Genomic DNA, 57,671 nt, shown 5'->3' on the forward strand with positions numbered 1-57,671 from the left:
TCTCATCACCCGCCTCTTAAAAGAAATGGAACTGAAGCTTATGCCCCAGCTCCATAAGGGTCAAAATCAAGCTGCTATCTACTTACAAACTTGTCCTTCTTATCGTTATATACCAGGTCTATAGGGCTGTGGCAGTTCTTGCATGGCACAACACTGACCTCATTGCTGACTTTAAAGGTAGCACTGGCATTACATTTGGGACATTTGTAGGCGCCATCGGTAATCCCATCCAGCTTTGTTTCAGTTTTGCATCGATGGCATGTCGCCGTATCCCCTTCATGCCCGAATTTATATTGGACTGCGCCGCAATCTTCACACTGAAAGAAGATGAGCCTTGGCTTATCAGCATCATTGGTGCTTATATGTACGGGTTCTTCTTTAACTTCCCGTGGCACCGGTAGTTCAACCCCACGCGGCCAATGGCCATAGGATACAGGCTCTTTTATTTCCCCCGGAATATTCACTTCGGGTGAAATGTCGATCTCAGGTACTGGCGGTGTTAGCTTGCAGCTGCAGCCTTGAAGGTTATGTAAGGGATTCCTCTTTGAAAGCTCTGTAAGCTCTGCTGTACCTTCTTCATCCACATAGCCAAATAAAACCATCTTTGGGTAAACCATTAACCCTTTGCCGTCCATAGGCGTCATGACAAATATGGGTTTGTTCTCTTCCTTTGCCACCGCATTATCGACCCTGTCTAGCAGATCCAAAGCCATAAAAGTGGGCATATTCATTCTCATTTCCATCTTCTTGCCAAAGTTTAATAGCAAATTTAAGGTTGCCATCCTGTTTCCCCCTTTATCTTATTTTTATTTGATTTTCCCGTGTTTTTTCTGGCAGTCTTTGCATAGAGGCTTTCCATAGTAATTCATGGAGTAGGATTGTACAGCCTGGGGAATCTCTATGCTACAATCACTGCATTGACCGGGATTATTTCCCTGGCCCTGACTGCTGTTATTGCCATTCTCACTGGCTGGAGCAGTATTTTTCTTTCCTGCCGGTGCCTTACCGCCTTTCTTTCCATCCGCCTTATTCAGCTTCTCATCCCATTCGTCGGAGCTGATTTTGTCAGGATCTTCTCCTGTCGGTATGGCGAAGGTCCGAAGGAGCATATATTTATAGCTATAGGTCATGGCCTTGCCTACACCCTTATCCTGGGTATCCACTCCCGTACCGCTGCTGACGATGATCTCACTTTCCCCTGTGTCAATGTCCACGATCTTGTATTTGGTGTTGACAGTGGTAAGCACATCATCCTTGAAGTGCTGCTGATCTATTGGAATGATCACTAACCCATGCTTGATCAGGCTGTCTCTTACAGTAGAAGTAACCTTCTCCTCAGATATGGCTTTATATTTGGTTTTCCCAAACTCGATTTGATCATCTTTCTGGAGATATTCAACATCCTTCATGACGGAGTGGATCTTCTGCCAGAGATTTTTCTTATCTTCCAACTACTCCACCGCCCTTTCAATCACCCTGGAGGCCCACATATCTGAGAAGTGAAGGAGCATCAGGAGGGGGGTCTCATTGCCTTTGATCACATAGCCGTCACTGGTATATAGCCCATTGTGATAAAGAATGGCATAGGTCTCTTCCTCTGTTAGATTGATGTATTTGCTAAGGATATGTACGCTGACAATTTGATGTGGTATGGGCAGCCTATCCTTATTTGTCTCATAAGGCTTTGACTTGCTCAACTCCCCGCTCTTTAAAAAATTAGGGATATAGTTTGGCTTTCCAAAATAACTGGCTTTTCCCAGATCATGAAATAAACCGCTTATGATAATGCTCTCCTGAGGAAGCTCAGGGGCGATATGTGGTGCCAGCTTCAACATGACTTCCGTTACATTAAGGCTATGCTCCAAGTTCCCTTCTTCCTTTGCACCATGGAATTGGCTGCTGGAAGGGCAAGTGAAGTACTGATTCTCTTCCAGATGAGAAAGGAGTTCCTCCTTCCCCTTTCTGTCTAGCTGATTAAACAATTGTAGAAATCTATCTCTTAAACTCATCCTTATTCCTCCCCGAATAGTTTCTTAAGTTTTTCATACTCTCTCTTTTGGCTTTCCAGCTTCTTACTTTCTAAGTCAATATCATCAATATCAGCTATATACTGCCCTTCCATCAGGCTAAAATCATGTACCCAAGTCTCGATCTCTCCAGAAGTCTTAATCTTAATATCAACACTTCTATATCCCTGCTGCTGCCATTCACGAAGCTTATATATATCTGGTAACTTGTCCAATACCTTAGGATTAGGACTCTCAAGATACCTTTCCCAGTCCCTAGCTGTATCCTCAATAGCCCTTGCAAATCTTTCAAACTGCTTGTCTCCCTCTTGATCATTGGAAAGATCCGTTTCACATTCTCCAGTCAAATGAATGATCAACTTGATTTTATCTACTAAACTCAAATGACTTGTGGTTTCTAACAAAGTTTTTAATCCCATATTTATCCTCCTAACACTGTATTAAATTCAGAAAATCTGATATAATACAGACAGCTTGTATTTTTTATCTGACTACTGAGCAGTTGCAGCTGCTTGGTGGTCATTTTCCTTTTTGGCTACTTCTTCAATCGCCCGATCTAGTGGGCAGCTCAGACAATCATGTTCTCTCCAGTGCATACCTTGGCACTGTTTACACTTTTCAAATCTCTTCATCCTGCTTAAAACAGTATCCATCTTCATTTCAGCAGCCTTTAGTTGATATGTCGCAATGTCGATATGATCTGGATCTGCGTAACTGAAGTTTTGCTGTGCCTGTGAAAACTGTTCTAAAGCTTCCTGAAAATCATCCAATATAAACCCTCCTATCCTTCAATTTCATTTTTTAAGACATAAATTAATCCGATGGGAAAGACTATACAACAGACTATAAAGAACATTCCCAACTAATTCATTTATCTCACCTCCTTCCCAGTATATTTAAGCCTCTTTTGTTCTTTCTGCCTGTTGATCCAACTAACAAAGTCATTTTTATCTACTCTCTTCGATGCTCCTATTTCAAAGTTTGGAATACCGCCTAACTCAGGAATTATCTGGAACAACTCATATACTCTTCTACGGGAGATATTTAAGTAAGAAGATATATGCTGTGCAGTCAATATGTCTGGCATTTGGTCCAATTCCTTCATGATTTTTCACCCCATTTTGTCGATATTTGTATAAAGGTTTCACTCTCCCTTTGTAGAATTATGGAAATAGAAGGGAGGTGTCTATATGTCGGAAAACGTGACTTTAAATACATTTCCATCTACTAAGGTACAGGCCCTAACTATGCTATATTTGGAAAAGCAAGACTTGACAAATCTTTCTCCACAAGATTTAGTAGAAAAGTATCTTGAAATTGAGAAAGAAATCAAAACAGCTTTTGTTAATGACCGTAAAGAAAAAAAGAATTTTTCTTACTAACTGTTTAATGCTATATACAAATTAACCATAGCATTAGATAGTTCTACTAATGTTTTAGGATCAGCTATTTTGGACTCCTCAGCCAACAGCTCAATCTGTTTGCATAGGAGTTCAGCTGGTTCATATTTTCTTTCCTCATTCATGCCTTTTTTAATTTTATCTTCCAATCTTCTTACCTCACTTTCAGTTAATCTTAAACACCTTCTCCACTTTCTCACCAAGAGCCTGAGATATCTTCTGCATCACATCTAGACTAGGATTATTTCGCTTCCCTTTAGCCAGTAGATGAATATATGTTGGAGTCAAACCAGATTCTTTTGCTATATCTCCATAACTAAGTGCTTTCTTTTTTCTAATAGAGTCTATATTATTCAAATGAACACCTCCTTCAATCTTTACTGTAAGTTAATTTTATTATAAACTACCAGTAAAGTAAAACTTCAAATTTACCTATAGTTTATTTTTATTAAGCAAAATATTAACTATCAGTAATTTAACCTCTTGCTACTACGTTTTTCTAAATATTTCTAACTTTTTCATTGATTTTTATTAACTGTTAGTTTATAATTAACCCATAAAACAGTTTCAAAGTTAACTGTTAGAATCAGAGAAAAGAGGTTTTGATATGCTAGGAGACAATATTAAATATTTTAGAGAAATTAAGGGTTTTAATAAAAAAGAACTTGCTGAACTCATAGGGGTTACACCTGCATATCTAAGCTTGATAGAAAACAACGAGAGGAAAAACCCGGCTATAGACACAATCCAGAAAATAGCAGATATATTAAATGTTTCTGTGGATGATTTACTCAAAGATAGATTAAATGAGGAGATAACTAAGAATAGTGATGAAAAAACTCATATAGATACCATAGCTGCTCACCTGGAAGGGAAAAATATTACGCCTAAAAAACTCAAACTAATTGAACAATATATAGAAGCTCTATTTGAGGATGATGATGAATAATAAGGGGGGACAACTAATGAGATATGAGCAATTATTAATTTCATCAGAACCCAACATCAAAATAAAAGAAAAGAATCTAGAGTATGGATTCAAAGGGATTTATAGGAATGGGAAAATATTCATAGATAAGAAGATACCTACCGCATCAGAGAAGACCTGCATTCTTGCAGAAGAACTGGGACATCACTATACAACAGTTGGTAATATAATAGATCAATCAAAGATAGAAAATAGAAAACAGGAATTAAAGGCTAGGAGATGGGCTGTTAAACGCTTGATACGTGTCGAGGATTTTATAAATGCATTCGATGCAGGAATTAAAAATCGCGCTGAACTTGCAGATTTTCTGGAGGTTACAGAAGAATTTATAGAATTAGCAATAAAGCATTTCCAAGGAATTTATGGAGTATCACATACAATTGGGAATTATACGATATTTTTTAGCCCATTATGGGTTTATAAAAATATAGAGTAGTACATAGTTATATTTTTTTACCTACGGCATCGAACATACGTTCAAGGGAAGGAGGTGAAAACATTGAAAGGATATTTCCGAAAAAGAAATTGTACCTGTAAAAAGAAAAAATGCACCTGCGGAGCTAAATGGTCCTTCACCATTGACATAGGTATCGATCCTACAACTGGGAAAAGAAGACAAAAAACCATGAGCGGCTTCACTACCAAGGAAGAAGCCGAACGAAAAGCTACTGAGATATATTATGAGCTCATTCAAGGGACGTATATTGAAGAAAAAGATATTACTTTTGAAGAGTTTGCTCATGAATGGATAAAAATGTATGAAAAAAGTGGCGTAAAGGTTAGTACAATCAGGGTAAGGCAACATGAAATGGGACATTTGATAGCACACTATAAATACGTCAAACTGAAAGACATTACTAGGCGCATGTATCAAAATTGTCTTAACTCTTTATCTGAGCATCTAGCCTATAGTACTGTTTCAGGGATTCATACATGTGCTAAGATGATATTTTCAAAGGCCATGGAATTGGACATGCTAAAAATTAACCCCACGGACTTTGCAAAGGTACCAAAAGAGCAGGTGACAGTAGAGCAGCTGGAAACGGAAGAAGAAATACCAAAATACCTAGAAAAGGATGAATTGATTTTATTTCTAAAGACAGCCAAGGAGAAAGGCATGGAGACTGATTATTTGACCTTTAAGCTACTAGCCTATACTGGTATCAGGGCTGGGGAATTGTGCGCTCTAAAGTGGAAAGATGTCAATATGAAAGAGCATACCATAAGCATAACAAAGACCTGGTACAATCCTAAAAATCAGACGACAAACTATCAATTATTACCTCCAAAGACCAAAAATTCTAAGAGAATAATTGAAGTTGACGAAGGGCTGATTGAAGACCTTAAAAAACACAAAGCAAAACAAGCAAAAGTAAAAATACGCCATGCTGATACGTGGCATGATGGAGATTTTGTTCTTGGTAAAATATCAGGAAAATACTTGGGCTATCCAGAACTGATTAAAGTAATTGAAGCCCGCATGGCCAGGTTGCTAAAACTATCAAAGTTGAATGAAGCGTTGACCCCCCATTCACTACGTCATACCCACACTTCTTTACTTGCCGAAGCTGGGGTAGGTCTTCAGGAGATCATGGACCGCTTAGGCCATAGAGATGATGACACCACTAGAAATGTATATCTTCATGTAACAAAAACAAAAAAGAAAGAAGCTGCCCAGAAGTTCAGTGAACTAATGAACAGCCTCTAACTATTTATCTTTTATGTGGTCAAAAAGTGGTCACTACCCACTATTCACACCTTAAACCCTTGAAATTTCAAGTTCTACAGGGTTAATTACATCATTCCTGGCATTCCGCCTGGCATACCACCTGGCATTCCGCCTGCATTTTCTTCTTTGATATCTACTACTGCGGCTTCTGTTGTTAATAACATAGCTGATACAGAAGCTGCATTTTGTAGAGCTGAACGTGTTACCTTTGTTGGGTCTACGATACCCGCTTCAATCATGTTTACATATTTTTCATTTAATGCATCAAAGCCTACACCCGTTGCACTATTTCTTACCTTCTCAACGATTACAGATCCTTCTAAACCTGCATTTGCAGCGATTTGTCTTACTGGTTCTTCTAATGCTCTTCTGATGATCATCGCACCAGTCTTCTCGTCACCAGTTAATTCACCAACCAATGTCTCTACTGCAGGAATCGCATTGATTAGGGCTGTACCACCACCCACAACGATTCCTTCTTCAACAGCAGCTCTTGTGGCATTTAATGCATCTTCGATTCTAAGCTTTCTTTCTTTTAATTCAGTTTCTGTAGCAGCACCAACTTCGATTACTGCAACCCCACCAGAAAGCTTTGCAAGTCTTTCTTGTAATTTCTCTCTATCAAAATCAGAAGTTGTTTCTTCGATTTGGCTTTTGATTTGTCTGATACGATCTTGGATGTCTTTTTCATTTCCAGCACCATCAATGATCGTTGTGTTTTCTTTGTCAACTTTCACTCTATTGGCACGGCCTAACATATCAATGGTAGCTGTTTTTAATTCTAATCCTAGCTCTTCAGAGATTACTGTACCGCCTGTTAAAATAGCGATATCTTGAAGCATTGCTTTTCTTCTATCTCCAAAACCAGGAGCTTTTACTGCAACGCACTCAAATGTACCTCTTAATTTATTGAGCACTAATGTTGTTAGCGCTTCGCCTTCGATATCTTCAGCAATGATTAAAAGCTTTCTTCCCTGCTGAACAATTTGCTCTAACACTGGAAGTAATTCCTGGATGTTTGCAATCTTCTTATCTGTAATTAAGATAAATGGATTTTCTAATACCGCTTCCATTTTCTCTGTGTCCGTTACCATGTATGCAGATACATAGCCTCTGTCAAACTGCATACCTTCTACTACATCTAAAGATGTTCCCATAGACTTTGACTCTTCTACAGTGATAACACCATCTTTTCCTACCTTTTCCATCGCATCAGCGATTAAGCTTCCAATGGCATCATCAGCAGCTGAAATAGATGCTACCTGCGCGATCGCTTCCTTAGTTTCAACAATCTTAGAAATCTTCTTGATTTCATCTACAGCCACATCCACTGCTTTTTGAATACCCTTCTTTAAAATCATTGGGTTTGCACCAGCAGCAACATTCTTTAATCCTTCTCTGATAATTGCTTGTGCCAATAATGTAGCTGTTGTTGTACCGTCTCCAGCCACATCATTTGTCTTTGTAGCTACCTCTTTTACCAACTGTGCACCCATATTTTCATAGGCATCTTCTAATTCGATTTCTCTCGCAATGGTTACACCATCATTTGTGATCATTGGAGAACCAAATTTCTTATCAAGGATTACATTTCTTCCCTTAGGTCCTAAAGTAACCTTTACTGTATCCGCTAATTTATTTACGCCTGTTTCTAACTTACGGCGTGCTTCTTCACTGAACTTAATTTCTTTTGCCATGTCAATAACCTCCCTATTATGTATGTAGTATTTTTTCGTTGAAACTACTCTACGATGGCTAAAACATCATTTTGTCTTAGGATTGTGTACTCAATACCATCATACTTGATTTCTGTTCCTGCATACTTGGAGAAAATCACTCTGTCTCCAACCTTTACTTCCATTTTGATTTCTTTACCGTCTACCACACCGCCTGGGCCTACAGCCACAACTTCAGCCATTTGTGGTTGCTCTTTTGCCTGGCTTGGAAGTACGATACCACTTTTCGTCTTTTCCTCAGCTTCAAGCTTTTTGATAACAACTCTGTCTCCTAATGGTTTGATGTTCATTAGAAACCCTCCTTAGAATGATTTGTATATTATTTTATTATTTGAGCTTGTTTTATTAGCACTCACTTCGATTGAGTGCTAATCACATTTATAATGTATACCATCTAAAACATATATGCAAATCTCCATTTCTTCCATATTTTAATGGCACTTGATATTTTAGGCAAATATATTGAATTTTATTCTGTATACGCCTTATAGCTTTTTTTTTCTATTTTTTTCTTTTAATCTCTATTTTGATAAGCACGGTGAGCAACTTCTGTACCGATAATGCAGCATATGAGCCAGATGCTTCCATCGATAAAGCCTGCTACGACATCACTAAACCAATGGACACCTAGATAGATTCGGCTAAGACCGATGGCAGCGATCAAAAGACCCGCCAATGTCCATATTTCCCATCTCCACTTACTTTTCTTTGCCTTTCGAGTAATTAGATGGGCTGCCATACCATAAAAGCATAGGGATACCATGGCATGACCACTGGGAAAACTAAACCCTGTTTCAATGACTTCATAGAGATTAGGTCTTTCCCTTTGGATAATTGCTTTTAACAATTCATTCAAGCCATATCCTCCCAGCAAAGTTGTGACGAGGGCAAAGATCTCGATATAATTTCTTCTCTTAAATAAAAACCAAAACAGGAAGAGGCAAAACATCACATAAAATTTTCCCGTACCTAGATACGTAACCACCAAAGCAATTTTTGTCAGGATTGGGGCGTAGAATTCATGGATTCCCTCCATGATCAACTGATCGATATGCTCCATTCTTTTTTCAACCAACGTGATATTCATCCACTGTATAAAGAGATATAGCAGTACAAGGGCTGCCGCCATGCCTATGAAAGCATATTTTTTAAATTCTCCCATCGCCCTTAATAAGTTTATTTTCTTCTTCAAAAGTTATTCCCCTTTTTTCCTTTTCCATTAATCTCTGTCCATACGTAATGTGCAGGAACTGCATAACAGATGTATCTGTTATATCATCGTAGGGACGATCAGTGATCGTCTGATATCTGTCATGGACGGGCGAACACTGTTCGCCCCTACGAAGAATACATTCGTACCTATTGTTTTGATAATATTTTATAAGGATGAATAGATTTATTCTCTTCTCTATAGACAATTCACTTTCTATTCTACCATAATTTAGCTGCCATATACTAACTATGGAACGAAGAAAGACCAGTTTTCTCACTGATCTTTTTCAAACATCAATCTTTTCCCGAAGGTGGCATAAAAGGAATGATATTCTTGGCAAGGTTTTGTATAGGCATGGTTTGCAGCCATACTTTCCCAGGCCCCTTAAGTTTTGCTAAGAATAGACCTTCACCGCCAAATAAAATATTCTTAAAGCCCTTCAACATCTCAATATCGAAGCTGACCGTTGGTTCAAACATTGCCACATGGCCAGTATCCACCTTCATTACTTCTCCATTCCCTAATGTGTATTCTACAACTTCGCCATCGAATTCCATGAAGGCTAAACCGGGTCCTGAGATCTTTTGGAGAATAAAGCCTTCTCCACCGAACAAGCCAGACCCTAGCTTTTTCCTAAAAAATATCTCTAAATTAACAGAGCGTTCCCCACACAGAAAAGATTTCTTCTGGCAGATAACACTTTGTCCGTTCCCTAAAGCCATCGGTAAAATCTTTCCAGGAAAGGATGAAGGAAAAGCAATGGTGCCATTAGGTGACGTACAAGTATAGGTTGTCATAAAGAGAGATTCTCCTGCTAACTTTCTGGCAATCCCCCCGAACAAACCACCCTCCATATTTGTCTCCATGTTGAAATCATCTGTCATCCATCCCATGCCGCCCGACTCCGTAAATACACTTTCTCCCCTTTGGAGCTCCATCAATACCACAGGTAAACTTCCACCTCTGATTTCGTATTTCATAATTTCCACCTCCATGATTAACTTATTCTATATGGAAAATTTTATACCTTCTGGATTATCCTTTTCTTGTGGATATGAAGAAGGCACACCTAGGTGTGCCTTCTTCATATTTCATTATTCACTGGCACCCTCTGCCAGCTCATCGATCTCTACTTTTGCTGTTTCTGGACAATTCACTACATCAAATTTCTCTTGCTTCATAATCATATACATACTGGTACAGGCCATCAATACCATGAAGAATAGGATGGGGAAACCAGCAACGGTTGAAATCTGTTTTGTCGCGTCGATTCCACTAATTTTCCCCCCTGTACTCAACAGGTTAATAATTGCCAAGGAGGACATTACAACACCCCAGAAAATCTTTACCTTACCAGGAGCCTCTTCTTCAGCATTGTTGTGTGCAGAAGTTGAAAGAGATGAAATGGTGGAAGTCATGGAATCCGCCAAGGTTACAATCGATACGAAGATCGCTACAATGTAAATCCAGCTGGTGAGTCCTGACGCAGGGAAGCTCTTTAAGAAAGTAAATACGGCCACTTCATTGCCACTGGCCTGCATGGCTTCAAAAATTTGAGCACCATTCATTTGCAGATGGATGGCCGATCCACCAAAAACAGAGAAACAGATCAATCCAAAGGTTGCAGGAAGAATTAAATTTACCATCATGAATTCCTTAATGGTACGCCCCTTAGATATTCTGGCAAAGAACATTCCTGAAAGTGGCGCATAAGCCAACCAGATGGCCCAATAGTAGATCGGCCACCATCTTGGCCATGGAGAACCGTCAATTGGGCTTAGAAAATGGGTTCTTTCAAAAAAGTTTTGTATAAAATGACCTGTGGATTGGGTTCCAAAATTTAAGATAAATCGTGTAGGCCCAAAGATAAATACAAATGTCATCATGACTAAAAACAACTTGGCGTTGTTATCCGATAACCAACGAATTCCCTTTTGTAATCCTGTATAGCTTGAAATAATATAAGTGGCCACGATCAAAGCGACGATCAATGTCCATAACATCTTTCCTGTTTGTATCCCTGTCAAGATGTTCAGACCGCTACCAATTTGCATGGTTCCTACTCCTAGAATCGCTGCAACACCACCGGCAATAGCAAAAAGACATACATTGTCTACAATGGCACCTACTGTACCTTGAATCTTTTTACCAAAAATAGGATATAGTGTGGAGCTAACCTGGAATGGCAGCTTTGCATTATATACAGCATAAGCAATACCTACCCCAGCAATGGCATACATGGCATATGGAATATAGGTCCAGTGAATCAACGTCTGGGTCATAGAAAACATGGCGGCCCCTTCACTGCCTGGCGTAAGCCCTAGTACTTCTGGCGGTGCATACATGTGGGTCAAAGGTTCAACGACACCCCAAAATAAAATACCTGTACCAATTCCTGCACAGAGGGAGATGGCAAACCAGTTCCAATAGCTCAACTCTGGCTTCGCATCCTTCCCACCTAATTTGATGTTTCCGTACTTAGAAAACATTAGATACAGACACATAAATAAAAAGATGTTTCCTGAGATTTGAAATAGCCATCCAAAATTTACAAAAGCAAATTCGGCAATGCTATTTTCTGCATTGAAAAAGGCCTCAGGTGCCACGATGCCCGTTAAAATTGCCAATAAAAATATGATGGACATGGGCATAAAGATGGACATTCTAAGCTTGGCGTTTCCAATCCTCTCTTTCAATTTTTTAACCCCCCTACTTTGGTTTTTGAACCTTGACTCTTTAAAAAACCAAGAACAGCATATAAAGGTTATTAGATGATAGCAATCATGAGTTTGAATTTTCTAAAAATTCATGGTTCTGGCTATATATTACCAAAAAAACGTCAATAAAAAGTCTAATCTCGCCTATTGATGAAATGATTTCCTTCAAAATCACAATACCCCCAAAATCTCTGTATGTGTGAAATATTTTATATATTACAATAAGGGTACCGAGTAAACATTTCGGTACCCTTATTGTATTTATTTATATGGCTTCCTTCCTTAGTCCGTCCAATATATCTAGTTCATAACAGCCACCAATACTTCGAAGAAGCGTCATTCCCTCATGGGCATACACTTCCACCGACTTTGATAGGTAATTTTGAAAAATTTTCATCGCATCTTGATCCAAATCCATTTGCTTGCGAATTTCCGCCTTAACCCGCAGAATCAATCCCTGCTCGTAAGGGCTCTTTAGCTTCTCTGCATCCATCTCTGCTTTTCTTAATATATCAAGGGCCTCTTGATATTTGCCCTCTTTCATGAACAAAAGTGCCAAATATCCCCTAGCCGTGGATCTTCCCCAAAGAGAATCCAACTCTTCAAAAATAGCTAGGGCATTTTTCAAATAGAATTTAGCCTTCTCATCATCTCCCATATCCAAGGCAGCTTGGCCCGCATTGGTATGAAAGATCGCACAACCCCTCAAAATTTTTCTTTCCTCACAGATATGAATTGCTTTTTCATAATATCCAATCGCATCTCGAAAAGCTCTGCCATACCGCTTGCCTTCTCCTAGGTAATTATAAATAGCAGCTATATTCAGAATATACCTTTTTTCATTGCCCAGCCTTTCAAATATAGCAAGGGCATCCTTCAACAATGCCTCTCCTTCTGAAAATTTCCCCTCCATGACCTTCAAGAGTCCCTTCAATCTTAGCAAAATACCTATTTCCTCAGCCAATCTATATTGTTGAGCAATCTGAAGAGCCTTTTCAATGTTCTCTGCCATGACAGATGTTTTATAGGTATTGATGCAATAGTAAATGATTTGCCGATAGCCTTCCAGGGCATAGCTGATACTTCCAAGGGCCTTGGCTTTCTCAATCATTTGTTCAATAATCATAAGCCCCTGATCATAATCTCCCCGACGAATCAGATTCCGCCCCATCATATGGAGATAAATGATTTCATACTCTATCAATTCTTGAACATCTCCCTCATCCAATTTAGCTTCTGCAATAAGATGAGAAATCTTTTCTAGATCTCTAGCTGCTTGTTCTTCACTTAGATGCATGTAGCTCTTTTCTACTTCATCCTCACTTTGTAATACTGGAAATATTTCGTGATGCATATGAAGGTATTCATATATATTCTTAATCACATATTTTACCGTAGCTCGCTTGTTCCCAGCCCGTTCGAAGTGATAGATCAGCTTTGAATACAGCAATAAATCCCGTTTATTGTTCTTAAGCTGCAGCTCTAAAACCATGGCAATCCGATGATGAAGTACCCTGCGTTTGGAATGGGACAATTGCTCATAGATGAATTCCCGAAGCTTTTGATGGCTAAAGACAAATTCTATCCGCTCTCCGTCCTTGATCTCCTTAAGCAAGTACTTGTCTTGAAGCTCATCGATGAGATCCAACAACTCCAACTCTTGTTTATCGCAAATATCCTTTAAAAGTTCAAAGGATACCTTATCAAAAAACATAGATGCAATCGCCAGCACTTTTTTTCCTTCCTGGGAAACATTTAGAAATCTGCTTTTCAATATATCCTGCATTTTGGGAGAAAAACTCTTTGTGTCCCCATTTTCCCGCAGAATATTTAGGTATTCAATGAGGAAAAAGGTATTTCCTTCTGTTTCTTGGTAAAGATGCTCTCCTACATCATAGGAGAAGGTACCATCCTGCATATATTGGCACGCAAATTCATAGCTTTCTTCCCTGGAAAATGCCTGTATTTCCAGCTTGCCCAACATATTTCTCATAGACAACTCAATAAAAAACCGCTCCAGTTTATCATCATGTCCCTTACGACTTGTTCCAATGACCATCATCGCCTTGCCTTGACTCATAATCATGATATTTTTGAGCAGGGAAAGACTCATATCATCTATCCAATGAAGATCCTCAAAAACCAACATGACCTCTCTCCGATCAGAAACCATCTTGAAGATTTCTATAATCGCCTTTTCCGCCACCTGATATTTTAAATAGTCTATTTCTTCCATGACATTGACTTCTTCGATCTCTGCGTGACCTACAAAGCCTGGGAATACGCAAGCAACTGATTTTCTCAGAAAAATGGGAATCTCTATATGCTCTCTCTCAAGCCATTTGGAAAGCTGTATGAAAATTTCATACCAGGGCTTCAACAAATAGTTTTCTTCCGCTTGATAGCACTGGGTGCTCAAAACACATAGCTTCTGCCTATCTATACATTGTAGGAAACGCTCCAAAAGCTTGCTCTTTCCAATACCTGCATCTCCTGAAAGCAGAATACACTTTCCCTTTTTCTCCTTTATAAAGCGATAATAATAATCCTGCAGCCAATTTAATTCATTCCGCCGACCATAAAAGAAGTCCTCTTCTTGGTATTTTTCAGACTCCTGTTTTTGAGCCCGTTCCCCCATAATATCTTCATATAATTCAATGGTTTTTAAATCCGGTGCCACTGCCAATTCCCTGTTTAACAAACTCGAAAGGCGTTCGTAGTTCTCTATGCTTTTCTCATATTTCCCCATTTTCCGATATACATGCATGAGAATCCGGTAAGCTCTCTCATCAAATTCATCCTCTTTGATCAGAGCTTTACAATAGGCTTCTACAGAGGTCAGTTTTTTTTCCTTTAGGCACCGTTGAATTTCTCGATAGAGCTTTCCAATATAGGTATCCTTCAACTGCTCCCGCAATCCAAACATCCAATCCTCAAAGTTCTCTGCATCTTTGACCAATATGCCTTCTAGAAAGGCTCCTGTGTAAGCTTTAATCCCCTGCTCGTCTGATTCTCTCATAAATACATCTATATCTGTCTCAAATTGAATATCAGGATTTAACATCACCAAAGCCCGTTGTGGTGAAATCAATACATCCTCCTCAAAAACCTTTTTAATGATATAAACCGCATTGCGTAAATTCTTTTTTGCCACATCCTCATCCACATCTGCCCAAAAGAGATGTACCAGATTTTCCCTCGTAGCCTGTTTTCTTACCAAAAGATAGTAAAATAGAGCCTCTGCTTTTCGATAGGGAAACATAACCTGCTCTTGATTTTTCAAAACCATAGGCGTACCAAACAATTTCCCTTGAATGTTAACCATAAACATCCCACCCCCTTGGCGATGTTCTACCCCTTACCTCTTCCTAGTGCCTTTAAAATGTCTATTTCATAGCAATTTTTTGCTTTCTTGAGGAGGTTGATCCCTTGATCACAATATACCTCCACCGTATCTTGCAAATGCTTTTCAAAAACCTTTCGAATTCGATCATTGGATACCATTTGTCCTCTTATTTCAGCCTTTACCCTATAGATCAGGCCCTGCTCATAAGGGCTCTGAAGCTTTTTGCCATATTCCTCGGCATTTTTTAAGGAATCCAAAGCTTCCTGATATTTCCCCTCTCGAATCAGCAGCAACGCCATATACCCTTCGGCCGTAGACCTTCCCAAAAAAGTATCCACCTGTCTATAGGTTTCGATGGCCTTGGTAAAATAATTCTTAGCCCGATCATAGTCCCCCATATCAAAGGCTGCTTGCCCTGCATTGGTATTAAAAAGGGTAATCCCCCGAAATACCTTCTTTTCATTGCAAATGTCCATGGCCTTATCATAGTAATGCAATGCACTGGCAAATTTCATATTATATCGGCGGATTTCTCCCATATAATTATAAGCCGCCGCAATATTTAAGGTATATCGATCCTCCCGCTGACTTAACATCTCGAAAATATGAATGGACTCTTTTAAGATTTCCTCTGCCTCCTCATAGGCGCCTATCATTAGTCTCTGCAACCCTTGCAGTCTTAAAAAAATCCCCATCTCCTTCTGATGCTGCATCTTTCGGGCTAAAGCGATCCCCTTGGTCAAGTATTCCTGCATCAATGTGGTCTGGTGAACCTGTATTCCGTAGTAAACCATTTGCCGATATCCCTTGAGCATATAACCATCATCCGCTATTCGTTCTGCTCCCTGGATCATTTTCTGAATTGCTTCTATGCCCTGGCTGTATTCTCCTTCCTGAATGCAGTATCTCCCCTTTGTATGATAAAACGCAATCTCTAGTTTTGCCAGTCCCTGCTGATCTTTCTCCGTCTTCTGCACGTCCTTTAATTGCAGTTCCAAGTCATTTAAATACTTCATAGACTCTTCTTGATTTAGATAGATGATTTTCTCATCCTCCATATTCTCATCGTATAGAATAGGAAAAAGTTCATGACTAAAATCGGAGTACTCATCCAGATGCTTAATGCGGTATTTTAATGCCGCCAATCGATTGCCACCGTTAGAAAAATGATAAATCAATTTGGAATAAATAAACTTATCTCGATAATCATTTTGAAGGTTTTGTTCCAGTATCTGCCCGATACGATGATGGAGCACCTTTTTTCTCCCTGGTGATTGAAGCCCATAGATAAATTCCCTCAGCTTATGATGGGTAAATTCAAAGCTGATCTCTTCGTTTTGTTCAACCTCTTTCAAAATATACCTTCTTTGCAGCTCCTCCACCCTATCTAAAATCTCCAATTCATCTTTCCCACTGATGGTCTGAAGCATATCCAGCGTAACCCGGTCAAAGAATAAGGCCGCAATGTTTAAGAGCTTCATTCCTTCCTCAGTAATGTCCACGATCCTGCTCTTTAAGATATCTTGTCCAGTACCTGAGATTTCCCCTATCGTCCCCTTCTCCTCCATCGTTTTCAGGAGCTCTATGAGGAAAAATGCATTACCTTCTGTCTCATGATAAATTCGCTCTTTGATCTCCTTTTCAATTTCTCGCCCAGGCAGCGCCTTCTCAATGAAATCCGCTACCTCTTCCTTAGTAAATCTTGTCAATTCAATCTTATCCAACAGCTGGTCCTTCACCATGTTGGTGACAAACTGCTCTATCCTCTTATCATGACCATTTCTACAGGTGCCTACCAGCATGATCCGATTTTGCCCTTGATGGCGCAGCACAAAACTTAAAAGCCCGATACTGGTGGCATCCATCCACTGTGTATCCTCGAACACCAAGAGTATTTTTTTCTTCAAAGCAATCTTTTTCATTATGCCCAAGATTGCTTCCTCCGCCGTATGATATTTCACTCGATCGATTCCTTCCACAGGATTATCGCTCAGCCCTGTAGCCTCTGGATCGAATCCCGGAAATAGGCGGAGAACAATGCTTCTCCAAAGCAGAGGAATCATGATCTTTTCTTTTCTGACAATCTCCCCTAGATCCATGAAAATCTGATGCCAAGGTTTTAAGGGATAGATTTCTTCTGCTTGATAACAATTGGCCTGTAGAATAAAAGTATCCTCTCCAGAGACCTCCTCTAGAAATCGTTCTTTCAATTTTGTCTTTCCAATGCCCGCCTCTCCAATAATCAGTACAGAAGGTACTTTTTGCCCCTGTATAAAACGATCATAGTGTTTTTCCAGCATCCTTAATTCTCCATGGCGTCCATAGAAAAATCCTTTGTTTTCTTGCTTTTCCCTCTGGGTATTTTCTCTGCTTCGTTTCCCTAAGATATCCTCATAGACCGCCTTGGTCTCATGGTCAGGCGTGATTCCCAACTCTTGCTTTAAAGTCGCTTCCAGCCTTTTATAAAGCTCAGCCGCCTTATGATAGGCACCTTCCTTGCCATAGGCATCCATAAGCATACGATAGGCACCCTCATCAAAGGGTTCCACCTCTACCAGCAGCTTTCCATAGTATTTTACACGCCGTAATTCTCCCTTCTCTCGATACTGATACATCCGTTCATATAGCTTTGATATATAAAGGTCCCGATAGTACTCTCTGCTTCGGAACATCCATTCTTCAAACTTCTCTCCATCTTTCACCAAAAATCCCTGAAGAAATTCACCTCCGTAGGCATCCATTCCCTTTTCCTCATCTGTCATGAACTGTTTTAGATCCGTGAAGATTTCAATCTCTGGATTAATCATGACCAAGGACTTCTGCGGTGATATGATGATATCCATATCAAAGGCCTTCCGGATTTTGTACATGGCATGGCGCAGGTTCTTCTTAGCCGTTTCCTCTTCCACCTCACCCCAGAGCAAATCTACCAGTTCATCCCTGGAAGCCTGTCCGTTGACGACCAAATAGTAGAATAGGGCTTCTGCCTTCCGAAAGGGGAAAATCACCTGTTCCTGATCTTTAAACACCATCGGCGCCTGCAGCATCTTTACTTGTATGGAATGCATCTCATCACCAGCCCGTCTAATGGATTTCTTTATATTCATTATATACGATAATGAATGATTAAAAAATATTTTTGAACCAATGGATATCTTCTTTTGTTATACCATTAACCAGTATCAAAAAGGTTACGTATAAAATGCAGATTAAGAGTACTCCTATGGTTAGATTGGTCTTCATCGGCAAATGATCTAGGTTATTGATTTCAAAGATTAGCTTCGTTAAAAATCCTGAAGCAGCGATTGAAGTCATAGGCATCACGATCCAGTGGAGCGTTTTAAATTTTAATCTGGTCACCTTTAACAGCCTGCCGATGCTTAAAAGAGAATTTAAAATATTGCTTATAAATATGACGATGATAAATCCTGTGACCCCCTTCATAGGAATGAAATAATAAATCATTCCGATTCTGGTTAAGGAATCTATGGTATTATACTTTAAAGAGCTCATCTGTTGATTCAGTCCCTTCAACATGCCATCAGCAATCCTGTCTAAATACATGAAGGGAACCAGGGGGGCAAGGAGCTTTAACAGGATCCCTATTTCTTCATTTTTATAAATGACCATCCCCAATTCCTTCGAAAATGAAACAAAGATGCCTGTAACCAGTATTGCCAGCAACAATGTCAACTGAAATACCCTGGATATGGCATAGTTAATCCTATTCGTGTGGTTTAGTGCTCTGGCCTCTGAAATCTCTGGAACCAACAGCGTCGAAAATGCAGATAAGAACACGGAAGGAAAAGTCAATATGGGCATTGCCATCCCTTTTACCATACCGTATTCTGCCAGAGAAGCTCTATTGGAAGCGCCAAACTTTTCGAAACCCGCGGGTATCATAATATTTTCTACAGTCTTTAGTCCTGATCGTATGTAGGAGCTTGCAGCCACGGGTAGAGATATGTTTAAAATCCTTTTAAATACCCCCTTTGGCTCAACCTTCAAAATATCATATTTTACACATTTCCTTTCTTCCCATTGATAAAGCATGAGCATATATCCACAGGACGCAATTTCAGCTGCAGTGGTTCCTACAACCACTGCAGCACAAGCATATTCCAACCCCCTAGGAATAAAGATATTGATTGCATGAACAATGATAAATATCTTTGTAACTTCCTCCAGGATCTGGGCACTAGCAGGCTTGATTACTTTTCTCACCCCATAGAAATAACCCCTTAGGCATGAAGATAGGCCGATAAAAGGCAGGCTCGGCCCAAGAATTTTGAGGGGGATAATGGTTCTAGGATCATGAAGCCATGCTCTGCCGATATAATCTGCATGGATAAATAGCAGTACAGAAACAGTTGTGCTGAGCACTGCACTGAAGGTTAATGCCTTTTTCATAATTCTGTTTACCGTCATGGGGGTGCCTCTTCCCCTCTCCTCTGCAACAAGTCTGGTAACCGCAGTACTTATGCCAGAGGTGGCGAAGGTAGATGCCAGCATATAGATTGAAAGTATGAGTTGATACAAACCCATACCTTCTGCACCTATTTTATTTGAAATATAGACTCTGAATGAGATACCAACGGTTCTTAGCAATAGAGAAGTTCCCATCAAAATAAATGTATTTACCACCAATATTTTTTTCAAATCATTACTCCTTACTTGTTTTTCTATCGATAAACTATATGCAAGGAATAATGCAATTATCATCAGTAAATATGTAAAAGACCACGGCCTGACATGGACCATGGTCTTTACTTTAAAGAACTACCTTCGATAATATCTCTTGCTCGATACTTCCTACCTTAGATTCCAAGGCTTCTACTTCCTTGCTTACTTCTGTTACAAAGCCTTGATCTTTGATAGAGCCTAAGTTGATCTTTACATTATATAAAGCTGAAAGGACAGCGGTTCTTGTCATCATAGCTGCCACAGCACCGTCTGTCACTGCATTTTTATTTCCCTTTTCTACCACGGCTGCGATGGATTCCATCATGCTAAAAGCATCCCTTGCAACCTCTAATGGTACCAATGCTGCCTTTTTTGTGGCCTCTTGAATCGCAGCTTTTCTCGCTTCCATCTCTTCATCGGTAGCCTTTGGCAACTTGAACGCTGCCATTACTTCATTGAAGGCATCAGAATCACGATCGATATCTTCTACAAACTTAGCTCTGAACTTAGCACCATAAGCTGCGATGGACTTCATTTCCTCTTCTACGTCTTCATAGTTTTTTTTACCAATCGTTAGGTTTGCCACCATTTCTGTTAATGCGGCTGCAACGCCTGCACTCAGGGCAGCCACACTTCCGCCGCCAGGTACCGATGCACTGGAAGCTGTTTCATCTAAAAAAGCCTTTACACTCATCTCTGCTAACATATGTATACACCCCCGCTTTTATTTTCGGAACGGCACAGGGGCCGTTCCCTACAATATTTTCCCCTTCTATAACGGTCGGACAGGGTCGTCCGACCCTACAAAGGATATCCTTCCCAACTCTTATCTTTCAACTTTCAACTTTCAACTTTCAACTTTTAACTTTTAACTTCTTTATCAAACACCAATACACCCTTTTTCACTACCTTCTCCACAGTGCTTACGGCAATATGATATGGGATATACTTATAGGATGGGAATTCAAGGATAATGACATCCCCCTGTTTCCCCACATCAATGCTTCCGATTTGATCGGCTCGTCCCACGGCTGCTGCTCCATTGATGGTCAACGCCGTCACCGCTTCTTCGATGGACATCTTCATGTATAGGGTTGCCAAAGCAAATACCAGTGGGATCGACTCAGTAAAACAGCTGCCTGGATTTAAATCCGACGCCAAGGCCACAGCGCAGCCTTGATCGATCATATATCTTCCTCTGGCATAGTGCTCCCGTAAACTAAAGGCTGTGGCTGGCAGCAAAGTCGCCACAACTCCCGCTTTCGCCATATCTGCAATTCCTTGGTCTGAAGCTTGCAGCAAGTGGTCTGCAGAGACAGCACCCAATTCCGCAGCCAGCTCTGCACCGCCCAACTGGACAATTTCGTCGGCATGGAGCTTCACTTGCATGCCCATTTCCTTTGCCTTGATCAACAGTCTTCTAGACTGCTCTACAGAGAATACATTTTTCTCGCAGAAGATATCACAAAACTCTGCCAGATTTCTTTCTGCTACCGTAGGCAATACCTGTTCAATCAAGTAATCGATAAATTCGTCTTCCCTGCCCTTGTAATCCTTTGGTACAGCATGGGCCCCTAGAAATGTTTTTACGATATCTATGGGATGCTCTTGGTTTAACGTATCCATGACCTCAAGCTGCTTGATCTCTGTATCATAATCCAAACCATAACCACTCTTGCCCTCTACAGTAGTCACCCCGAAAGAAAGCATAGAATCCAGCCTTTTCTTCCCTACGCGATGGAGTTCTTCCTTTGTGGCTTCCTTTGTGGCTCTTACGGAATTGATGATGCCGCCGCCTCTTTCCATGATTTCCATATAGCTGTCTCCACGAAGCCTCCAAGAGAATTCCTCGGCACGATAGCCTCCAAAGACGAAGTGAGTATGGGAATCTACAAATCCTGGCAGCACAGCCTTCCCTGTGGCATCAATCACTTCATAATCCGATTCATTATAATTCTTTAAAATTTCCTCCGTAGTTCCCACCGCTTTGATGATGCCTTCTTCCATCACCACAGCGCCCTGGGGAATCACATGGAGATCATTCATTTCCTTGCCTTTTTTTGCTTGAAAGCCACTGCAGGTAACTAATTCTGCAGCATTTTTGATCAACACATTTCCCTTCTTCATAGGCTTACTCCATCATTCTAGATTCAAGAATTTGCTCCATGGAGAAATCCTCAACACCTAAGTAATATACCGCTGTATCAATCAATGCTTCCATTGGTACCAGTCCGATAATCTCACTGCCCACAATACTCACACCATATCTTCTAGCTTCGATTCGAATCAATTCAAATGCTCTGTAAAGGGCTGTTTTTGTATAATCCGTCATGTTCATGGAGATTTGCACAATGCCTCTGTCCTTTAATTCAATACCGATAGCCTTGCAGAATCGTAAGCCTCCGTTTAAGAAGCGCACATTCTTGGCAATTTTGTTGGCAATCTCAATATCATTGGTATTTAAGTTTACATTGTAAGCTACCAATGGCATCCTAGCACCCACTGCTGTGGTTCCAGCTGTTGGATGAATTTCAGCAGGACCATAATCTGGCGTCCAATCTGCCTGCTTGATCTTATCTACCATTCCTTCGAATTCTCCCTTACGGATATTGGCTAAGTTCTCCCTTGTAGGATTGGTAGCTGCCTTTTCATAGAGGAAGATTGGCAATCCATACTTTTCAGATGCTTCTTTGGCAACTTCCTTAGCCAATTCAACAGCCTCTGTCATGCTTACATTTTTCACTGGAATAAAAGGTACCACGTCTACGGCACCCATTCTTGGATGCTGGCCTTGATGCTTTGTCATGTCGATTACTTCAACAGCTACGCCCATTGCTTCAATCACTGCATTTTTCACAGCTTCTGGTTCTCCTACAACGGTAACCACCAATCGGTTGTGGTCTTCATCCCTGCTATAATCTAAAAGCTTTACCCCATCTTTTCCCCTGAAAGGGCTCACGATTTTCTCGATTTTTTCTAGGTCTCTACCTTCACTAAAGTTTGGCACACATTCAATGATTTTTTTTACATTACTCATGGATACTCCACCTTTCGTATTAGATGTTAGTGGTTAGTAGTTAGTGGTTAGTAGTTTTTAAAACCTTTTTCTAACCTCTAACTTCCAACCTTTAACCTATCTCCTATCTCTTTTCTCTAATCCCAATCTTATTTCCTAAACGCTTTTTCTACAAGATGCTTCACTAAATCTTCTTTTGGAATGTATGGAAGGGTAATATGATCCGTACCCATGTTATCCTTATTGAATTCCATGCTTGTGGAGATGGAGTTTTCATTTCTCGCCCAAGCACGTCTTGCCACACCGCCCATCACATCCCATGGCATGGCAGTCTTCAAAATATTGTCTACTCTTTCGCTGCCATCTAGTACCATGCCAAATCCACCATTGATGGATTTTCCGATACCTACACCCCCGCCGTTATGGAGGGCAATCAAGCTCATCCCTCTGGCTGCATTTCCAGCAAAGCACTGGGTCGCCATGTCTGCCATGACATTGCTGCCGTCCTTGATGTTTGAGGTTTCTCTGAAAGGAGAATCCGTTCCGCTGACATCATGGTGATCACGACCTAGCATGATAGGTCCTACGTCTCCATTCCGCACCATTTCATTGAACTTTAGTGCAATCTTTGTTCTACCCATGGCATCCTGATACAGAATTCTTGCCTTGGTACCTACCACAAGTTTATTTTTCTCCGCATCTCGAATCCATACATAGTTGTCTCGATCTTGTCCTCTGCGATTTGGATCAATACAATCCATGGCTGCCTTATCGGTTTTTCTGAGGTCTTCCTCTTTACCGCTTAAGCATACCCAGCGGAATGGCCCATAGCCATAGTCAAACAATTCAGGACCCATGATATCCTCCACATAGGACGGCCAAATAAATCCATCCTTGTCATCAATACCATTCTTTGAAATTTCTTTTACCCCTGCATCATAGATGGATTTCATGAACGCATTCCCATAATCAAAGAAATAGGTTCCCTGATTCACAAGGGTCTTTATCACCTCAAAGTGACGCTTCAAGGTCTCATCTACCCGCTTGATAAATTGTGCTCTATCACTTTTTAACATTTCTGTTCTTTCTTCAAAGGTCAATCCTTGAGGACAATATCCGCCCTCATATACTGCATGGCAGGAAGTCTGATCAGATAACAAATCAATTTTAATGTTATTCTTAGCCGCATACTCTAGCAGATCAACGATATTTCCATGATAAGCAATGGACATGGCTTCTCTTTTCTCCATATACTCTTTGGCAATATCAAAAGCCTCCTTCATATCAGCTGTCACCCTTTGTACCCAGCCTTGGCTGTGTCTGGTTTCTATCCTGGAATAGTCTACCTCTGCTACGATACCTACCCCATTGGCAATCTCCACTGCCTTTGGCTGTGCGCCACTCATACCACCTAGACCAGAGGTCACAAATAGCTTGCCCTTCAAATCTTCATCTTCAGGAATACCCAATATCTTTCTTCCCGCGTTTAGCAGTGTATTAAAGGTACCATGGACAATCCCCTGTGGTCCTATATACATCCAGCCACCAGCTGTCATCTGTCCATAGTTCGCCACACCCATCTGCTCTGCGATGTCCCAGTCCTTTGGATTGTCAAACATCCCTACCATTAAGGCATTGGTAATGATCACTCGAGGAGCATCTGGCTTTGATTTGAATAATCCCAAAGGGTGGCCAGATTCAATGACCAAGGTTTGTTCATTGGTCATCACTTCAAGGTATTTCTTAATCAATTGATACTGCATCCAATTTTGACATACCTTTCCCGTTTCCCCGTAGGTAACCAATTCATAGGGATATAGGGCAATATCAAAACATAAATTGTTGCCGATCATTACCTGGAAGGCTTTTCCTTCAATACAGTTTCCTTTATATTCATCAATAGACTTGGCTTTCAGATCTCCTGCCGGGCGGAAACGATAGCCATAGATTCTTCCTCTTGTCAACAACTCATCTAAAAACTCTGGCGCCAATTCCTCATGAAACTCCTCAGGTATATAGCGGAGAGCATTTTTCAATGCAGTTTCCGTCTGAGCAGGTGTAAGCTTAAAGCCCCGATCAGGGGCTCTTCGAATCCCTTCAATAAACTTTGGATATTCAGGCAACACGCTATCTAACTTTATGGTCATGGCCTGAGAAATATCATAATTTGTAATCATTCTATTTACCTCCTTGTTTATATAAGCTAATAGCTGATAGCCAATAGCTCGTAGCTATAATATTTCTTATATTTTAATGATTAGGCATTAGTAGAAGTTAGAGACAAAAGGCTTCGGATGCGCTTCATCCTTTTACCACTAACCTCTAACTTCTAACAACTAACCCTTTAGAACAATCCTGTAATCACACCATTTTCATCGATATCGATTTTCTCTGCCGATGGTACCTTTGGCAAACCTGGCATGATCATAATCTCTCCAGTAAGGCACACGATAAATCCTGCCCCTGCGGATACCCTTACTTCCTTTACATTAATCTTAAATCCTTTTGGTGCACCTAGGAGATTTGGATCATCCGATAAAGAGTATTGGGTTTTTGCCATACAGATGGGCAGCTTATCCAATCCCAGCTCTTCTAGTTTCTTGATTTCCTTTAGCGCTTTGGAAGAGAATACGACCCCATCGCCGCCATAAATCTCTTTTACAATGGCGTCTACCTTCTCTGGGATAGAAGCCTCCGTTGGATATAGGTGCTTGAAATCTGGTGACGTACCATCGACGATTTGAACCAGCTTCTCTGCCATCTCAATGCCGCCTTCGCCGCCTTTTGCCCAAACTTCATTCAGTGCAACTTCCACACCATATTCCATACATTTTCTTATCAATACTTCGATTTCAGCTTCAGTATCGCTGACAAATCGGTTCACTGCCACCAATACAGGTAGCCCGAATTTACGAATATTCTCCACTTGCTTTGCAAGATTGGCAAAACCTTTCTCAATGGCTTCTACATTTTCCATGCTTAGATCAGTTTTCTTTACGCCGCCATGCATTTTCAGTGCACGGATGGTTGCTACAATTACAACAGCAGCTGGTTTTAGACCACCATAACGGCACTTGATATCTAAGAATTTCTCTGCTCCAAGGTCTGCACCGAAGCCTGCCTCTGTTACAAGATATTCACCCAACTTTAATCCCAGCTTTGTAGCCATAATGCTGTTACAGCCATGGGCAATATTGGCAAAAGGTCCCCCATGGATTAGGGCTGGCGTATTCTCAAGGGTCTGTACAAGATTTGGCTTAATAGCATCCTTTAACACGGTAGCCATGGCACCCTGAACTTTTAAATCCCCACAAGTAACAGGTTGCCCTTCATGATTGTAGGCAATAACCATTCTACTTAATCGATCCTTTAGATCCATTAAATCAGAAGACAAGCATAAGATCGCCATCACTTCTGAAGCCACGGTGATCATAAAACCATCCTGCCTTACAAATCCATTGGCTTTACCCCCTAAAGCGACAACGACTTCCCGTAGGGCTCTGTCATTCATATCCAAAACTCTTTTCCAAACAATTTGTCTTGGATCTATATTCAATGTATTTCCATGATTGATATGGTTATCGATGGTCGCTGATAATAGATTGTGGGCTGTAGTAATAGCATGCATATCCCCTGTAAAATGAAGATTGATGTCTTCCATAGGCACCACCTGAGCATATCCACCCCCTGCTGCACCACCCTTTACACCAAATACTGGTCCTAAAGAAGGTTCTCTTAGGGCAATAACAGTTTTCTTGCCAATCTTGTTAAGGGCTTGACCTAATCCTACAGTGGTCGTTGACTTTCCTTCTCCTGCTGGCGTAGGACTGATTGCTGTTACAAGAATTAATTTGCCATCTTCCTTGTCTTTTAATCGGGTAAAGATACTGGAATTGATTTTGGCTTTATATTTTCCATAAAGCTCCAACTCATCCTCCAATATGCCCCAATCTCTCGCAATGTCTCCAATTGCCTTCATTTTGGCCTGCTGTGCGATTTCGATATCGCTTGGTACCTTGTTTACCATCATAACCACCCTCTCTATGTATTTTCCCAATATTTCATGTTTGAATTATACTATAGTCCTCGTCACCAAAGCGTCGAATTTTGAAAATAGGCAGAATATTTCTCCATCATCCGGCCTTAGTATATCCGTTAAAAATGTTTTTTATTTTTTTCTTAACTAACGCAAAAAACCGCCTGGGTTCTATGCCCAGGCGGTCGGCTTTTCTCCGTCACACTCCCCGTGGTTTATTCCACTTCCGCCAGTCGTGTGACTTCATTATGTTTTTAATTATAAAATAATCTTTCATTTCAATCAAGGAAAAAATGCCACGATCATTGTATGTGCAATTACATGTACTTATCATTGAGCTGTTGTCTCATCTGTAACTGGCTCAACATTTGCAACCGTTGCATCCTCCGTGTCTGTATCAGTATCCGTATCTGTATCTGTACTTGGCTCTACGGTCACCGTTGTATCATCATCCATTGTCCCATCTGGTTCCACAGTTACAACAGTCTCTTCTTGATTTTCAACATCTGTGTCATCTGTTTGTCCTTCTTCGATGTCAATAACACCCGTTTCCTTATCATATTCTACATTTAGGCCTAGGGTTTCTGCTATAAATCTCAAAGGTACCATCGTTCTGTTATTAATCATTCCTGGGCGTACATCAAGTTCCTTTTCTTCGCCATTTACTAATACTATACCAGTTTTTAAATTGAAAATAATCACTACCCCATCCTTCTCGATGGTTACTTCTTGTGCTTCTCCATTCCATTTTACTTCTGCGCCAAGCCCTTCAGTGATGGCCCTTACTGGAATCAATGTTCTTCCCTGCTTGATCACTGGTGGCACATCAAACTTGAAATTTCCTTTTTTAGAATAAATATTTTCCACTGGAATCACTTCTACATCTGTCTCTGCCTGTTGGATTTCCTCTGCCACCTGCTTTAAAGCATCTAGTTCTTCTTGAGTATATTTATTCTTAATCACTTCTTTCATTTGCCCTTTAATGTCATTCATTTCCGCTTTAAGTTCTGTCATTTCAAGCTTAGCAGCAGCCACTGCTTCTTGAGCAGCTTTTATTGCAGCCTCGTCACCACTGGCCTTCGCAGCTTCATAAGCAGCCTCTAATTCAGCTAACTTACCTTCAACCTCCTCTTTTGAGGCTTCTATCGCATCTTTATCAGCTTCTAACGCATCTTTTACTGCCTTCCATTCTATATTTTTCACTTTTTCTTTGATCGTTTCACTTGTTGATTCCACTGTGCTCTCATCAGCTTCCACTGTGCTCTCACTATCTACCTTTACTTCTTTTTCAACTTTTTCCTTTGGAGCTTCTGTCTTACCTCCCTTTGCCATGGCACTAGCTGGCACTGAGAACATACAGGCTGCAATAACCGTCAATGAAACCACTTTTCTCCAATTCATCTTTTCATCCTCCTTTATGTATTTCCGCTTTACGTCATAGGAATACGACTTTTCTTAATTTTTTAGGTGCCTGTTTCATATTTTCAAAAAATTTGTTTGTAAGTGTCAAAAAACTTGTAGCCATAGCATACTACAAGTTTTCTTCATGGACAATGCGCCCTATTTCCTAATTTCTATTTCTTCTCTTTTATTTTTTCCTTTTCTTTTTCCTTCAATTTTTCGTTTTCTTTTTCTTTCTCTTTTTCTTTCATTTTTTCTTTTTCTGCTGATCTCTTTGATTTTTCTGATTCCTCTTCATCCTTAGATGCTTCCTGCTCTTTTTCCTTTTGTGTCCCATGCTTTTCTTCATCTTTTTTTTGCTCTTGAATCATCTCATCCTTTTCCAATTGTTCCTGATCACTCTTTTTTTTATCTTCATCTTTCTTTTCTTCTGGAGGGGCTATTTTTTTCATTTGACCCGGAGCTGTTTGCAATCCAGGAGCTTTTTGGAGACCTGGAGCCGTTTCTTGTCCAGGAGGATGATTTTCCTTTTTCTCCTTTTTCTCCTTTTTCTCCTTTTTCTCCTTTTTCTCCTTTTTCTCCTTTTTCAGTGGCATCTGATCTTCTGGTTCTTCTTTATTATTGTCTATTTCTTCTGAGTTCGTCCTTTTCTTTAATTCTTTCGCCTTTAATTTTCCAATACCCTTGTCTAGGATTTGTTGTGCCTTTAATTCTTTCACCTCTTCAATGGTAAGCTTCTCTCCATCCTTTTCCGCTCTTTTGAAAACCCCATACTTTCCAACAGATATATGCTGATCTCGAGCTTTCTGAACATCTTCTGTTTTTCCCTGGAGATGGGCGACTTGAATCTGCTTCATTTCTATTTTTTCTTCCAGCTTCTGCTCTATTTTCTCTACAATTTTCTTCCCATCAAGGAATACTTTTTCTGATGTCATAGTCGTAGAAATCAATACCGTATTCCGCTCTTCTGTCAGATAGTCCAATTCCCTTGCGTTGCTCACGATGGTCAGGACTGCCTCATCAATAGCCATGCCTACAAGACCTTCTGATATAACCTTCTTTCCGTCCTCATTGATAGGAATTACTTTCAAAACTTCTTCTTCCTGATTGATTTCAAGCTCTACACTGGGGTTGATATCTACACTGACAATAGCCGCTGTACTGGCAAGAACCCTTGTGGTATTCCATGAATTTAACCAAGTCATGGAAACAATCATAACCAGGAACATGGCAGCGGCCAAACCAATGGTTCTCACCGAAATCTTCTTTTTTCTGTAAATGTCTTCATGAACAAAGATAATTTCTTTTCCTACATCCAGTCCATCTTTTTTTACAACCTTCAGATATTCCATAGTATTTGTCAAAACAACCGCAAAATCACTTTCAACCTTCACCACGCATCCTCTGTAGACCATCCGCAACACCCCCTTCTATGGCAAGAATATAATTTTTTAAAAGTTCTAGATCGCTATCTAGAATCAATATGGCGGCAATGATGAATTTCCTACTGCGTTTTAACATTTTTAATGTCACATTCAACTCTTTCGTAATTTTGGTGCCAGGCAATGTTTTTTTACGAAACAATTCTTCCTTTAAACCTTGATGGGCTGCAACATATTTTGCGATCTTTATGCTATTTATCCTGGTATCTACATGCTTCGGTGCTTCATTGACCAAGTCCGAAAAGGTAATATCAAACGCCCTTAGCTGTTCTTCAAAAGCCCTCATCTCATCCTTTAATTCAAAAGCATCTGTAAAGTCCTCAGTTTTTAACTGAGCCTCGATCTGCATTTCTTGCTCCTCATCATACTGACTTATGGGAACAGCCACCATATGCCTGCTGGCCCTACGCAGACAATCGGTTACCCTGCTTTTGATTACCAACTCAGCAAATCCGATAAATGTACCTCTAGATCCCTCATATTTGTCAATGGCCTCATTGAAGGCCTCCAATCCAACACTATACTCCTCGCTGTTCTCTGATTCTACGTAGCGATTGGTCGTATTGGACACGGTTTTTATAATAAAGGGTATATATTCTTCAATAAAAATTTCTCTTTCTTGTGAATCTCCATCCTTAATTTTTTTCAGTCGATTTGTTAAGGAGTCTTTCCTGAGAAAATTCAATAGGCGCGCCAACCTGTATGCACCTCCTTACATTATAGATGTACGCTGCTCTATCTTCTTTTAGGTCCCTGCTTCTAGTTTCTTAGAGGGAATTATTCCCCAATATTTTCATGTTCTAGATAGAAATTGAAAAAGAGACTGCTTTGTCTCTCTCAAGTTCTATATCCTTATTCCATGACGATGGGTTAAAATATTTTGAAATATAATAGTTTCCCTATGTAGTATACACATGGAATAAAAATCCCCGGAAGCATATTTCCTACTTTCAATCGCTTTACCTCAATCATATTCAGGCCAATGGCAAGGATCAGTAATCCACCTACCACCGACATTTGACGGATTACCTCATCAATCAAAAAGACCTTCATCACAGAGGCTGTCATGGTAATCAGTCCTTGATATACAAAAACTGCCACAGCCGATAGCATCACACCGATTCCCATGGTGGACGTAAATGCGATGGAAGTAATCCCATCCAGTACCGCCTTGGTATACAATGTTTGATGATTTCCTACCAATCCGCTTTCCAATGAGCCCACGATAGCCATAGAGCCCACACAATACAGCAAGCTAGCGGTAACAAACCCCTTGGCAATGCCGCCTTCAGCTTTTCCCATCTTTCTTTCTATCCATTTCCCTAAACTTTCAAGGTGGTCCTCAATGCATAAATACTCTCCTACCAAACTTCCTATAGCTAAGCTAAAAAGTACCAGTAGTACATCTTGATCCTGAATCTTTAATCCACCCAATAATCCCAATAATATAATCGCCAAACCCATGGATTTCATCACAGTATCATTATATTTTTCAGGGATTCTTCCACCGAAAATCAAACCTATAATACTCCCCCCCACAATGGCCAATGCATTTACGATTGTTCCCAGCACCATTGTTTCCCCCTTTATATATGTCTCTTTCGTATATCTAACTATATATTCTTTGTGATCCAAAAAACTCCTTCTTGAATTATTTGCCTATTCCTAATTCCCTGGCATAATAGAAAAGATACTGTTGGGCGAATCCCGCATATTCACCAAAACGTTTCTGTCCATAATCCTGAATAACTTTCAAGGGCATGTCTTCTTGCAGATAAAAATACTCCATCACCCGCTTTACCCATACATCAATGGGAAAGGCATCAAATTTGCCCATAGAAAACAGCAAAATACAATCCGCTACCTTTGGCCCTACACCACTAATTCTTAAAAGTTCCTTCCTCGCCATATCCGTATCTAAATTATGGATATTATAAATATTCATCTGTCGCTCTCCTACGATGGCTGCAGCGTCTAGGATGTATTTCGCTCGATAACCCGTACGGCAAAGCCGAATCTCTTCGATCGTTCTGTTCAGCAATGCTTCTGGTTCAGGAAAAGCATAATGCCCTCTTCCCTTATACGTCCCGATCAGCCGTCCATATTTTTCACTGAGTTCCTCAATAGATTTTTTAATCAATGGAATCCCTCGATTAGAGGATATGATAAAGGAAATCAAGGTTTCCCATTCATCCTGTTTAAGTATTCGAATCCCATATCCTTTTTCAATGGCTCTTTCCATGACAGGATCATTTTTACAGAGGGACTTTTTTATCGCTCCATAGTCCTGACCCAAGTCAAAATATGTCTTCCAAATCCCATAAAAATCTTCAATATTCGTATTATTAAAGATGATTTGATCTTTCTCCTTCGCCACATTCAATATTTTTTTATGAGCTACCAATGTATAACTGCCATCGACTTCTCGATTCCAACGAAAGCACTGGCCACATTCAAAGATATGGGATAATTCGAAATCCGCTACGCCTTCTAATATCACTTTATCTTTTTCTTCAACTATTTTATAGTTCAAGGTATTTCCTCCTTCTTATTCCAATAGGTCAAGTTATAAGCTTGTCTCTATCTTTACCCTATAATCTAGCTTTTAAAAGTATTCGAATCCAAAATTATTTTTTCTATCTCATCTGTTTTCAACCTACAACTTTCAACTTCTAACTTTCAACTTCTAACTTTCAACTTCGAAGAAGGATATTTTCCATTTCCGTCGAATATATTGTTTCATAGAAATGTTAGAGGTTATAGGTGCCCCAGAGGGGAGAATAGGGAATGAAGTGAAAATCTTCAGCGGTCCCGCCACTGTAGGACGGAGTCAATCACAAGATACCACTGGTTTTCCGGGAAGGTGTGAAAGACGAAGATGTCAAGCCAGGAGACCTGCCTATAAGCTTTAGAAGTACATGAAGGATGGTAAAGTTCATGGTTTTTTGCCTATGCAAAAAACTATGGACTTTTTTTATTTGTCTCCCTTTCCTTCAACCTTTAACCCCTAACGAATAAAAGGAGGAATATCAAATGGAAAAACTTAAACAAACCCTAGGGATGATCTCAGCGCTAGATCAAGAAGCAATGACAAAAACACGGAGTCGTGTAGATTCCCTCATCAAACCGCCGGGAAGCCTCGGAAGATTGGAAGATCTGGCAGTCCAACTGGCTGGCATCACAAAAAAAACTTATCCATCGGTAGACAATAAGGTAGTCATTGTCATGTCCGCCGATCATGGCGTATACCAAGAGAAGGTTACGCCAAATCCGCAAGTCGTTACAGCCATACAAACTCCTAACTTTGCCAAGGGTGTAACGGGTGTTTGTGCCTTTGCCAAGCAAGCTGGTGCTGAAGTTATCATCGTCGATATCGGCGTGGCTGTTGATATAGATCATCCTGGAGTTCTTCAGCGCAAAATACGTTATGGAACAAGCAATATGGCAGAAGGTCCTGCCATGTCCAGGGAAGAAGCCATCCGAGCTTTAGAAATAGGTATCGAGGTTGCAGAAGAACAGATAAAGACTGGAAAAAATCTGATTGGTACAGGAGAAATGGGCATTGGAAATACCACCCCTAGCGCCGCCATTGTAGCAGTTATGGGGAACTATGATCCATTCGAGGTCGTAGGCATAGGCGCTGGTCTAGCTGCGGACCAGCTAGACCACAAAGCAAATGTGATCCGCAAGGCCATCTCACAAAATCAACCGAATCCCCATGATCCAATTGATGTACTTTCAAAGGTTGGAGGCTTTGAAATTGGTGGAATGGCTGGTACCATGTTGGCCGCAGCTGCCCATGGCGTTCCTGTGGTAGTCGATGGTTTCATCTCCACAGCAGCTGCTATTATCGCTTGTGCCATTGAACCGAAGGTAAAAGACTATCTGATCCCCTCCCACTGTTCTGCAGAAAAAGGTGGAAAAACAGCCTTAGACCTCATCGGACTGCAACCCATGTTTGATATGGGAATGCGTCTAGGCGAAGGTTCCGGAGCTGCTATCGCCTTCAACATTGTGGAAGCCGCTACTTATATGGTGAAAGAAATGATTACCTTTGAGGAAGCAGGTATTGCATTATAAAGAATGTTTTTCTTCATATAAGTCCTGAAGTTCTCAAGGGCTTCTGAATACTTTAAGGAATCTATAAAAGATTCCTTTTATTTTTTACTTTTGCTAATCTTCAGTTTACAGGTTTTGTTGCAACCAGTTTCTTTTCAATGAAACATACTGCCAGATGGTTTCAATAAATTCTTCATATTGAATATCTTTTCCTAAGCAAATATTATGAGCAATCAAATGTCGGATTACCTCTCCTAAGACCTCATTCCATTCCTCTTCATAAATATAAAAACTGCTATCATATGCTCTTCTTATTTGTTTCGTTACTCTTTCTCTCAGTTGGTTGATCATATTTTTTCCATCCTTCAAATCTCCTAAATTTTTACACCATTATTCTCATTATATGCTACATTACATGTCTTTTTCAAGTATTGTACACGCTTTGTTTCATCTATATGATATAATTTTTCTTTGTGCTACCATATATCCAAGAGGTGATAAATATGTCCTTTGCAATCCGACTGAAAAAACTTCGAGAAGAAAATCATATGACCCAAGAAGAATTGGCTAATTATTTAAAAATCACCCGCCAAGCCGTAGGCAACTATGAACAAGGCTCTAGATTTCCGAAAGATGAATATACCCTGAACGCTATTGCAGATTTGTTTCAGGTTTCCATAGATTATTTGCTTGGCAGAAATGTACAAGATGTAACAACCTCCCTGATCGATCATGTCCTGGAAGGCAAGGAGATCTATGATGATGAAAAGTATGCTGCCCTATCTCAATTATTATCCTCTGTGGATGACTTACCTATCGATATCCTCCAGAAACTAAACGATATTATCATTTTTTTTAAAAAACAACCTACTAAATGCAAATAGCATGGAAGCGAAAGTCATTTCATTTCCATGCTATATTAATATATAGAAAATTATGCTCCCCTGATTTTCTATATATGGGGTGTGCAGAGGGGATTCCCCTTTGCCGCATTCAGGAAGGTGCTCAGGCTGCCTTGCAGCCGTCGAAGGAAACCTAGGGTTTCCTAGCGAAAACAAATTGCCGATAGGCAACTTTGTTCCTATAACGCAGCCAACAATCCTTTCACAATGACTGCGGCTTCTGCTCTGGTGGCATAATCCTTTGGTGCAAACTCATTGTTTAATCTTCCTCTCATAATTCCCAATTGAACCACAGCTTTAATATCTCCCAACGCCCAAGGACTAATATAATACTTATCCGCAAAGGTAATGGCTGGCAATTCCTTGATTTTTTCCATATTTCCTTTTTTCTCATAGGCTCTCATAACAAGGGCAGAAATTTCTTCCCTCGTAATCCATCGGTTCGGTGCAAAGTTTCCATCCCCCACACCTTTAACGATGCCAGTCCGATAAGCGGCCTCGATAAAGGCAGCCTTATTGGCTTCCTTTGCCACATCCTTGAAAATTCCTTCATAATCCTTCACAGGTATATCTAAGACATTTACCACAAACTCAGCAAATTCAGCCCTGGTAATCTTATCATCAGGTTTGTATTCCGTACCTTTTTTAGGCGTAATGATCTTCTTACTCCCCAAGTCAAGAATATCATTTTTTCCCCAGTGATCAAATACATCTGTAAACACTGATGTTTCAAAGGTCCAAGTCTTATCAATCTTTTTCTCGGTCTTGTCTTCAAAAACGATGGTTCCTTTCACCACAGCCGTATATTTCTCACCCATACTTAAAGAATCTACAGGAATCATAATAATACTGTCTTTTAGATTGTCATCATTCTGCGGCGTATTTAAGAATATCTCAGCATTTTTTCCTTGACTGTCGTTCAACGTCGCCTTGTCTATAGAAAACTTCGTAATATTTTTTCCTGTAAAATAAGACAAGGTAACAGGATACCCAACCCTTTCCTTTTTCCTATGCATTCTTAGAGGATCGGGTGTTTCATTTCCATCCCACGAAATCGCTACACCTTTCTGATTATCCAGGGGATATACCACCACCTGATCTTCTTTCACCTTCTTCCCTCCAAATAGGAAAGAATAGTACTTTTCTCGACTGCTGTAGCCTAAATCAGAAAGATTAGGATTTAGCCATGACAATCGATGATATGGCGCATCCACCAATCCATTAATCGCTTCCTTATAATCCTTTTGTCCACTACTAACATTCTCACTGATATAACCGCCGGTATAACCAAAGCTCCCCGCCCGATCCATAGGGGTTGCTCCCACAAAGCCTTTTTCCTTTGCTGATTCCAAGTGGGTGGTCTCCTGATTGATGGTCATATAATCGGCATGGGCTGAAGCCGCTGCATTTAATGATGGCTCCAATTGAAAAGGTTTCAATTCAAACTGCCCACGATATTGATTGACATAATCTAAAACTATTTTTTGCTCTACACTACCCATTGGAAGTTGCTCTACAGCCTGATCACTCACAGTGAACTGCCAGCTTCGACTAAGGGGCTTAGACCATCCCTGTAGCCCTACATTGACATCAATGGTATGGCGTCCTCCTTTGATTGGTTCTGATGGTATGTATTCAATAGATTCTGTTTCTTTGTTGTATTTTGCCTCAACCTTACTGCCATCTAGTTTCATATCTATGGCTTCTATCGTATTGTTATTTAGGATAATTTGCCAACTGATCATTGGTTTTGAAACCATAACATTCCCTTGGGGTCTTGGCGTATAAAAGGATACACCTTCACCATAAGCAGTTCCACCCCATGCAAAAATCAATATCATACACGTCATAAAGACTTTATAAATCCATTTATTTCTCATTGACATCCCTCCTTTCTTCTATTGTAATATAAAAACCAGTCTTTTTTTCCTATTGTCTTAGAAATTTAATATTCGTTGCCAAACTGTAAAAATCGCATGTTACCAACGAAATTTCTTCGAGCATGGCTCTTGAAACTGCTATAAAGAAGTGATTGTCATCCTGAGCGGTAGCGAAGGATCTCACGCATTTAAATCTTCCCTCTGAGTTCCTTCGCTGCGCTCAGGATGACGATTGAGTTTGCTGTCTTTTCAAAAAGTACATATATAAAAAAGAAGAACCCGAAAGGGTTCCTCCTGTTGATCTTGATCTTATACTAAACCTTGTGCTACCATCGCTTGAGCAACTTTTAAGAATCCAGCGATGTTTGCGCCTGCTACTAAGTTATAGCCAAAACCATACTTTTGAGCAGCATTCATAGAATCTCTATGGATGTTGATCATGATTTGGTGAAGCTTTTCATCTACTTCTTCAGCTGTCCAAGCCATTCTCATGCTGTTTTGAGACATTTCAAGAGCAGAAGTAGCAACACCACCAGCATTTGCAGCCTTCGCAGGACCTACAATTACCTTATTTGCTAATAAATATTCAACCGCTTCGTTTGTTGTAGGCATGTTTGCACCTTCAACAACATACTTAATACCATTGGCAACGATTGACTTCGCATGCTCGATTGTAATATCATTTTGGATCGCACAAGGCATGATGATATCTACTTTTACGCCCCATGGCTTTTGTCCTGGGAAGAACTCTACGCCATACTTGTCAGCATAAGGCTTAATGCTTGCACCTTTGTTTTCATTTAACAATTGTGCAATAAATTCGATCTTCTCACCAGTTACACCAGCTGGATCGTAGATGTATCCATCTGGGCCAGAAAGTGTTACAACCTTTCCACCCAATTCAGCAACCTTAATACATGCACCCCACGCTACGTTACCGAATCCTGATACTGCAACAGTTTTGCCTGCGAAAGTATCTCCTTCATGCTTTAATATTTCTTCAGCAAAGTATGTTACACCAAATCCTGTAGCTTCTGGTCTGATTAAGCTACCACCATATGTTAAGCCTTTTCCAGTAAGTACTCCGTTTTCGAATGCACCTTTGATTCTCTTATATTGTCCGTATAAGTAACCGATTTCTCTTCCGCCTACACCGATATCTCCAGCTGGAACGTCTACGTCTGGTCCGATATGTCTGTATAATTCTGTCATAAAGCTTTGGCAGAATCTCATGATCTCAGCGTCAGATTTACCTCTTGGATCGAAATCAGAACCACCTTTACCGCCTCCGATTGGAAGACCTGTTAAAGAGTTCTTGAAAGTTTGTTCGAAACCTAAGAATTTAATGATTCCAAGGTATACAGTAGGATGGAATCTTAAACCACCTTTGTAAGGTCCGATTGCGCTGTTGAATTGTACTCTGAAACCTCTATTTACTTGTACTTTGCCATTATCATCTGTCCAAGGTACTCTGAAAACGATTTGTCTCTCAGGCTCAACCATTCTTTCTAGGATACCTGCTTCTTGATATTCTGGATGATTTTCAATTACAGGTGTTAAAGAGTGCAGTACTTCTTCAACTGCTTGTAAAAACTCAGGCTCATTTGCATTTCTTTGTTTTACAGTTTCAAGCACTTGTTGAACATAAGTATTCATGACATCACTTCTCCCTTTTTATATTTAAATAATTACACGGCATGTACCAGTGATTTAGACATCCATGCAAGTTTCTTATCCGTAAGCTTCGTCTAAATGGGATACGCTACCATGTTGATGCCTCAAAACTTTGAAAGCTCTCAATTCCACACCCTAACTAAGTTATTCTTTTGATTAGTATTGCATTTTTTATCCTAAGTTATTTCAATTATCTGAATTTGTTAATTTTTTAACCTAGACCAATTAAAAAAAAGCAAAATGCATACAAAAAGGGTGTGAAAATGTTTTCCTATGAGGATTATCATCTTGTCCTCATTTCCTAGATTATAATATCACACCCATTTTTCTTTGTAAACACTCTAACTTAAAACGACTAAACTTTTTATCGTGATGTTAATTGCCAGAATATTCAATGCAGTCATGTATTCAACTTCCTTTTTTACTTGCTCTTGAATCTGTTTCGCCAAGGTTCTTAATGGATTACCATAAACCATGATTGCATCCATAGTAATCACTACACCATTAGGTCCAGTCATCACATCAATTCTGGCTACCTTTGAAACACCTATAATCTTCGAAGACGCATGGGCAACGAGATCACAGATGACTTTGTCTGAAATTGTATATCTGCCCATATAACTGAAGGTCGGCCGCACTACAGACTTTTCCGAGACATCTATGGTATTGTCTTTTCTTCGTCTTAAAATCTTAAGGGGATCAATAAAATACCCCGAGAAATCTTGCTTAATCTCAAAGGTTGGTACTGGAATAACATGCTTTCCAAGATCGCCCCGCTGTTTTCTTGCCATCTTTCGTTCCTCTTCCGTGGAAATATCCTCAATATATACAAATTCCTGGATTGGCCCGATATCCAATCGCTCCGCAATCTTCTTTACCATTCTTTCTGAGGTTCCCAAAATCAAAATCCCTTGAGGTTGTCTTCCATGGATGGCCTGCTTCACCAAATCCCGATGATCATCATCATGAAAGAGAGCTCTCTTTACAGCCCCTACTGCCGTTGACTCTCTTTTGGCAGACTTTCCTGCAATTATCTTATTTTTCTGAACAAACAAACCATCATCAATGATACAATCCAAATCCTTCTCATGTGCCAAAGTGATCGCACGATAGCTTTTTCCAGTACCACTTTCCCCAACCAATGCCACAACTTTCATGGAAAACCTCCCTTTTTGGAGGTTAGATGTTTGAAGCTAGATTCCTGACCCCTAAATTTGAGGCAACCACTAACTACTAACTACTAACCACTAGCAATACTATTATTCTATCATATTTTCTAATCTAACTAAATATATTGTGCATTTTCACGAATAGATATACAATGATAATCATTATATATTAGCCTTTTTCTCCTTTTTTTATTTGTTCTTTGTTGTCCTTCCTATAGCCTTTTGCTATAATACAATTGTCGTCTTAGACAAATATTATGATGAATATTGAAGGAGGAATATATTATGGCTTATGTAATTACAGATGCTTGTATCAGTTGTGGAGCTTGTGAACCAGAATGTCCAGTAAACGTAATCAGCGCTGGTGATGACATTTATGTGATCGATGCTGATGGATGTATTGATTGCGGTGCATGCGCTAATGTATGCCCAGTAGATGCTCCTGTTCAAGGTTAATTCGCTCTACATAAATAAAAACCTCCGCCTATTGGCTGAGGTTTTTTTCATTCCCATTGCGAAGCAGTGTTCTCTGATTCATTTTGCTTAGAAACTTTAAGATGGCCTTTTCTTCATTTAAGGTTACATCCCCTAATACAGCGTTCAGCAGATCTGAATGCACTTTCTGGTTCTTTTCCCATAAGTGTCTGCCTTCTTCTGTCAACCGAAGGATAAATACTCTTTTGTCCTCCTGAGATTTTTCCTTTTCTACAAATCCGCAGGACACAAGCTTATTGGTGGAAGAAGCCACGATGCCACGATCCATCTCCATTTCATTCACCAATTCATAAATTTTTTTGGACTCCACCTCTCCGATTTTCTTCAATATATATATATCTAGTAGGGATAAGGTTTCCGCTTTCATACCCGCTTTAAAGCCAGTACGATCATAAGTTAAAACGCGATGTACCAGTCTCTCTATCATTTTATTGATTTCCTTATGGTAGTTTGCCATCTTCATCACCTAACTCTATAGACTGGTGTAATTATATCATAACTGAGAATGTGTTTCAAATAAATAAAAAAAGCACCCTCCTTGGTACGGCAGGGGATTTCATCCCCTACAACCCCTATTTTTTATTGTCTGATTTTCTCAATCTTTACATCCATTGTGCTTACTTAATTTGAACTTACTTAAGATTTATACTTTCTTAGACAATAAAAAACGGGTCAGCTGTCACCACGATCAACTGCCCGTTCTTCATATCCTAAGTTGTAAGTTGTAGGTTGTAAGTTTTTGTTACTCTTTCAACTTTCAACTTTCAACTTTTAACTTTTAACTCCAAACGTCAACTATTCTGTCACTGCTACTTCCTTCAACGCACTCATCAAGTCGTCTACACGGTCTAATGCGTCAACTAATGCAGGAACTACATCGTAAAGGTCTCCCACGATGCCATAATCTGCTACTTGGAAGATAGGCGCTCCTGGATTTTTATTGATTGCAATAATCACATCAGAACTTTGCATACCTGCAATGTGCTGAATAGCACCAGAAATACCACAGGCAATATAGATTCTTGGCTTTACTGTTTTACCAGTTTGACCAACCTGATGGTCATGATCAATCCAGCCTGCATCTACCGTTGCACGGGATGCTCCAACAACACCCCCAAGCTTATCCGCCAGTTTCTTCAACAATGCAAATCCTTCAGCTTTACCTAAGCCTCTACCACCAGCGACGATGATCTCTGCCTCTTCCAAAGCAACTTGTTGTTTATCAGCCTTCACAATCTCAAGAACCTCTGTGCGGATATGGTCTTTCTCCAAAACAACTGAGAAAGGAACAATCTCACCAGCGCCATTCTCCACTTTTTTCGCCTTGTCCATAACCCCTGGACGTACAGTAGACATCTGTGGTCTATGATTTTGGCAAACGATGGTTGCCATGATGTTTCCACCAAAGGCAGGACGTGTTTGTAATAGCTTTTTATCCTCTGGATCAATTTCCAGTTTTGTACAGTCTGCTGTTAAACCTGTATCTACCCTAGCCGCAACCCTAGGTGCCAAGTCTCTACCAATATGGGTAGCGCCCATCAGCACAATTTCTGGCTTCAATGCTTCTATCATATCACTGATTACTTTTGTATACCCATCTGTCGTATATTTATCCAGCAATTCATGTTCAGCCAAATACACAGTATCTGCACCATACTGAGTAAGCTCTTTCGCCAATCCTTCTACCTTATTTCCTAACAATACGGCACAGAGTTTTACCCCGATTTCATTGGCTAGCTTTCTACCTTCTCCTAGCAGTTCAATGGCAACAGGCATAATTTTTCCCTGTCTTTGTTCTGCAAATACCCACACATTCTTATACTGCGTAAGATCTTTCTTTTCTTTTCCTGACTCTTCCTTAATAATGGCTTCAAATTTACATGCCTCAAGACAGGCACCACATGCAACACATTTATCTGTAATCACTGCTTTCTTACCCACCATCTCTATGGCATCAAACGGACAAGACTTTAAACAGAGCTTACATCCAATACATTTATCTTCTAATATAAAAATTGCCATCGGTCTCCCTCCATTTCTCCCCTATATCACATGTTTTTTCTTTAAATTTACAACAAGCTGTTCTACCATTTCCTTCGTGTTACCTTTTAACATAATGCCTTTTCCTTTTGGCTCTGGTGTGAAGGAACGTTTTACCTGGGTAGGTGAAGCTTCTAAACCTACGTCATCTTTATTGACATGGATATCGGACAATGCCCATACCTTTACCTCTTTAGATCGGTAAGCATCGTAGATGCCTCCAATGGACATATATCTTGGATGATTTAATTCTTTGATGGCTGTTAGGAGTACAGGCTTTTTCACTTGAATCACTTCATAACCATCCTCTAATGCTCTCTGAACCTGAATCACATCTCCTTGAACCTCAAAATTCTGTACATAGGAAACCTGTGGGATTCCCAGTCTTTCTGCTAACTGTGGTCCTACCTGGGCAGTATCTCCGTCGATAGCTTGACGACCGGCAAAAATGATATCATACTCACTAATTTTCCGTACAGCTGCCGCCAATGTGTTGGAAGTAGCCCATGTATCAGCACCAGCAAAAGCTCTGTCACTTAAAAGAACGGCTTCATCAGCCCCCATAGCAAGACATTCTCTCAACATTTCATCCGCTTGAGGTGGCCCCATGGTAATAACTGTTACATGAACGTCATCTCTTTGATCTTTTAGTTTTAGCGCCTCTTCCAAAGCATTTTTATCGTCTGGGTTCAGAATACTTGGAACACCATCCCGAATCAAAGTTCCTTTCACTGGATCTATTCTAACCTCATTTGTATCAGGTACTTGTTTTACACAAACAATTATTTTCATGAATGAACCCCCCTCTACTTAATCACTGCTGCCGCAATGACCATTCTTTGTACTTCCGATGTTCCCTCATAGATTTCCGTAATCTTTGCATCACGCATCATTCGTTCTACAGGATAATCCTGTGTATAGCCGTATCCACCATGGAGTTGAACAGCCTTCGTGGTCACAGCCATCGCTGTCTCTGCAGCAAACAGTTTCGCCATAGCTGCCTCTTTCCCATAGGATAAACCTGCTGATTTTCTCCATGCAGCGTTATAAACCATCCATCGTGCTGCATTAACCCTTGTCTCCATATCTGCCACATCAAACTGCAATGCCTGGAACTTACCGATTGGTTTTCCAAATTGCTCTCTCTGTTGAATATACTTGATTGTCTCATCCAGTGCACCTTGGGCGATACCCAATGCTTGGGCTGCGATACCGATTCTTCCGCCATCTAGAGTAGACATGGCAATACCAAATCCTTTGCCTATAGAACCTAATAAATTCTCTTTTGGAATCCTACAATTTTCGAAGATTAGTTCTGTCGTTGCAGAGCCCCTAATTCCCATCTTCTTTTCCTTTTTACCAATGCTGAACCCTGGCGTTCCCTTTTCTACAATAAATGCAGATATACCTTTTACACCCTTAGAGCGATCTGTCATGGCGAAAATAACATAAGTATCTGCAGCTCCACCATTGGTAATAAATATCTTGGTACCGTTTAATACCCACTCATCGCCATCTAACACTGCAATGGTTTGTTGTCCTGCTGCATCTGTACCTGCATTAGGCTCTGTTAATCCAAAAGCACCAATTTTTTCACCCTTTGCCAAAGGTACTAAATATTTCTTTTTCTGTTCTTCAGTACCATACTTAAGGATTGGCCAACAAGCCAAAGAGTTATGGGCAGAACAAATTACGCCTGTAGTCCCACATGCTCTTGAAAGTTCCTCTACAGTAATTGCATAGGAGACCTCATCAGCTCCTGCACCACCATACTCCTTAGGCACGATCATCCCCATCATTCCATAACGATTCATTTTCTCAACGGTTTCCACTGGAAAACGCTCCGTTTCATCGACCTCAGCTGCCAAAGGTTTAACCTCATTTTCCGTAAAATCCTTTAACATTTTTCTAACCATTTCTTGTTCTCTGGTTAATTGAAATTGCACATCGATTCCCTCCTCTATATTTTAATATGAACATTTTTTTAACAAATTCCAGGGATATATTATGCATATTCTGTGCCAAGTTAATAGATATCGTTAAAAAATAATCAGTTTTATTCAAGGCACTATACTCCTTATTCCTGTCATTCACCTCGTAAGCGGCTATCCTACCGATGGATTTATTTTATCTTTTATGCAAAAAGAGTGTACAAAATAATGTACACTCTTTTAAAAATTTTGCAATTCCATGTCTATTTTGTTAAATACATAACTAACAATTGTCCATTTTATCGCACACTGTCTTTTTTTCCAGACAACATTTTTTGCGATTTTTGCTTTTCTTCTATCCCCTATAACTCCACCCCAACACCACTAACCATTAAAACAAAAGTCCACCTCTAAGAGATGGACTCCTCCACTTATAACTGGTTATGCCTTAGTAAGAAGGATAGTGTAAACAAGCTCTCACTCAAATGAACATTTTCTACCACGATTTCATCCGGTACCGTTAGATCGATGGGAGCAAAATTCCAAATCCCTTTTATTCTACCCTTAATTAATCTATCAGCAACACTCTGGGCCTGCGGTCCAGGGGTACAGATAATTCCGATATCTATATTATGCTCTTGAATGAATTTCTCTACCGTATCAATATCATGGATTTCTATGTCTCTAATTTTCAACCCTACTAGCTTGGGGTTCATATCAAACATGGCTTTTGGTACGAAGCCTGACTTTTCGAAATTTGTATAGTTGGCAATGGCTTGCCCTAAATTTCCTGCACCAATGACAATGGTGCTATAGGTTTTATCTAGTCCCAAGATTTTTCCAATTTCATCGTACAGAGCATCCACGTTATAACCATAACCTTGCTGACCAAAACCCCCAAAATTATTTAAGTCCTGTCGGATTTGGGATGCAGTAAAACCGATAACTTTACTTAGTTCTTTGGAGGATATTCTTGTAATATTTCTATCCAATAAATCTTTTAGATATCTATGATACTTAGGCAATCTTCTGATTACAGCCATGGAAATTTTTGCGCTATCTTTCTCCATCCAAATCTTCTCCTATTTTTATATAATTTTTGATTAAAATTATAACATTTTGCTATAATTCTGTCAATTTTTAGGTTGCATAAAAATGCTTCCTATATATTCTACCGCTTTATGACACACATTATGAGAGCAAGGATTTTCTTCGTATCTCTTTTTTGGTACAATAATATTGTGCATTGACTTAAAAGTTTGGAGGATTTTTATGATTATTTTATCATGCAACAACCTATCGAAATCCTTTGGTATAGATGTGATTTTAGACCAAATTTCCTTCTCTGTCAACCAGGGAGATAAGGTAGGAATCGTAGGAGCCAATGGTGCTGGCAAAACAACTCTCTTTCGGATACTCACTGGTCAATATCCCCACGATGCTGGCGATATTTATCTGTCTAAAAATCTTTCCATCGGTTATTTGGAGCAAACCAGCACGCTGCAACAGGAAAACACCATTTTTCAAGAAGTACTTCAGGTGTTTCAAGAGCTTATTACCATGGAAGAAAATCTTAGATCTTTGGAACAAGATATTGCAAGAGCTAGTGAAAGCAGCAACAGCGATGCATTGCATTCGCTGATGGAGACCTATGCCCACTTGTCCGATGAGTTTCAAAATCGAAATGGCTATGGCTATCGAAGTGAGCTTCGAGGTGTTCTAAAAGGTCTTGGCTTCCGAGATGAAGAGTTTGATCAACCCATTTATCAATTAAGCGGTGGCCAAAAAACTCGATTAAACTTGGCCAAGCTCCTATTGAAGCAGCCAGATATCCTCATGCTGGACGAGCCCACAAACCATCTGGATATCGAAGCTACTGAATGGTTAGAAGCCTTTCTCAAAGCTTATAAGGGTACCATCCTCATCATATCCCATGACCGATATTTCTTAGATGAAATTGTTGACAAGATCTTTGAGATCGAAAATACTTCTTTGACCATCTATCAAGGCAACTATAGTGATTATGTGGACAAAAAAAAGGTTCTATTTGAGCAGCAATTAAAAGAATATGAAACCCAGCAAAAAGAGATTCATCGTCAGGAAGAAATCATTCGTCGTTTCAAACAGCATGGTACGGAAAAGCTGGCCAAGAGGGCAAGAAGCCGTGAAAAGCGTTTGGATCATGTTGAAACGATAGACCGTCCCCTATGGTACAACAAGCGGACAAAAATCCGTTTTGAAACCCAGATCAAAAGTGGTGACGATGTATTAAAGGTAGAAAATCTGAGTAAATGTTTCGAAGATAATCGACTTTTTCAAAATGTGGATTTTGAAGTTTACCGAGGAGATAAAATTGGTTTGATTGGCCCAAATGGCATAGGAAAATCTACCCTATTGAAAATACTGTTGGGAAAACTAAATTATGACACAGGCATGATGAAGGTAGGACATCATGTAAACCTTGGCTACTACGATCAAGAACAATCTGATTTGAACCTCTCCAATACCATTATTGATGAGATCTGGCAAGAGAATATTCGTTTTACTCAGACGGAGGTTCGTACCCTTTTGGGTTCTTTTCTTTTCAGTAGTGAAGATGTCTTTAAAATCATTTCCACTTTAAGTGGTGGTGAAAAAAGTCGTATAGCCCTTTTAAAGCTTGTACTATCCAAGGCAAATTTTCTCCTTATGGACGAGCCTACCAATCACCTGGACATTGCTTCCAAGGAAGTTCTGGAGGATGCGCTCCTGGGCTATGATGGTACTTTGTTGGTCATCTCCCATGATCGTTACTTCTTAAATAAGGTCACCAATAAGATCTTGGAGCTTTCCCCAGATGGCGTTCTTCAGTATCTCGGCAACTATCGCTATTATCAAGAAAAAAAGCTGGAACTTCAAAATCCCATAGATGAAGAAAATGAAACGTTGAAAACCAAAACCCAAATGAAGGATGAAAGAAAAAAGGAACGAGAAAAAAGGGAAGAAACAAAAAAACGCAAGCAGGAACAGACATCCATCGAGACTAGGATTGCTGCTATCGAAGCACGTATTGCAGATCTGGAGACCCTCATGTGTCAGGAAGAAATCTATTCAAATCCGCAACGCAGTCGAGAAATTCATGATGAAACCACCCAGCTTAAAGGAGAACTTGAAGCTCTTTATAGCAAATGGGAGGAATATATTGATTGATAAGTACACACTACCAAAAGGGACAGGCTTGCTTGTCCCTTTTTTTATAGGTATAGGCATTGTTAAGTCATCATGTTGATTTTTGTAGGGACGGACGACTCTGTCCGTCCGTTGATGTCATCAAAAACATTGGCGGGTGGACAGGGGCGTCCACCCCTACACTCATTACGTTCTGCATTGTAATACTATAAAATATAAACATATAATCTTAACAATGTCTTCTTATAAGTAATTATGCAATGATTAGAATATTTATTGTAAAAGTCCCTAAAATATATTAGAATTACTCATAATATATTAATTTAGGAGGCCCACTATGTCCAAAGACCTTATCAAAGAAGCCCAACGCTGTTTACAATGTAAAAACCCACAATGCCGAAAAGGCTGTCCCATCGCCACAGATATTCCTGGATTTATTTCAGATTTTTTAAATGGCTCCATTGACGAGGCTGGCAAGAGAGTTTTTGAGAACAATCCTCTTTCCATCATATGCTCCCTTGTGTGTCCCCATGAACACCAATGCGAAGGTCATTGTATCTTGGGCAGAAAAGGAGAACCCGTAAGGATTAGCAATATTGAAAATTATATCTCCGAATATTTTTTAACACGGGTTTCCGAGGATCCAGCAACTTCGTTGCATAGCCGCATTGCCGTCATCGGCTCAGGCCCAGCAGGCTTGACTGCTGCCTTCTATTTGGCAGGCAAAGGCCATAAAATAACCCTCTTTGAAGCCCAAGATCGGGTAGGAGGTTTCCTCCGCTACGGTATTCCTGAGTTCCGATTGACAAAAACCATCTTAGACAAAATCGGGCAAAAACTTCTATCTATGGGTGTCAAAATTAGACCCAATACCTTAATCGGTCCTGTCATTACCATCGACACCCTTTTTGAAGATGGCTATGATGCTGTCTTTATTGGTACTGGTGTTTGGCGACCCAATGTTCTTCGCATCAAAGGGGAAAGCTTGGGCCACGTCCATTATGCCATTGACTATCTACGCAGTCCAGAAGCCTATACATTGGGCAACAAGGTATGCGTCATCGGAGGCGGTAATTCAGCCATGGATGTAGCAAGAACTGTCATCCGCAATGGTGCCAAGGAAGTCATGATCCTTTATCGTCGAGATCGGGAAAGTATGCCCGCTCGAGATATAGAAATCGACATGGCAAAAATTGATGGTGTAAAATTCCAGTTCTTCACTTCTCCTATAGAGATTCTTGATGGAGGCATAAAATGTGTAAAGACAACAATCCTCGACGAGAAGCTTCAAATCATACCAGACTCAGAATTCATTATTTCTGCCGATAGTGTGTTGATCGCAGCGAGTCAAGGTCCTCAGAACAACATCGTTTCTACCACGGAGGGCATCGATATCAACGACCGAGGATTATTGGTTACAGACACCCACGGTATGACCACGCGAGAAGGAGTCTATGCTTCTGGCGATGTAGTAACAGGCGCTAAAAACGTGGTGGAGGCTGTTCGAATGGCTAGAGATGTGGCAGAAGAAATTCATCACTACGTTACTGAAAAATTCAAATAGCTATAGAAGCTTACCACGCCAATTGATCCCCTATGGCAATACGGCTGGAGAAACTGTTGACCTTCGATTCAATGGCATATTCACTGCCTTTAATATAGCCAATATATCGCCATGGTGCCATGTTTTTCACAATGCAAAGCACCCGCTTGTAGGGATCTAAAAAAATAACATCTATGGAAAATTTCATATACCAGGTATGAATCGATTGACAATGATATATAATCATAGCATAGTTGTCTTCGATCCTACTTCTTCCTAGCAAACCTTGGACTGCTTTCGCTGGTGTATCAGCATGCTCTAGCTTATGAACCAGCATTTCTCCCGTAGTTATATTTTTTAGCATAGGATCACCTCTTTCATTTCTAGAGGATGTAACTATTGGGATATGTTTTCATACGGTCCTTTTATCCTATATTCATGGTATTATTTTCATCGTATGTTTGTAACTACTTTTTTAAATCCTATTGTGGAGAGATACGAATTCGTCCATCATGCAACCGCATTTTGTCAACATTTCTCGGTATGTAGGATAAGAAATCCTAAGAAGCGTCGAAAGAAAAAGATGAAAAATGGATGTATAGTTGCCAGGTTATATGTTAAACTTAATGTAAAGAATGACAAGTTTATTTCTCCTTGGTTTTACGAATCTTTCTATAGTATTTTTCATACATATATGGTAAAATAAACACGTTAAACCCCACCGCGGTGGTGATATATACAAATTTTAAAGGGAGGTATATACAAAATGGTATTTGAAAAAATAAAGAACATTATTATTGAGCAATTAGGATTGGATGATGATGCAGAGATCGCAATGTCAACTTCTTTAATGAAGGATTTAGAAGCAGATTCTTTGGATGCAGTAGAGATCATCATGGCAATTGAAGATGAATTCGATGTAGAGATTCCAGATGAAGATGCTGAAGGATTCAAAAACATTGGTGATATCGTAAAATATGTTGAAGAAAAAATGTAGTTTGGTTAACCAAACTACATTTTTTTACCTTAAAATACATGAAAATACATGTTATATTTTTCATATTTAGGGCATATATATCATAAGTGGATTTCTGCATACTTTTATCCACACTTTTTCCACAGAATCCACATATTTATCCACATAGGAAAGTTGTTTTTCCCCTATGTTTTTTTATTTGTCCACATTATCCACAATTTCATCCACACAAGTATTCACATTTTGGTAGAAACAATAATTTCTTGTAAACTTTATCGCAACAAAGTTAATATTTGGTTAAAATTCTATAAATACTATGGATTTCTGATATTGCATAGGGAACGCCAAAAACTGTCGTTCCCTTCAATATATTACATATTACCTATGTTTTTCATATAACTGCCCAAGCTTTAGATTGGGTACAGCATTCAAATACAAATCTGCCGTATTGCCCTTCAAATAATTATAGTATGCAGCACATCCGATCATGGCAGCATTGTCTGTACACAGCTGCAAGGAAGGATATTTTACATCAAATCCTAAGGCTGCTGCTTTCTTCTTTAATCCTTCTCTGAGCGCACTGTTGGCGGCTACACCGCCCGCTAATACAATTTTATCCACATTCTTTTGTTTCGCTCCCTCTAGGGTCTTGTGGATGAGCACCTCCATCACAGCCTGCTGAAAACTTGCAGCCACGTCCTCTACTTTGATCCCTTCACCCTTTTGCCGTTGGGAATTCAGATAGTTTAGCACCGCTGACTTTAAGCCACTGAAGCTGAAATCGTAGCTGTCATTTTCTAAGTATACGCGGGGAAAATGGATGGCGTTGGGATCCCCTTGCTTTGCCAGCTGATCAATAATAGGTCCACCAGGGTATCCTAGTTCCATGGCCCTTGCTACTTTGTCAAAGGCCTCACCCACCGCATCATCCCTGGTTTTACCCATGATTTCATATCGACCATAGTCCTTTATATAAGCCAAATGGGAATGCCCTCCTGAAACGATCAAACACAAAAAAGGAGGCTCCAATGTTGGATCTTCAATAAAGTTGGCATAGATATGCCCCTCGATATGGTTGACCCCAATCAAAGGTATATTTAAAGCATATGCCATGGCCTTTGCTGTTGACACGCCTACCAACAACGCCCCTACCAGACCTGGGCCATAAGTAACCCCAATATGATCAATTTGTCTGAGGCTGACACCTGCTTCGTCCAGGGCATCCTGAATGACCATATCCACATTTTCCACATGCTTTCTAGAGGCCACCTCCGGCACGACACCACCAAATTTTTTATGCTGCTCTATTTGAGTGGATATCACATTGGATAGAACTTCTCGCCCATTCTTTAACACAGCAGCAGAGGTCTCATCACAGCTTGTCTCTATGGCCAAAGTCAATAAGTATTCTCCGTTTTTCCCTCTTCTATTGTCCCTCATACGACTCACCTGCACTTATCTTTTGTATGTCCTTTTTATTATATCCAAATCATTTGTAAATAGCAAAACCATTTATATTTCCTAATGCAATTCTCCCCTCTCCTCCATCTGGATTGGTTCCACTGCCTTCGGCTCTTTTTCCTCTGTCACGGCTTGCGTCTGTAGTCTTTTTATTTCCTTTTCCTTGGTGAGGTTCAGTACTTTGTAATTTCCCATGGATAACCCGGCAATCAATATGGTATTTAAAAAGACGAGGAATACAAACTCTATCAGAGATTGATTGAAAACAGCTGGGTTTTGTGTCCATAGGGTATAGTGATGCACACCGATTACTATAAAAGATGCCATGAAGGAAATCAGTTTAGGGATCATTTCCTTTGTTTTTTCGTCTAAAAAGATTTCTTTGATCACTTGTGTAATTAGATTTACTGCCAATACCATGGTAGTTACTGAAGATAGATAATCCATGTTGAACAAGCTGATCGCTTGCCTTGCAACTTCCTCTCCCATATTTGCAGCTCCTTTCCCTATCCATCTAGAAAAAACCTATCATTACTATATATGCAATAAAAAAAAATTTGCTATTGTCCCTTTCTTTTTTTCTATTATACTTCTTCTTTTTTAAGAGATACTAATATGGACAAGGAATTCAATATGAGGAGCTGATGTCCATGGAAAAAGATAATCATCCCCAATTTCAGACGGAAGAAAAGGAAGCAAATCAAAATGAAGCAAAAAATCCTGATGCCTTAGATAACGATGTATCAGGGGAAAACGAATCCTTACTACATCGCCTTGGTGAGGTGAATGTCATGCCTGATGGCATGTTATCCGCTGTAAATGAAACAACCTATGTGAATTCAATCATCAGTGAAAACGCAGAAGAAATCAATGATGATAGCGAAAAAAAATAAGCAACAGAAGTTGCTTATTTTTTTGATCATCGTGTTTACGTCTGATCCATGTTCACAAGAATCTCATCTACTAAATCGATATCACATTTATGCTCCTTCGTGAAGTGTCCACAATTTTCACAGCTGATGGGGCACTGGGTCGAGGAGGTAAGTCCACTTCCGCCGATTGGGCGATACTCACTACATAGGGAGGCTACTGCATGGAGTTGTTCTTTACTTGCCATCTTATGTCACCTCTTTAGTTCATTGAATTGAAATCATCTTCCCATCATTTATTATTTGTAAACGAACTAGATATATACAAATCTATGACTTAGAACCCTAATTCTCTTGCATAATTAATAAAAGATGCGTCACAACCGTAGGGATCGGCGCATCGTTCCCTACAGAAAACATGATTCTCTGAGGTTTTGTAGGGTTGGACGACCCTGTCCAACCGTTATCGTTGCGTCGTATTTTTCTACAATTCTGTCTTAAATGATTTAACATCCAATTTTAACATTTAATATCATGATAAAACAACACTATATGCAAAAACGGGTGATATTCCATCACCCGTTTTCATACAGCCTACTCTTCTATCACTTTGAGACCTTTACTATTCTGAATAGCATCCACAATATTTATCAAATATGCACCCATCCCAAAAGACACCGCCAAGAAAGAGACAAATCCACCTAGATAAGGAATGAAGGATACCAGCCTTAAAATAAATACACCAAGCAAGATAGGAAGCAGCGGCTTTTCTTCCCCTTTCAAAATCAGCCTTCCAAGCCAGAGTGCGCCAGGCAATTGGGCCAAATAGATGGCTAGACCATATAGAACAAAGGATATCACACCCAAAGGAATGCCGATCACCGTAATCATGAAAAGAATGGCTGCCACTGGAGTCACGATCAATGCCACTAGGCCAATTCCTATGGCATGCCATGGCTTCCTTTGGATGGTATCAGCTGTTCCCAGCATAAATCTGCTAAAGAGCAGGGTAAGAATCGTGGCAATAATCAGATAGGCAGCTATACCAGCAGCCTTCCAGACGATATGCATCACCTTAATACCTTCCTCAGCCTTTTTCTTTGCCTCGTCATTTATACGAATCTGAGATTTTTTATATTCAACCTTTCCTGCCACAACACCTTCAGGAATCTGCAGTTCTCTTTCACTGCTATAGACAAGATTTCCTTCTATCTTCCCATTGGGGCCAAAATTGATTTGATCTGTCTCTAGCCAAACATCTCCTTTAACAACACCATTGATTTGAGCCGTTCCTGCGCCACTTCTTAAATCTCCACCAACAATGCCATCAATAATGATATTCCCTGCAAAAACATTGATGCTTCCATCTACTGCAGCACCCTCTGCCATGGAAAAATCTCCTGCAAAAGCTGTTACATTTTTTTCGACCTCTCCCTCGATGACCACGGTACCTGATGCTACCCTTACGTCACCTTCTACCATTCCATCGATGACGCTGCTCCTACCGACTGCAAGAATGTCACCCTTCACAGTACCCGTGTTTTCAAACTCTCCACTGGCTGCAAATACATCACCCTGAACCGTTCCATGATTTCTTATACTATCTCCAGCACCAAAGAAGTCTTTGGGTAAGCTCTCATCCTGCTTTATCACAATATTAGTTGTCTGATCATTGTCGGCAAAGGCCACGATCGGCAACGAACTTATCAAAAGCACCAAAATGAGTAGGTATATCCTTCCCTTCATACATTCAGCCTCCCTTTCTAATTGTCACTCATCCTAGGTGGTTCTAAGGAGAGGATTGGTTTTCCAAATTTGCTATCAATGACTGCACCAATACCAATAGCTTTTCCTACAAATATCAAGGACTTCCCTATAAGGGTTAGCTCGATAACCCCATAGATTAAGGTTCCTATGAACAGCTCCATCATCTGTGACCAATCCTTATTCAATGCTGCTTCAATCTTTTTTCCGATGGCAAGCTTCACTGCCGTATTACCCGTAAAAGATAAAAGTCCCATCAATGGTATCAGCAGCAATAAGAAAGGAATGCCTATGACGACCATCACCAAAATGGCTGCCAATACATAGAAGCCTACAATCACTAAAATTCCAATGATGAAATTTTTTCCTATATCATAATTCACTGCCAAAGCCATATGGTCAAAGCGATCTGGCAATAACAGGATTGCTAAGATTGAAAAGACGTATCCAATGATAACCTTCCCCAAGGTTAGAGAAAATATCAGTGCCAATAAAGCACCCAAACCAGAAAGGCCTCCAATACTAAAACTTGCAACACTTATTTTTTCGCCGCCCACTCTAGCCCCTGGCGCTGTAACCATTTTACCGCCCAGCATTTGGATGGCATTGCCTCCCACACTACCTTGCGCTGTAATATGAATGTCGCCGAAAATCGCCACCGTATCTCCACTCACACTGCCGTCGACCTTAATATCACCAAAGATTGCAACGACATCTCCATTTACCTTTCCTTCCATAAGGATATCTCCAAAGATTGCAACTGTACTGCCATAAACCACCGTATCCTTAGGTACATGGATATCCTCGAAAATACCCATCATATCGGATACCTGTCTTACACTGCTGCCAAATACAGTGCCTGTTATCAAAATCATAAGGATGATTGTCACGATCATGATACGAATTCCTTTATTTTTCATAGGATCTGCCTCCTCTATGCCCATAGATATCTGTAAGCTTTATTAACACATACTGGGTGAGCATCAAAATACTGCATAGAAATGCCACAATGGTCAAATAAATCCCCATTCGGCTGTTTAAAAAGGTCGACATATATTTGAATCCCTTTACAAGTACAAAGAGCGTTTTTCCTATGGTCTTTCCTGTCAGGCCCAGTAAAGCATACAAACGATTCCCCAGGTCGATGAATCTCATAAACGCAACAATTCCTGTATATCCTGACTTCCAATCAATCGTACCATAATGAATGTAAAGTCCGATGCTCAATAAGGCAAATAAACTGGGCACCGTCAAAGCCAACCAGAATTTCGTCTTGCTTGGAACCTGCCTTGATCCATAACGATTCAAGTCAAGCTGTTCAAGGATTTCCACCTCAAAGTTTTCTGGCGCTTCAAAATTTTCTAGTTCCTGGACACCTTCCAAAGCTTGCTTCATCCACTGGAATTCCAACCTACATGTGCTGCACGCATTTATATGAAAACTTAATTCTTCTTTTTCAATGTTATTGATCGCTTGATCAAAATATTTCATCATTAGATCTGAAGCTCTTTTGCAGTCCATATAGATTCCTCCTCCTTTATTTCCTTTAATCGTTCCTTCAATATACTTCTGGCACGATGGAGCCTGTTTTTCACCTTTGACATGGGCAAGTTCATCACATCGCATATACTTTGGTAAGATAATCCTTCCTTATGATATAGTATCACCAAAGCCTTATAATCATAGGGCAACTCCTGTATCACACGCTCGATTTCATTCTTATTATAATGATGCAGGTACATATTCTCCGCGCTGGCCGTATCATAAGGCATACTTAGTTTTTCATCCAGAGGCAAAGCCTGATGTTTTTTCTTTCTAAGATGGTCGATAGAGAGGTTCGTTGCGATTTTAAAGATCCATGTAGAAAATTTGTACTCCGGGTTATACCTTTGCAAGCTATTGTAGGCTTTGATGAATGTCTCCTGAGATAAATCCCTGGCTTCCTCCGCATCCCCCACCATTCGCATACAGACGGAATACACACCATTTTTGTATCGCCCAATGAGCTCACCAAATTTGTCTCCATCGCCCTTTAATACAGCCTCTATGATCTTATGGTCTACATCCTCCAACATTCCCACCTCGCTTTAGCCTTTCATTCATAACTACGTAAGCGTTTTCATTTTGTATGAAGAAATCGTAGCTCAAAATAAATATAATTATATCCTATTCATCATTAGAAAAAAATACCCTCTGATTTTATCTGTCAGAAGGTATTTTTATTCTCATAAATTCTTATGTACGGTGTCTCACCTTTATTATTTATCTAATGCTGTGATGAAATCCTCGACTTCTTTCAAGGATGGTATTGAACAAGCTGCTCCCAATTTAGATACAGCTATGGCTGCAGCAGCGATCATTGGAGGAAATCGTCTCCCCCGGTGATACAAAATGCTCAACTTCATATACATAATCCACATTCAGTGAACCAAAATTTAATATTTTCATTGAAACCACCTCAATCTTTGTATGATATTTACCTTATGGATCACAAAGTTGATCGTCTCACAATAAGCTTTATCTGTAGTCTTAAATCAAATCAGCAAGCTGCTCACCAATCTGTATCAAGTCAATTCCCTTGGTGAAAGTGAGGCATGTGCCAGATGGAAAGCGTGTTTTCGCTACCCAGTGAGCAGGAATTTCTGTTACGCTGTATTTTGCACCCAATATCGCTCCAGCGACAGCACCTATGGTGTCTGCATCCCGTGCAAAGTTACCGGCTAAAATTACGCCTTTCTTAAATTCACTGTGGGCCATCTTTAAGCAAGCAAAGGCAGACGGAATGGCCTCTGCGGTAGTTGCCCATGTACTTGCACGCAGGGCATCATGAAGTGGCATCCATGCATCGATGATAGAACCATTGGCTTTTTCTACAATATCAAAGGCTGTATTCATTGATGCGTACAGCCATGAATCCTTTGGAATAACCTTCATAGCAGCATCAATGATTTCCTCCATCGTGCCGTCTACCATGGCAACGGAAACAGCAGCAGCAACAGCCTGTGCACCCCAGATACCATCTGCATAATGGCTGATAGAAGCGTCGATCTCTGCCATTGCAGCAGCACGCTCAGGATCCCCTGCACAGATAATGCCCACAGGTGCAATGCGCATTGCTGAACCGTCACTCATATGGAAAGTACTGAACTTGCCGGACTCCGGTGGTCGAATGCCACGACGCAGGTTGTTGGCAGCAGAGATTTCGCTTGCCCCACCACGCTTAAACTCATCCTGAACCACAACATCCTCAAACCATGCCTTTACAACATCATCAGTCGTCAGCTTGCCCTTACAGCCTATCAGTATCTTTGCTGTCAGCAATGCAAACTCTGTGTCATCCGTACTCCAGGAGGCGCCGCTGTTAAAGTCGGTAGTAATCCCATAGTTTTCGCGGTTGCTTTGCATTCTGGATGCATCACCAAAGGAATCACCAATAGCAAGTCCACTGATGCATCCTACTGCCTTACTCCTCGCAAGGTCTTTATTGGCTCTTAAATCAGCAGTTGTAATCATATTTTCCCTCCTCCAATTATAGTTCTTCTATTGATAAGTTGCCAAAGCTGCTTCTTCCCATCTCGTACATGGCGTAGCCTGCCATTCCATAGGCATGGGTATTGTCATGGACCTGCAGCACCTGCTTGCCATCCACGGAAAAGGTCAACAGATCACCTTTCACTGTAAATTCCACCAAATATTTTCTGTCGTATTCCCAATCAAAGGGGTAGGTCGCCAAGCTTTTCATGCCATTGTTATTACAATATATCGTCACGCCATCAGCAGTGAATCCACCGTAATAGCCCCGCAGTACACCCTGCACCCTTGCTGAAATTAAATGACTTTTCCCTGTGTGAGGGATAATTTCCCCAGTGACCCTCACATCTGCCATATAGTAATTGCCAGTCATGGCCTCGGCATGCTCAAGGCACATGGCTTCCATCACACCCTGTTCAATCTCCCACGCACCGTGGTTATGGGAAAATGGAGTAATCGAAGCAAACTCTTTCTT

At 40.2% G+C, this 57,671-nt stretch carries 58 protein-coding genes and 2 riboswitches (1 of these 60 running past the window's edge); of the genes, 11 read left to right on the plus strand and 47 right to left on the minus strand.

Going from position 1 to position 57,671, the window contains the following annotated elements; all coding sequences use genetic code 11:
• Nucleotides 1-74: 74 nt before the first annotated feature.
• From HNQ80_RS17825 to HNQ80_RS17850, 6 genes are all read right to left on the minus strand, one after another.
• Nucleotides 75-782 carry a hypothetical protein gene (locus HNQ80_RS17825; protein WP_184312034.1) on the minus strand — a complete coding sequence of 236 codons (708 nt, stop codon included), beginning with the start codon at nucleotides 780-782 and terminating at the stop codon, nucleotides 75-77.
• A 24-nt stretch (nucleotides 783-806) separates the two neighbouring features.
• Nucleotides 807-1,451, minus strand: coding sequence for an ERF family protein (locus HNQ80_RS17830; protein ID WP_207727075.1), 645 nt, complete (start codon nucleotides 1,449-1,451; stop codon nucleotides 807-809).
• Nucleotides 1,452-2,009 carry an HD domain-containing protein gene (locus tag HNQ80_RS17835; RefSeq protein ID WP_184312035.1) on the minus strand — a complete coding sequence of 186 codons (558 nt, stop codon included), beginning with the start codon at nucleotides 2,007-2,009 and terminating at the stop codon, nucleotides 1,452-1,454.
• Nucleotides 2,010-2,011: 2 nt separating this feature from the next.
• Nucleotides 2,012-2,446, minus strand: coding sequence for a hypothetical protein (locus HNQ80_RS17840; RefSeq protein WP_184312036.1), 435 nt, complete (start codon nucleotides 2,444-2,446; stop codon nucleotides 2,012-2,014).
• A gap of 72 nt (nucleotides 2,447-2,518) precedes the next feature.
• Nucleotides 2,519-2,797, minus strand: a complete 279-nt coding sequence (locus HNQ80_RS17845) for a hypothetical protein (protein WP_184312037.1) — start codon at nucleotides 2,795-2,797, stop codon at nucleotides 2,519-2,521.
• A 101-nt stretch (nucleotides 2,798-2,898) separates the two neighbouring features.
• On the minus strand, nucleotides 2,899-3,132 hold the full coding sequence (locus tag HNQ80_RS17850) for a helix-turn-helix domain-containing protein (protein ID WP_184312038.1): 234 nt from the start codon (nucleotides 3,130-3,132) through the stop codon (nucleotides 2,899-2,901).
• 85 nt (nucleotides 3,133-3,217) lie between these two features.
• Between HNQ80_RS17850 and HNQ80_RS17855 the strand changes: the two genes are divergently transcribed.
• Nucleotides 3,218-3,409: a hypothetical protein gene (locus HNQ80_RS17855; protein ID WP_184312039.1), complete on the plus strand. Its 192-nt coding sequence runs from the start codon at nucleotides 3,218-3,220 to the stop codon at nucleotides 3,407-3,409.
• Here HNQ80_RS17855 and HNQ80_RS17860 read toward each other — a convergent pair.
• Both HNQ80_RS17860 and HNQ80_RS17865 read right to left on the minus strand, forming a co-directional pair.
• On the minus strand, nucleotides 3,406-3,576 hold the full coding sequence (locus HNQ80_RS17860) for a hypothetical protein (RefSeq protein ID WP_184312040.1): 171 nt from the start codon (nucleotides 3,574-3,576) through the stop codon (nucleotides 3,406-3,408). The genes HNQ80_RS17855 and HNQ80_RS17860 overlap by 4 nt on opposite strands.
• A gap of 16 nt (nucleotides 3,577-3,592) precedes the next feature.
• The gene (locus tag HNQ80_RS17865) at nucleotides 3,593-3,784 is read right to left on the minus strand and encodes a helix-turn-helix transcriptional regulator (RefSeq protein ID WP_184312041.1); all 192 of its coding nucleotides are present in this window, start codon (nucleotides 3,782-3,784) and stop codon (nucleotides 3,593-3,595) included.
• Between the two features lie 250 nt (nucleotides 3,785-4,034).
• Here HNQ80_RS17865 and HNQ80_RS17870 point away from each other — a divergent pair, with 250 nt between their 5' ends.
• From HNQ80_RS17870 to HNQ80_RS17880, 3 genes are all read left to right on the plus strand, one after another.
• Nucleotides 4,035-4,376: a helix-turn-helix domain-containing protein gene (locus tag HNQ80_RS17870; protein ID WP_184312042.1), complete on the plus strand. Its 342-nt coding sequence runs from the start codon at nucleotides 4,035-4,037 to the stop codon at nucleotides 4,374-4,376.
• 16 nt (nucleotides 4,377-4,392) lie between these two features.
• Complete coding sequence (locus HNQ80_RS17875; protein WP_184312043.1) at nucleotides 4,393-4,851, plus strand: ImmA/IrrE family metallo-endopeptidase; 459 nt, start codon at nucleotides 4,393-4,395, stop codon at nucleotides 4,849-4,851.
• A 63-nt stretch (nucleotides 4,852-4,914) separates the two neighbouring features.
• A complete protein-coding gene (locus tag HNQ80_RS17880; RefSeq protein ID WP_184312044.1) occupies nucleotides 4,915-6,123 on the plus strand; it encodes a site-specific integrase in 1,209 nt (402 codons plus the stop codon).
• Nucleotides 6,124-6,209: 86 nt separating this feature from the next.
• On the opposite strand, the gene groL is transcribed toward HNQ80_RS17880, so the two are convergent.
• The 19 genes from groL to HNQ80_RS17970 all read right to left on the minus strand — a co-directional run bounded on the left by groL (nucleotide 6,210) and on the right by HNQ80_RS17970 (nucleotide 32,267).
• Nucleotides 6,210-7,841, minus strand: a complete 1,632-nt coding sequence (gene groL / locus HNQ80_RS17885; RefSeq protein ID WP_184312045.1) for a chaperonin GroEL — start codon at nucleotides 7,839-7,841, stop codon at nucleotides 6,210-6,212.
• A 44-nt stretch (nucleotides 7,842-7,885) separates the two neighbouring features.
• Entirely contained in the window at nucleotides 7,886-8,170 is a 285-nt protein-coding gene (groES, locus tag HNQ80_RS17890; RefSeq protein ID WP_184312046.1) for a co-chaperone GroES, read from the minus strand.
• Nucleotides 8,171-8,394: 224 nt separating this feature from the next.
• On the minus strand, nucleotides 8,395-9,072 hold the full coding sequence (locus HNQ80_RS17895) for a phosphatase PAP2 family protein (RefSeq protein ID WP_184312047.1): 678 nt from the start codon (nucleotides 9,070-9,072) through the stop codon (nucleotides 8,395-8,397).
• On the minus strand, nucleotides 9,029-9,370 hold the full coding sequence (locus HNQ80_RS25690; protein ID WP_207727076.1) for a hypothetical protein: 342 nt from the start codon (nucleotides 9,368-9,370) through the stop codon (nucleotides 9,029-9,031). Before HNQ80_RS25690 ends, HNQ80_RS17895 begins: the two co-directional genes overlap by 44 nt.
• 16 nt (nucleotides 9,371-9,386) lie before the next feature.
• Nucleotides 9,387-10,073 (minus strand): TIGR00266 family protein, encoded by a 687-nt coding sequence (locus HNQ80_RS17900; protein ID WP_184312048.1) that lies wholly within the window; start codon nucleotides 10,071-10,073, stop codon nucleotides 9,387-9,389.
• Nucleotides 10,074-10,187: 114 nt separating this feature from the next.
• Nucleotides 10,188-11,789, minus strand: coding sequence for a BCCT family transporter (locus HNQ80_RS17905; RefSeq protein WP_207727077.1), 1,602 nt, complete (start codon nucleotides 11,787-11,789; stop codon nucleotides 10,188-10,190).
• 286 nt (nucleotides 11,790-12,075) lie between these two features.
• On the minus strand, nucleotides 12,076-15,135 hold the full coding sequence (locus HNQ80_RS17910; RefSeq protein ID WP_184312049.1) for an AAA family ATPase: 3,060 nt from the start codon (nucleotides 15,133-15,135) through the stop codon (nucleotides 12,076-12,078).
• A 26-nt stretch (nucleotides 15,136-15,161) separates the two neighbouring features.
• Nucleotides 15,162-18,263, minus strand: coding sequence for an AAA family ATPase (locus HNQ80_RS17915; protein ID WP_207727078.1), 3,102 nt, complete (start codon nucleotides 18,261-18,263; stop codon nucleotides 15,162-15,164).
• A 19-nt stretch (nucleotides 18,264-18,282) separates the two neighbouring features.
• On the minus strand, nucleotides 18,283-19,815 hold the full coding sequence (locus HNQ80_RS17920) for a putative polysaccharide biosynthesis protein (protein WP_184312051.1): 1,533 nt from the start codon (nucleotides 19,813-19,815) through the stop codon (nucleotides 18,283-18,285).
• A gap of 112 nt (nucleotides 19,816-19,927) precedes the next feature.
• The gene (locus tag HNQ80_RS17925; protein ID WP_184312052.1) at nucleotides 19,928-20,545 is read right to left on the minus strand and encodes a cyclodeaminase/cyclohydrolase family protein; all 618 of its coding nucleotides are present in this window, start codon (nucleotides 20,543-20,545) and stop codon (nucleotides 19,928-19,930) included.
• A gap of 155 nt (nucleotides 20,546-20,700) precedes the next feature.
• Nucleotides 20,701-21,966, minus strand: a complete 1,266-nt coding sequence (gene hutI / locus HNQ80_RS17930) for an imidazolonepropionase (RefSeq protein ID WP_184312053.1) — start codon at nucleotides 21,964-21,966, stop codon at nucleotides 20,701-20,703.
• Between the two features lie 4 nt (nucleotides 21,967-21,970).
• On the minus strand, nucleotides 21,971-22,876 hold the full coding sequence (ftcD, locus tag HNQ80_RS17935) for a glutamate formimidoyltransferase (RefSeq protein ID WP_184312054.1): 906 nt from the start codon (nucleotides 22,874-22,876) through the stop codon (nucleotides 21,971-21,973).
• A gap of 128 nt (nucleotides 22,877-23,004) precedes the next feature.
• On the minus strand, nucleotides 23,005-25,032 hold the full coding sequence (locus HNQ80_RS17940) for a urocanate hydratase (RefSeq protein ID WP_184312055.1): 2,028 nt from the start codon (nucleotides 25,030-25,032) through the stop codon (nucleotides 23,005-23,007).
• A 167-nt stretch (nucleotides 25,033-25,199) separates the two neighbouring features.
• Entirely contained in the window at nucleotides 25,200-26,885 is a 1,686-nt protein-coding gene (locus HNQ80_RS17945) for a formate--tetrahydrofolate ligase (protein WP_330602936.1), read from the minus strand.
• Between the two features lie 174 nt (nucleotides 26,886-27,059).
• Nucleotides 27,060-27,138: riboswitch (ZMP/ZTP riboswitch) on the minus strand.
• Nucleotides 27,139-27,221: 83 nt separating this feature from the next.
• Nucleotides 27,222-28,292 carry a stalk domain-containing protein gene (locus HNQ80_RS26050; RefSeq protein ID WP_184312056.1) on the minus strand — a complete coding sequence of 357 codons (1,071 nt, stop codon included), beginning with the start codon at nucleotides 28,290-28,292 and terminating at the stop codon, nucleotides 27,222-27,224.
• Nucleotides 28,293-28,465: 173 nt separating this feature from the next.
• On the minus strand, nucleotides 28,466-29,707 hold the full coding sequence (locus tag HNQ80_RS17955; protein ID WP_184312057.1) for an anti-sigma factor domain-containing protein: 1,242 nt from the start codon (nucleotides 29,705-29,707) through the stop codon (nucleotides 28,466-28,468).
• Nucleotides 29,676-30,431, minus strand: coding sequence for an RNA polymerase sigma-I factor (gene sigI, locus HNQ80_RS17960; protein WP_184312058.1), 756 nt, complete (start codon nucleotides 30,429-30,431; stop codon nucleotides 29,676-29,678). The genes HNQ80_RS17955 and sigI overlap by 32 nt, the downstream gene beginning before the upstream one ends.
• Nucleotides 30,432-30,604: 173 nt before the next feature.
• Nucleotides 30,605-31,306 carry a DUF554 domain-containing protein gene (locus tag HNQ80_RS17965; protein ID WP_184312059.1) on the minus strand — a complete coding sequence of 234 codons (702 nt, stop codon included), beginning with the start codon at nucleotides 31,304-31,306 and terminating at the stop codon, nucleotides 30,605-30,607.
• Nucleotides 31,307-31,385: 79 nt separating this feature from the next.
• Nucleotides 31,386-32,267 (minus strand): DNA-3-methyladenine glycosylase family protein, encoded by an 882-nt coding sequence (locus tag HNQ80_RS17970; protein WP_184312060.1) that lies wholly within the window; start codon nucleotides 32,265-32,267, stop codon nucleotides 31,386-31,388.
• Nucleotides 32,268-32,478: 211 nt separating this feature from the next.
• Nucleotides 32,479-32,651: riboswitch (cobalamin riboswitch) on the plus strand.
• Nucleotides 32,652-32,767: 116 nt separating this feature from the next.
• Here HNQ80_RS17970 and cobT point away from each other — a divergent pair.
• On the plus strand, nucleotides 32,768-33,814 hold the full coding sequence (cobT, locus tag HNQ80_RS17975; RefSeq protein WP_184312061.1) for a nicotinate-nucleotide--dimethylbenzimidazole phosphoribosyltransferase: 1,047 nt from the start codon (nucleotides 32,768-32,770) through the stop codon (nucleotides 33,812-33,814).
• Nucleotides 33,815-33,919: 105 nt separating this feature from the next.
• Here the strand turns inward: cobT and HNQ80_RS17980 are convergent, their stop codons facing one another.
• Complete coding sequence (locus HNQ80_RS17980) at nucleotides 33,920-34,144, minus strand: hypothetical protein (protein ID WP_184312062.1); 225 nt, start codon at nucleotides 34,142-34,144, stop codon at nucleotides 33,920-33,922.
• Between the two features lie 152 nt (nucleotides 34,145-34,296).
• Here HNQ80_RS17980 and HNQ80_RS17985 point away from each other — a divergent pair, with 152 nt between their 5' ends.
• On the plus strand, nucleotides 34,297-34,677 hold the full coding sequence (locus tag HNQ80_RS17985) for a helix-turn-helix domain-containing protein (protein WP_184312063.1): 381 nt from the start codon (nucleotides 34,297-34,299) through the stop codon (nucleotides 34,675-34,677).
• Between the two features lie 197 nt (nucleotides 34,678-34,874).
• Here the strand turns inward: HNQ80_RS17985 and HNQ80_RS17990 are convergent, their stop codons facing one another.
• From HNQ80_RS17990 to HNQ80_RS18000, 3 genes are all read right to left on the minus strand, one after another.
• Nucleotides 34,875-36,575 (minus strand): CAP and S-layer homology domain-containing protein, encoded by a 1,701-nt coding sequence (locus HNQ80_RS17990; RefSeq protein ID WP_184312064.1) that lies wholly within the window; start codon nucleotides 36,573-36,575, stop codon nucleotides 34,875-34,877.
• A 309-nt stretch (nucleotides 36,576-36,884) separates the two neighbouring features.
• Nucleotides 36,885-38,231 (minus strand): NADP-specific glutamate dehydrogenase, encoded by a 1,347-nt coding sequence (gene gdhA / locus HNQ80_RS17995; protein WP_184312065.1) that lies wholly within the window; start codon nucleotides 38,229-38,231, stop codon nucleotides 36,885-36,887.
• Nucleotides 38,232-38,590: 359 nt separating this feature from the next.
• Entirely contained in the window at nucleotides 38,591-39,406 is an 816-nt protein-coding gene (locus tag HNQ80_RS18000) for an Asp23/Gls24 family envelope stress response protein (protein ID WP_184312066.1), read from the minus strand.
• A gap of 297 nt (nucleotides 39,407-39,703) precedes the next feature.
• On the opposite strand from HNQ80_RS18000, the gene HNQ80_RS18005 reads away from it, so the two are divergent.
• Nucleotides 39,704-39,874, plus strand: a complete 171-nt coding sequence (locus HNQ80_RS18005) for a DUF362 domain-containing protein (protein ID WP_184312067.1) — start codon at nucleotides 39,704-39,706, stop codon at nucleotides 39,872-39,874.
• Between the two features lie 28 nt (nucleotides 39,875-39,902).
• On the opposite strand, the gene HNQ80_RS18010 is transcribed toward HNQ80_RS18005, so the two are convergent.
• From HNQ80_RS18010 to HNQ80_RS18030, 5 genes are all read right to left on the minus strand, one after another.
• The gene (locus HNQ80_RS18010) at nucleotides 39,903-40,370 is read right to left on the minus strand and encodes a MarR family winged helix-turn-helix transcriptional regulator (protein WP_184312068.1); all 468 of its coding nucleotides are present in this window, start codon (nucleotides 40,368-40,370) and stop codon (nucleotides 39,903-39,905) included.
• A 338-nt stretch (nucleotides 40,371-40,708) separates the two neighbouring features.
• Nucleotides 40,709-41,935 carry an electron transfer flavoprotein subunit alpha gene (locus HNQ80_RS18015; RefSeq protein WP_184312069.1) on the minus strand — a complete coding sequence of 409 codons (1,227 nt, stop codon included), beginning with the start codon at nucleotides 41,933-41,935 and terminating at the stop codon, nucleotides 40,709-40,711.
• Between the two features lie 21 nt (nucleotides 41,936-41,956).
• Complete coding sequence (etfB, locus tag HNQ80_RS18020; RefSeq protein ID WP_184312070.1) at nucleotides 41,957-42,745, minus strand: electron transfer flavoprotein subunit beta; 789 nt, start codon at nucleotides 42,743-42,745, stop codon at nucleotides 41,957-41,959.
• Between the two features lie 14 nt (nucleotides 42,746-42,759).
• Nucleotides 42,760-43,899, minus strand: coding sequence for an acyl-CoA dehydrogenase (locus HNQ80_RS18025; protein WP_184312071.1), 1,140 nt, complete (start codon nucleotides 43,897-43,899; stop codon nucleotides 42,760-42,762).
• Nucleotides 43,900-44,315: 416 nt separating this feature from the next.
• The gene (locus HNQ80_RS18030) at nucleotides 44,316-44,954 is read right to left on the minus strand and encodes a redox-sensing transcriptional repressor Rex (RefSeq protein WP_184312072.1); all 639 of its coding nucleotides are present in this window, start codon (nucleotides 44,952-44,954) and stop codon (nucleotides 44,316-44,318) included.
• Between the two features lie 202 nt (nucleotides 44,955-45,156).
• Here HNQ80_RS18030 and HNQ80_RS18035 point away from each other — a divergent pair, with 202 nt between their 5' ends.
• Together HNQ80_RS18035 and HNQ80_RS18040 are read left to right on the plus strand one after the other, a co-directional pair.
• Nucleotides 45,157-47,073 carry an ABC-F family ATP-binding cassette domain-containing protein gene (locus tag HNQ80_RS18035; protein WP_184312073.1) on the plus strand — a complete coding sequence of 639 codons (1,917 nt, stop codon included), beginning with the start codon at nucleotides 45,157-45,159 and terminating at the stop codon, nucleotides 47,071-47,073.
• A 316-nt stretch (nucleotides 47,074-47,389) separates the two neighbouring features.
• Nucleotides 47,390-48,616, plus strand: a complete 1,227-nt coding sequence (locus HNQ80_RS18040) for an NAD(P)-dependent oxidoreductase (RefSeq protein ID WP_184312074.1) — start codon at nucleotides 47,390-47,392, stop codon at nucleotides 48,614-48,616.
• A gap of 10 nt (nucleotides 48,617-48,626) precedes the next feature.
• Here the strand turns inward: HNQ80_RS18040 and HNQ80_RS18045 are convergent, their stop codons facing one another.
• Nucleotides 48,627-48,959, minus strand: a complete 333-nt coding sequence (locus HNQ80_RS18045) for a DUF192 domain-containing protein (RefSeq protein WP_184312075.1) — start codon at nucleotides 48,957-48,959, stop codon at nucleotides 48,627-48,629.
• A gap of 402 nt (nucleotides 48,960-49,361) precedes the next feature.
• Here HNQ80_RS18045 and acpP point away from each other — a divergent pair, with 402 nt between their 5' ends.
• Nucleotides 49,362-49,592: an acyl carrier protein gene (gene acpP / locus HNQ80_RS18050; RefSeq protein WP_184312076.1), complete on the plus strand. Its 231-nt coding sequence runs from the start codon at nucleotides 49,362-49,364 to the stop codon at nucleotides 49,590-49,592.
• 357 nt (nucleotides 49,593-49,949) lie between these two features.
• Here acpP and tsaD read toward each other — a convergent pair whose 3' ends face one another.
• Both tsaD and HNQ80_RS18060 read right to left on the minus strand, forming a co-directional pair.
• Nucleotides 49,950-51,011: a tRNA (adenosine(37)-N6)-threonylcarbamoyltransferase complex transferase subunit TsaD gene (gene tsaD / locus HNQ80_RS18055; protein ID WP_184312077.1), complete on the minus strand. Its 1,062-nt coding sequence runs from the start codon at nucleotides 51,009-51,011 to the stop codon at nucleotides 49,950-49,952.
• Nucleotides 51,012-51,092: 81 nt separating this feature from the next.
• Nucleotides 51,093-51,521: a hypothetical protein gene (locus tag HNQ80_RS18060; protein ID WP_184312078.1), complete on the minus strand. Its 429-nt coding sequence runs from the start codon at nucleotides 51,519-51,521 to the stop codon at nucleotides 51,093-51,095.
• A gap of 161 nt (nucleotides 51,522-51,682) precedes the next feature.
• Between HNQ80_RS18060 and HNQ80_RS18065 the strand changes: the two genes are divergently transcribed.
• Nucleotides 51,683-51,925, plus strand: coding sequence for a hypothetical protein (locus HNQ80_RS18065; RefSeq protein ID WP_184312079.1), 243 nt, complete (start codon nucleotides 51,683-51,685; stop codon nucleotides 51,923-51,925).
• A 35-nt stretch (nucleotides 51,926-51,960) separates the two neighbouring features.
• Here HNQ80_RS18065 and HNQ80_RS18070 read toward each other — a convergent pair whose 3' ends face one another.
• The 8 genes from HNQ80_RS18070 to HNQ80_RS18105 all read right to left on the minus strand — a co-directional run.
• Nucleotides 51,961-52,149 (minus strand): hypothetical protein, encoded by a 189-nt coding sequence (locus HNQ80_RS18070; protein ID WP_184312080.1) that lies wholly within the window; start codon nucleotides 52,147-52,149, stop codon nucleotides 51,961-51,963.
• 346 nt (nucleotides 52,150-52,495) lie between these two features.
• Nucleotides 52,496-53,647, minus strand: coding sequence for a bactofilin family protein (locus HNQ80_RS18075; RefSeq protein ID WP_184312081.1), 1,152 nt, complete (start codon nucleotides 53,645-53,647; stop codon nucleotides 52,496-52,498).
• Between the two features lie 17 nt (nucleotides 53,648-53,664).
• The gene (locus HNQ80_RS18080) at nucleotides 53,665-54,585 is read right to left on the minus strand and encodes a hypothetical protein (RefSeq protein WP_184312082.1); all 921 of its coding nucleotides are present in this window, start codon (nucleotides 54,583-54,585) and stop codon (nucleotides 53,665-53,667) included.
• Entirely contained in the window at nucleotides 54,575-55,186 is a 612-nt protein-coding gene (locus tag HNQ80_RS18085) for an anti-sigma factor family protein (protein ID WP_184312083.1), read from the minus strand. The genes HNQ80_RS18080 and HNQ80_RS18085 overlap by 11 nt, the downstream gene beginning before the upstream one ends.
• Nucleotides 55,159-55,737 carry an RNA polymerase sigma factor gene (locus HNQ80_RS18090; RefSeq protein WP_184312084.1) on the minus strand — a complete coding sequence of 193 codons (579 nt, stop codon included), beginning with the start codon at nucleotides 55,735-55,737 and terminating at the stop codon, nucleotides 55,159-55,161. The genes HNQ80_RS18085 and HNQ80_RS18090 overlap by 28 nt, the downstream gene beginning before the upstream one ends.
• 186 nt (nucleotides 55,738-55,923) lie before the next feature.
• On the minus strand, nucleotides 55,924-56,070 hold the full coding sequence (locus HNQ80_RS26525; protein WP_184312085.1) for a hypothetical protein: 147 nt from the start codon (nucleotides 56,068-56,070) through the stop codon (nucleotides 55,924-55,926).
• Nucleotides 56,071-56,194: 124 nt separating this feature from the next.
• Complete coding sequence (locus HNQ80_RS18100; protein ID WP_184312086.1) at nucleotides 56,195-57,178, minus strand: ADP-ribosylglycohydrolase family protein; 984 nt, start codon at nucleotides 57,176-57,178, stop codon at nucleotides 56,195-56,197.
• A gap of 16 nt (nucleotides 57,179-57,194) precedes the next feature.
• Nucleotides 57,195-57,671 carry the 3' end of an ADP-ribosylglycohydrolase family protein gene (locus HNQ80_RS18105; RefSeq protein ID WP_184312087.1) on the minus strand. The gene runs 1,620 nt beyond the window's last position, so 477 of the gene's 2,097 nt are visible here — the last part of the coding sequence; its start codon lies beyond the right edge, outside the window — the gene reads right to left on this strand; the stop codon is at nucleotides 57,195-57,197.

The sequence above is a fragment of the Anaerosolibacter carboniphilus genome (assembly GCF_014205875.1).
GTDB classification, from domain to species: domain Bacteria; phylum Bacillota; class Clostridia; order Peptostreptococcales; family Thermotaleaceae; genus Anaerosolibacter; species Anaerosolibacter carboniphilus.

Excerpts from the sequence above, each read along its gene's own strand:
- HNQ80_RS17835 (WP_184312035.1), bottom strand. The coding sequence starts at position 2,009 with ATGAGTTTAAGAGATAGATTTCTACAATTGTTTAATCAGCTAGACAGA.
- HNQ80_RS18000 (WP_184312066.1), bottom strand. The coding sequence starts at position 39,406 with ATGAAAGTTGTGGCATTGGTTGGGGAAAGTGGTACTGGAAAAAGCTAT.
- HNQ80_RS17855 (WP_184312039.1), top strand. The coding sequence starts at position 3,218 with ATGTCGGAAAACGTGACTTTAAATACATTTCCATCTACTAAGGTACAG.
- HNQ80_RS17940 (WP_184312055.1), bottom strand. The coding sequence starts at position 25,032 with ATGATTACAAATTATGATATTTCTCAGGCCATGACCATAAAGTTAGAT.
- HNQ80_RS26525 (WP_184312085.1), bottom strand. The coding sequence starts at position 56,070 with ATGAAGTTGAGCATTTTGTATCACCGGGGGAGACGATTTCCTCCAATG.
- HNQ80_RS17955 (WP_184312057.1), bottom strand. The coding sequence starts at position 29,707 with ATGGTCTACAGAGGATGCGTGGTGAAGGTTGAAAGTGATTTTGCGGTT.
- groL (WP_184312045.1), bottom strand. The coding sequence starts at position 7,841 with ATGGCAAAAGAAATTAAGTTCAGTGAAGAAGCACGCCGTAAGTTAGAA.
- groES (WP_184312046.1), bottom strand. The coding sequence starts at position 8,170 with ATGAACATCAAACCATTAGGAGACAGAGTTGTTATCAAAAAGCTTGAA.
- HNQ80_RS17825 (WP_184312034.1), bottom strand. The coding sequence starts at position 782 with ATGGCAACCTTAAATTTGCTATTAAACTTTGGCAAGAAGATGGAAATG.
- HNQ80_RS18015 (WP_184312069.1), bottom strand. The coding sequence starts at position 41,935 with ATGGCAATTTTTATATTAGAAGATAAATGTATTGGATGTAAGCTCTGT.
- HNQ80_RS17985 (WP_184312063.1), top strand. The coding sequence starts at position 34,297 with ATGTCCTTTGCAATCCGACTGAAAAAACTTCGAGAAGAAAATCATATG.
- etfB (WP_184312070.1), bottom strand. The coding sequence starts at position 42,745 with ATGAAAATAATTGTTTGTGTAAAACAAGTACCTGATACAAATGAGGTT.
- HNQ80_RS17945 (WP_330602936.1), bottom strand. The coding sequence starts at position 26,885 with ATGATGGTAAACAAGGTACCAAGCGATATCGAAATCGCACAGCAGGCC.
- HNQ80_RS18085 (WP_184312083.1), bottom strand. The coding sequence starts at position 55,186 with ATGGACTGCAAAAGAGCTTCAGATCTAATGATGAAATATTTTGATCAA.
- HNQ80_RS17910 (WP_184312049.1), bottom strand. The coding sequence starts at position 15,135 with ATGGTTAACATTCAAGGGAAATTGTTTGGTACGCCTATGGTTTTGAAA.
- HNQ80_RS18045 (WP_184312075.1), bottom strand. The coding sequence starts at position 48,959 with ATGCTAAAAAATATAACTACGGGAGAAATGCTGGTTCATAAGCTAGAG.
- hutI (WP_184312053.1), bottom strand. The coding sequence starts at position 21,966 with ATGAAGAAGGGAAATGTGTTGATCAAAAATGCTGCAGAATTAGTTACC.
- HNQ80_RS18065 (WP_184312079.1), top strand. The coding sequence starts at position 51,683 with ATGGAAAAAGATAATCATCCCCAATTTCAGACGGAAGAAAAGGAAGCA.
- HNQ80_RS17850 (WP_184312038.1), bottom strand. The coding sequence starts at position 3,132 with ATGAAGGAATTGGACCAAATGCCAGACATATTGACTGCACAGCATATA.
- HNQ80_RS17875 (WP_184312043.1), top strand. The coding sequence starts at position 4,393 with ATGAGATATGAGCAATTATTAATTTCATCAGAACCCAACATCAAAATA.
- cobT (WP_184312061.1), top strand. The coding sequence starts at position 32,768 with ATGGAAAAACTTAAACAAACCCTAGGGATGATCTCAGCGCTAGATCAA.
- ftcD (WP_184312054.1), bottom strand. The coding sequence starts at position 22,876 with ATGAGTAATGTAAAAAAAATCATTGAATGTGTGCCAAACTTTAGTGAA.
- HNQ80_RS18080 (WP_184312082.1), bottom strand. The coding sequence starts at position 54,585 with ATGAAAAATAAAGGAATTCGTATCATGATCGTGACAATCATCCTTATG.
- HNQ80_RS17900 (WP_184312048.1), bottom strand. The coding sequence starts at position 10,073 with ATGAAATACGAAATCAGAGGTGGAAGTTTACCTGTGGTATTGATGGAG.
- HNQ80_RS18035 (WP_184312073.1), top strand. The coding sequence starts at position 45,157 with ATGATTATTTTATCATGCAACAACCTATCGAAATCCTTTGGTATAGAT.
- gdhA (WP_184312065.1), bottom strand. The coding sequence starts at position 38,231 with ATGAATACTTATGTTCAACAAGTGCTTGAAACTGTAAAACAAAGAAAT.
- HNQ80_RS17980 (WP_184312062.1), bottom strand. The coding sequence starts at position 34,144 with ATGATCAACCAACTGAGAGAAAGAGTAACGAAACAAATAAGAAGAGCA.
- HNQ80_RS18070 (WP_184312080.1), bottom strand. The coding sequence starts at position 52,149 with ATGGCAAGTAAAGAACAACTCCATGCAGTAGCCTCCCTATGTAGTGAG.
- HNQ80_RS17840 (WP_184312036.1), bottom strand. The coding sequence starts at position 2,446 with ATGGGATTAAAAACTTTGTTAGAAACCACAAGTCATTTGAGTTTAGTA.
- HNQ80_RS18075 (WP_184312081.1), bottom strand. The coding sequence starts at position 53,647 with ATGAAGGGAAGGATATACCTACTCATTTTGGTGCTTTTGATAAGTTCG.
- HNQ80_RS18005 (WP_184312067.1), top strand. The coding sequence starts at position 39,704 with ATGGCTTATGTAATTACAGATGCTTGTATCAGTTGTGGAGCTTGTGAA.
- HNQ80_RS17915 (WP_207727078.1), bottom strand. The coding sequence starts at position 18,263 with ATGAATATAAAGAAATCCATTAGACGGGCTGGTGATGAGATGCATTCC.
- HNQ80_RS18030 (WP_184312072.1), bottom strand. The coding sequence starts at position 44,954 with ATGGAGAAAGATAGCGCAAAAATTTCCATGGCTGTAATCAGAAGATTG.
- tsaD (WP_184312077.1), bottom strand. The coding sequence starts at position 51,011 with ATGAGGGACAATAGAAGAGGGAAAAACGGAGAATACTTATTGACTTTG.
- HNQ80_RS17870 (WP_184312042.1), top strand. The coding sequence starts at position 4,035 with ATGCTAGGAGACAATATTAAATATTTTAGAGAAATTAAGGGTTTTAAT.
- HNQ80_RS18100 (WP_184312086.1), bottom strand. The coding sequence starts at position 57,178 with ATGATTACAACTGCTGATTTAAGAGCCAATAAAGACCTTGCGAGGAGT.
- HNQ80_RS26050 (WP_184312056.1), bottom strand. The coding sequence starts at position 28,292 with ATGAATTGGAGAAAAGTGGTTTCATTGACGGTTATTGCAGCCTGTATG.
- HNQ80_RS18040 (WP_184312074.1), top strand. The coding sequence starts at position 47,390 with ATGTCCAAAGACCTTATCAAAGAAGCCCAACGCTGTTTACAATGTAAA.
- HNQ80_RS18010 (WP_184312068.1), bottom strand. The coding sequence starts at position 40,370 with ATGGCAAACTACCATAAGGAAATCAATAAAATGATAGAGAGACTGGTA.
- HNQ80_RS18060 (WP_184312078.1), bottom strand. The coding sequence starts at position 51,521 with ATGGGAGAGGAAGTTGCAAGGCAAGCGATCAGCTTGTTCAACATGGAT.
- HNQ80_RS17990 (WP_184312064.1), bottom strand. The coding sequence starts at position 36,575 with ATGAGAAATAAATGGATTTATAAAGTCTTTATGACGTGTATGATATTG.
- HNQ80_RS17925 (WP_184312052.1), bottom strand. The coding sequence starts at position 20,545 with ATGTTAGCAGAGATGAGTGTAAAGGCTTTTTTAGATGAAACAGCTTCC.
- acpP (WP_184312076.1), top strand. The coding sequence starts at position 49,362 with ATGGTATTTGAAAAAATAAAGAACATTATTATTGAGCAATTAGGATTG.